The following is a 44,625-nucleotide window of genomic DNA, read 5'->3' as shown; positions in this document are numbered from 1 at the left end:
ACCGGCTATCTCACCTGAGCCCACAAAAGGAGCTCCCCAAGAAAAGGCCCCTAAAGGGCGCAGGTTCCTTGCCGCCCTATTTGGGCGACCACAAGAAGAGGCCAAGCCGACAGCAGCGCCTCCTGTCGTCGAGACTAGGGAACCCCTTCGCCCTGTGGAGGCGGCCCCAACGGCGAAGCCAGAGCTTCAGGGCGTGGCAGAAACCATCACGCCGACGGAGCCTGCTCCGCCGACCAAGGGGAAGGGGAAAATACTACACCAAGGCAAGGTCGACCTGATACTCCCCTCAACGGTTGATTGGAGATTGACTCAGAAACTGAAGGACGATTTAGAAAAGATGCCCACAGTGAAGGTGGAGGGAACAACCGGCAGCGCTAAAGGGGAAACTGTGTTGACGATTCTACTGGAAGAGCCGCTACCGATCATAGAGATGCTCCATGCCCTACCAGAGGTAGCAGAGATAGTGCGCTGGGAGAAGCCACGCACCGTCCTGGCTGCAGCACGAGAGGGCAGAGATACCTTTCCCTTGAGACTCACCATCGGACTGCGTGAGATCGCCAAAGAGCAGCCGATGATCACCGAAGCGCCGCCCCAAGAGCTATCATCGCCGCCCCCTCTGACACCAACCCGAGCCAAGACGGTGGAGGCACCGCCCCCGATCACGGAGATCCTGGCCGGCATCGTTGCCCAGGAGCCATCCGTGCCTGGTGAACCTCTACAGCCACCGCCATCTGTTGCGCCAGGGCCGCTGCCCGTCCTAGAAGCCGGCCTTTACCAGGGGAGGGTAGAACTGCAGGTCACCCCGCTGCAGAACATCGCTGAACTGATGAAATTCCAAACCATTCTGGCAACACTCCCAGATGTGCCCGGTTTGTCGATAAGCGACGTCCTCAGTCTGGAAAATGGTTTGGGGGCCACATTCTTCCTGAATCTGACAATGCCCATTCCTCTCGCTGCTACCCTCGTCCAGTCTATCCCAGGAATCAGGCTCCAGAAAGGCCCCAATCGCATAGTAGCCGAACTGCCGGAGCACTGGTAGGGTTGGAGACCCCAGCCGACCGGCCAAATTCATTGTATTCCTCGACCATTTCCAATATAATAACGCTGCAAAGGATCTTGGCTCTTATCCGAAACGGGGGGGGCGTTTTTCGAAGCCTGAAGGAGCGCCGTAAGTCGTGAGCACGACAGCGCCTGTGCACTCGTCGGCGCGCTGCCTATGAACACAGATAAATATCCTGATCCCGAGATCGTTGTTATCGGCTGTGCCAGCATCGATGTAAAGGGCAAAGCACTGGAAACGCTGTTGCCAGCCACATCCAACCCCGGTGAGATCAGGATCAGCGTTGGTGGAGCCGCCCGCAATATAGCGGAAAATCTTGGGCGCCTCGGCATGCGACCCATCCTCCTTACAGCCGTCGGCGGTGACGGCTTCGGTCGCCTCATCCTGCGTCAGACATCTGAGGCCGGTATCGATATCAGCGAAGTCCTCATCTGCCCCGATGCCCTCTCCGCCAAGTATCTGGCCATTATCAGTCCCGATGGAGAGCTAGAGGTTTCCATCGATGATATGGGGCTGATGAGTCAGATCACCCCTGATTACATCAAGGCCAAACATCACCTTTTCCGACAGGTGAAGATGATCGTGATGGATGCAAACCTACATCCGCGCACGGTCACTACTATCCTGGCTATCGCCAGGCGACACCATGTGCCTGCTTGTGTGAACCCTGTCTCCATCATTCTGGCCCGCAGGATAAAGAGACACCTGAAGCACTTTGCTATCGTCACACCAACATTGGCCGAAGCGGAGGTGTTGTGTGGTCATAAGATCACGGGCATGTCAGGCGTTGTGGCTGCGGCCCGTCATCTGGTGGCTGCAGGGGTAGAGTTGGCCATCATCACCCTGGCCGAGCAGGGGTTGGTCTACGCCACGATGGATAGCTATGGTCATATTCCTGCCCCCAGTTGTGAGGTGGTGGATCGCACCGGAGCGAGCGACGCCCTAACGGCCGCTGTCGTCTATGGACTGGTCAATGGCTTCGCCGTAGATGAAGCGATGCGTCTGGGGGTATCGGCCGCGGCTCTGACCCTGATGTCAAAAGAAACGGTTAGCCCAGAACTGGATCTAGAGCACCTCTACCAAACGATGCAGATTTAACGCCAACGCCGGCTTTTCTCCCGTCTCCAGACGATGAAGGTGGCTGTGGACAGGATGAGCAGCAAGAGAAGCAACACCTGTATCGCTCCGCTCAGCCAATACCCTTCTGTTCTTACTTCACCCCAGGTCCCTGGACTTGGAGTTGGCTCCCCTGGACTTGGGGTCGCCTCCCCCGCTCTCAGCGCAAGACCTTCTGGGCCAGCGCCTGCAGGTGTCAGCGGCTTCTCAACCTTTGGTGGGGGTACGGGCGCTGATTCCAGATGCTTCACCCTCGCCTCCCCCACCACCTCCGGCGTGGCCGCCGGCTTGCTCAGCGAAGGGATGGCCACCTGTCCGAGAAGAAGACCGGCCATCGCCAGGATAAGGAGAAGGGCAGCGACTGTGGCCGTAGCTCGTTGCAAAAGGAGGAGCCGAGCAGTCCTTGGTGGTGGGGCTGTGATAGCAAAGGATCGAGGGACAGTAAGCTTGGGCAGCTTATGCAAGAGATGAACCGTTTCCTGTAATGTCCGTAGCTCCTCAGCGCAGGCAGAGCAAACAACGAGGTGAGCCTGAACAAGGTCGCTCTCGTCCTGTTCTAGTTCTCCATCAAGGTAAGCGGATAATAACATCCGTACTTTTGGGCATTCCTTTTGTCTGTCCTGCATAGGCACACCCCCATATCTTAGAGACGAAAGCGCGACGGCAAAAGTTCCGAGCAGGTAAGCAGATAGTCACGCAGGTGAGCTCGCCCTCGGCTTAAGCGCGACTTCACTGTTCCCAGGGGACTGTCTGTAACCTGGGCGATCTCAGCATAATTCAAACCGTGTATGTCGGAAAGGATCAGGGCCAGGCGCTGGTCCGCTGGTAATTGGGCCAAACCGCTCTGGATGTATCCCTGTAACTCTCGGTGCAGCACGTGCTCCTCAGGGGTTGTTGAGGAATCGCCCCGCTCAGGCAGGGCATGCATCTCTTGCAGAGATTCCAATGAGGCGCTGGGACGTCTCTGGCGACGCCGTAACTGATCATAGCAGGCATTAGTGGCGATGCGTAGAACCCAGGACCGTAACGAGGCGCCTCGCAGCCTCTTGATGTTCTGAAAGGCGGAGAGAAAGGTATCTTGAGTGGCATCAGCGGCTGCCTCAGCATCGCCAAGCATGCGATAGGTCAGGTTATAAACCAGCTCTTGATAGTGAAGTGCCAGCCTATTAAAGGCGGTGAGGTCGCCACGCTGGCTAGCCTCGATCAAGTCGGCCTCATCCATTGTCAGCGCTCACTGGATCTTGCCCAGAATTCCTTGAATATGGGGTTTTACCCGAGGGATCCGCTCCTTGATCGTCCTCCAGACCAGTCCGTAATCCACGCCGAAATAAGCGTGAATGAGCCTGTCTCTCATACCCGCCATCTCATTCCAGGGCACTTGGGGGTAGTTTCGGCGTATCTCTTCAGGGATCTGCTTGGTTGCCTCACCAATGATCTCAAACTTCCTGATCACAGCACTTGCCGTCTTGTCGTCTGACTGAAAAACTTCCTGGTTCATTCCTTCGACGAACCTTTCGATGCTTTCCATAGCTTCCAGGATGTCCGTTAAATAGAGCTGGTAATCTCTCACAGCGTTGCGACCTCTTTGAACACCCGCTCGCGAAGTTCTTCCCGAACCGCGCTCTTGGAGACCACGTCTACTTTTCGCTGAAGTCGTCCCTCAAGAAAGAGCGATAACCCCACCAAGTCGAATAGGTCGGCTCCTTCCGCAAAATCCACTAAGATGTCAATGTCGCTGGTTTCGCTTTGCTCCCCGCGAACGAAAGAGCCAAACAGTCCGATTTCCTTAACCTTGTATCGTGCCTGGATTTCCGGTTTGAGCGCTCTCAGCGTTCTCAAAAGGTCTTCTTTGATGCTCATAGTTTCACCACCAAATTTGGCAGCGGCATAAACCTTCCCACAGCAGTGCGTTTTCCTGTTCTTCGCCCCCTGCCTGTCGCTCTCAATCAGGTCCAGGATGATAGAAAGATTCACCCCAAAGCCTTAGCCGTTGCCTTACTACCACGCCTACCGTTGAGCCAGACTTTACGCAACGTTAATAAATTACAACATTAGTTGACTTGCGCCTGGCCTTAATCTATACTTTGGATAGGATAGCCTCTATTCAACCGGTAATAGTGGCTTTCAAACCATTATAACATCTTTCCAGATTCTCCATTCAGGGAGGATCCAGGGTTTGGGAGGACTTCTCAAACCCTATCAACTTTACTAAGGAGGTAAGCCCACCCGAAGGTGGGCACAAGAGAGATGCCACTAGTAACGAGTAAAGAGATACTGAGAAAAGCATTTGAGGAGCACTTCGCCGTTGGGGCTTTCAACGCTAACAACATGGAGATGGTACAGGCCATCGTGGAGACAGCCAACGAGGAACGGGCGCCGGTAATCTTACAGGTGAGTCAAGGGGCTATCGCCTACGCCGGACTGGAATACGCCAGTGAGCTGGTGAAAATAGCCGCTCGTCTAGCCAGCATTCCCGTCGTCCTGCACCTCGATCACGGCACGGATTTCCTTCAGAACGTGCGCTGTCTGCGCGCCGGGTTCACCTCGCTCATGTATGACGGTTCGGCTAAACCCTTCGAGGAAAATGTGGCCATGACGAAGAAGGTCTGCGAAATAGCTCATGCCGTTGGCGTACCAGTGGAGGGGGAACTGGGTCGCATCGGTGGCACCGAAGACAAGATCACTGTCTCTGAGCTGGAGGCGACGATGACCGATCCGGAGGAGGCCAGGCGGTTTTTAGAACTGACCGCTGTCGATTCGCTGGCTGTGGCTGTGGGTAGCATCCATCGCATGTTAAGCCGCGAAGCTCATTTGGACTTCCCCCGCATCAGCGCTATCCGGGAGCGAACGAATATACCGTTGGTGCTGCATGGCGCCTCCGGCGTGCCCGATGATGGGGTGAGGGAGGCGATCGCCAGTGGCATCTGCAAGATAAATATTGCTACAGAGCTCAATAAGCGCTTCACTGGTGCCTTGCGCACCGCAGTAGATGCCAAACCCAATGAGGTTGATCCACGGAAATTCCTGAAGGAGGCTAAGGAGGCGACGAAGGAGGCCGTGCGGGAGAAGATTCGTTTGTTTGGTGCAAGTGGGAAGGCCTAGCTAGAAATCTGGAAGGGATGTACGATGAGAATTGGCGTTTTAACGGGAGGCGGAGATTGCCCTGGCTTGAACCCGGCTATCAGGGCTATAGTGAGAAAAGCCATCAGTTATGGCTACGAGGTAATTGGTATTCGTAACGGTTGGGCAGGACTCTTGGGTGAAGGCAGCGTGGAACCTCTAACCTTGTATTCGGTCTCCGGAATATTGCCGTTGGGTGGTACTATCCTGGGTACATCGCGCACTAATCCGCTGAAGAAGGAAGAAGATATTCAGACAGTCATCGGTAATCTCAAAAAGTACGGCATTGATGCTCTAATCGCCATTGGCGGTGACGATACGCTTAGGGTAGCCCATCGCTTGTACGAGTTGGGCGTGCCTGTGGTGGGTGTACCCAAGACGATGGATAACGATATTGCTGCAACCGAATACTGTATCGGGTTTAATTCCGCCGTGACCGTCGTGGCTGATGCCCTCGATAAGCTACACACAACGGCCAGCGCCCATCATCGCGTCCTGGTCGTTGAGGTTATGGGGAGGGACGCCGGCTGGGTGGCCGTTGTTGGGGGATTGGCTGGGGGAGCCGACTTCATCCTCATTCCGGAGGTACCTACCGATGTGGAGACGGTCTGTCAGCACCTGCGACACCGCCGTGAGATAGGAAAGGATTTCAGCATCATCGTGGTGTCCGAGGGGGCAACGGTCCTGGGCATAGAGACACCCACCGATCTGGGCGAATGCGATGCTTTTGGCCACGTTCGCCTGGACAAACGGTACATAGGCGAGATATTGGCCCGGGAGATCGAGCGCCACACCGGGTTTGAGACACGAGTGACGGTGCTCGGCCATCTGCAAAGGGGTGGCTCGCCAACTGTAACCGACCGCATCCAGGCCACGCGCCTCGGAGTTGCTGCTGTTGACCTGATTAAAGAGGACAAGTTCGGCTACATGCCGGCGGTGATCTGCAACGGGATCGCCCCGGTAAAGCTGGCTGATGCCGTGGCTGAGAATAAGATAGTGGACCTCCAGCTTTACGAGTTGTCTAAGCTCTTCTATTGAGGGCAGGGGGTGCACCATTCGATCTTGTCTTGAGGTTTGAAGTGTCCTCTGGAGGGACAAGGACTAGCGAGGGAAGGATAGAGTCAGAGAAAGCAGAAGGGTTAGGGCTCTTCTCATTACCGTTTGATCAATATCAGAGATACTGGATAATCACTCAAATTGTGGGGATGGTGCGGCAGCAGCTTAGAAAGGAGCGCTTAACCGTTCTTGATGTCGGCGGTTATCCAGGTTATATTTCCGCTTTCTTGCCGGATGAGGCGACGTATATTGTAGATAACGTGCCTGGTGTATCCCCCGGATACGTTGTGGCCGATGGACGATCCCTGCCCTTTTCTGATGCCAGTATCGATGTCGTCGTCTCGGCCGATACCCTGGAACATATACCTAAGACTTCCAGGACGCAATTCCTTGCTGAACTGAGTCGCGTCTCTGGGGCTTATCTAATCCTCATCGCCCCCTTCGCTGATCCCTCTGTAGAGATGGCCGAGACGATCCTCTTCGAGTTCGTCCGGCAGGTAATGAAGACCGAGCAACAGCAGCTTAAGGAACACCTCCAAAATGGGCTGCCAGAACTGGCTGATACCTGCTCCCTCCTCACTGATGCTGGGCTAAGTTACATCGCCTTCCCCTCTGGCTACCTTCACCACTGGTTGATGATGATGTTCATCAAGCACTATCTGCTCTCTATCGGTTTTGCCGAACAGATGCAAGGGCCAATTGATGAATATTACAATCGGCACTTCTCCCTTGACGACCACCGTGCCCCCTCTTATCGCCAGGTAATCGTGGCCGCTAAAGGGGCTGGTGGGTCTGTTCTGGAGAGCATAAAAGCCAGATTTTCTGCTCGGCCGGTGGACACTGCTGAGCAGAGCTTAAAGCTCCAGAGCTTTCAGATTCTGCTGAAGATGCTCGAACTCCGCCTTATCAATTTAGATGCCCAGACACAGCGCCTATTGTGGGAGAAGGATAACGCCATTGCTAATCTTCAAGCCCAGCTGGGGCAGGTTTGTCACGACAAGGATAGGCATACAGAGAATTTGGAGCATCTTCTCAGAGAGAAGGATAGCCATATAGATGAGATCGAAAACTGTCTGGCTGAGATTGAAAGCCGTCTAGCTGACGTTAGCCATGAACTGGAACGCGTCAGACAGGGAAAAATGATGCGGCTCATGCGGGCCCTCGAGGGCATTCGACCGAGGAAAGACAACAAGTAGAAGAAGGCGACCCGATCACAAGAGGCGAACCTCGCTGAGGCCGCCTTTAGTGATGGGGCACAGGAAGTTCTCCTCAAAGAACTGCCCCTGCTCTGCAAGATAGGGAAGGCAACCTTATCTGAGGACTGACTTATTGAATCGGCTTGTCTCCCCGGACCAGCTTACGAGAAGATGCTAACCCCGGGGTGGCTGACGGTAGGCTCTCTCTGTCCCTATCCCAACCGGCTCGTTCATATACACATCGCCGTTGCGAATCTTGATGTTGAAACCGCAGGTGGGATTGGTACAGACCCAGGCCTTGTAGTGAATTGGTGCCCCTTGGCTACCAAAATCGGAGAGGGGTACCAAATCACCCGTCTGACACTTTTGACATTTAGGAAAAGCTCGTTCCATCCCCATTACCTCCCCAGCCCGAAGGCGCACTGAAGCAAACCTACATACTCACCAATTACGTTATGACTATACACTAAATAGTAACTTGAAGCAAGCGAGAGTTCAGGAGAGGTCACCCCATCCCCCCTGCCCCCCTTCTCCCGTCCGGGAAGGACGGGAGAAGGGGGTATAGGCCAGGGCAGAGCCTACAACAAATAGAAGGAGCTAGTCTTTACGTACGGCGAGATAGACGGTGGTGCTAGGGGCGACGATGGTACCTCCCTCGGGTGTCTGGCTAAGAACGTGCCCGATGGGCACTTTTTGTAGTACACTCTCGGGGAGCGCGTCGTGTCCCTGGTAGTTAGCGTAGGTGTTCTTGAGCCTGGCAGCCTCGATACGGCGCCGGGCTTCTGCCTCTGGCAAGCCCACAACCGAGGGTACCACCACCTTAGCTGGTGCTGGCTCGGTCACGGCAGTTGGTGAAGGAGGCGTACGACTCTCCGGTGTAGGTGCCGCCGGCCAGACGCCTGGCCAGGAGGCACAGGTGAGGATGGGCCGCTGCACCGTCTGCACCTCAGGCAAGCCATCGTCTCTTCGGGTAGTGGTAACATCCAGAATCCATCCCCCAGGGGAGCCATCAAGCCCCTTATGAGGTTCGGTGCCCTTGATGAACCACTCCGTCACCATTGGTGAATTCCAGGCCGTATCAGTTCGACCAAGTGCACAGGACTGGGCCTGCACCAGTCCTTCTGGCTTAGGAAAGGGAGTGGGAGGCTTATTCAGGTAGGTAAGGGCATCCTCCATAAAGTTGTGCCAGATGTAGCCGGCGCCGGCGACGCCATAGACGTCCTTCATCGGCTCATTGTTAGCGTTGCCTACCCAAACCCCAGCCACCAGATCAGGCGTATAGCCGATCGTCCAGCCATCGCGATAATCATCAGTGGTGCCCGTCTTGGCTGCGGCGGGCCTGGAAAGGGATAAAAAGCTATGTCTGCCATAGGTGCCCTGTCGAGCCTCATCATCAGAGAGGATGCTGTTGATGAGAAAAGCCTGCTGGGGGGTGATCAGCTGTTTGCCTTCGCCAGGCTTGTATTCATACAGCACTTTACCATCGGCATCAGTGACCTTGAGTATGGCCACTGGCTCATATTCTCGCATCCCGGGCTGCCTCTCCGGCAATGGTACCGCTGCCCCAACCTGTCGACCATTGTTCGCAAAAGGGGCATAGGCAAAGGTCAGATCGGTCAACTTCACCTCCCCACCACCAAGGGTGACGGATAGCCCATAGCGGTTGGGGTCGGTCAAACTGGTGATTCCCATCTTGTGCGCTGTGTCCAGGAGGGCCGGAATACCGATGTATTTCAGCGTCAAGAGGGCGGGTATGTTGAGTGAAGCGGCCAGAGCACGACGAACCGTTACTGGCCCGTGCCATTTCCAATCGTGATTATGAGGGCGATAGATTCGTTGCCGAGAATCGCCAGGGAACTCAATCGGCTGATCCATAATTACAGTGGCCGCAGTCAAGCCTCGCTCGAAGGCGGTGACATAAGTGAACGGTTTAAGGGTCGAGCCTGGTTGACGTTCAGCGATAGCCATATTGACCTGTCCATCAATACTTGGATCGTAGTAATCAACGCTGCCCAACATCACCAGAATCTCGCCTGTTTTGGGATCGATGGCCACTAAAGCAGCGTTGTTGGCATTACGGTTCTTGATCTTGGCGATGTGCTCACGCGCTGCCTTTTCGGCGATGGCCAGAAGGTTAGAGTCAATGCTGGTTTGGACTTGCAGCCCTCCATAGTACAACTTCTCCGGTCCGAAGCGCCTTTCCAGGAGATTCCGGACGTACATCATGAAGTGTGGTGCTCTCAGGTCGAAACCCTGTCTGGCGAAGGTGAGGCGTTCATTTTTCGCCTTCTCTGCCTGCTCAGCAGTAATATAGCCCTGTTTCACCATGCGTTCCAGAACCTCCGCCTGACGTTGCTTAGCGGCCTTATAGTTCAGCAGAGGATTGTATTCGCTGGGCGCTTGCGGCAGTCCAGCCAGCATGGACACCTCACCCAAGGTTAAGTCCCGGGCATGTTTCCCAAAGTAGGACCAGGCGGCCGCTTCTATGCCATAGGAGAGGTTCCCATAATAGATTTCGTTCAAATACATCTCCAGAATGTGGTCCTTAGAGTAGCGTTGTGAGAGCTGGTAAGCCAGGATCGCTTCTTTGATCTTGCGGCTTAACGTCTGTTGATACCTCTCCTCAGATGTAAAGAAGACATTACGCACCAGTTGCATGGTGATAGTGCTGGCTCCACTTACGACCTGTCGCCCGGTATAGTTCTGCCAGGCAGCGCGCAGGATAGCCAGCGGATCGACTCCCGGATTTTCATAGAAATGGGCATCCTCGGTGGCGATAGTGGCGTCAATTATCGTTTGAGGCATCTCGCTCAGGGGAACTACCGTTCGGCGGCCAGCTTGAGGGTCCCAAAGCTCGTAAAGCAGCTGACCATTACGATCATAAATCTTCGTCGTCTTGAAGACTTGGCGTTTCTCCAGTTTCTCTAAGGAGGGCAAATCCTTAATATAGAGGTCATAAGCTGCTGCGGCAGCGACACCCAAGGTAAAGACAGCCAGGAGCGGTAAGATGAGAGTGGCTGCCAGGAGGAGTTTCCACGTTCGTCCAGCCGTAGAACCACGATGGTGCAGTCGTCGGTATCTGTTGTAGAGGGAGGCCACCCTTTGCCCATACCGCCCCGCTGTTTTGGTCCGGTTGTGTTTATTCCCTGGAATATTGTTCCTGTGATCCATGGTCTGCCCGTTCAGCCTCCTATCCTGTTGGCCTCTCCCCTAGAGTCACTTTGAAGGTGCGCCTATCTCCATCCCGCACGACAGTCACCTGGACCGTCTCACCAGGCTTATGTTTGCGCACCGCCTTGAGAAGGGTGACATCGTCCTTGACCTCCTGGTCATCTATGGTCACGATAATATCACCCGGCCGGATGCCTGCCTCACTGGCGGGGGTATTCTGCCCCACGCGTAGGACGATCGCCCCTCTACTCACAGGGAGACTGGCCCGTGCGGCCAGGGCTGGTGTAACTGCCCGAAAGTCGATTCCCATATAAGAGTAAATTATCTTCCCCAAGGCGATCAGCTCCTGGACGATCGGTTTAGCCGAATTAATGGCGATGGCAAACCCAATACCCCCACCAGGAGCGGCAGCTATGGCCGTATTGATGCCTACCACCTGAGCGCGCATGTTCACTAGTGGTCCTCCACTGTTGCCCGGGTTAATCGCTGCATCAGTCTGGATAAGGTCGTAGAGGACACCTCCCCTATCCGGTCGGATACTGCGACCAAGGGCACTGACTACCCCAGAGGTGACCGTGGGACCACCGGACAAGGCCAGGGCATTCCCGATGGCTACTAGCGGCTCTCCAATGCGGAGGGCAGCGGAGTCGCCCAGCTCCACAGTTGGCAAATCGGTGCCGTTGATTTTCACCACGGCTAAATCCGACAGCGGATCCGTGCCTATGATCCTACCATCAAAAGAGCGCTCATCGGGCAGGGTTATCTTCAAGCGCTCCGCTCCCTCCACCACGTGGTTATTTGTGATGATGTGTCCCTCCTTGTCTATAATCACGCCCGAGCCTGTGCCGGCCTCGATGGGAACCGGACGGAAGAAATCACCGTAGGAGATTTGTTGCGTAGTGATATTCACTACCGCGGGGCGCACCCTCTCTACCACCTGGACAAGGGTTAAGGATTCTGCTGGAGTCAGCTGGTCCACCGTAGTAGGGGTGGGCACGGTCGACGGCGGAAGCGAGGTGCTTCTGCTAGCGATGGCTGTGCGAGTGGCCGGTGCGCCTCTGCCAAGGATGCTCTCCGAACAACCGAGGGAGATTAAGGAAAACAGAAGGAAAACAATAAGGGAATAGCCAATTCGACCGATAGCTGTCCTCATGGTCAGATTTCCTCCCGAGGCGTTTGGTCCACCATCCAGTTGATAGCTTCGCCAAATCATGTGGCATCATTATAGCATAATGGACTTGACGACCTCCCCCTGAAGCATTATAACTATGGTGGCTGGTATGAAACCAGCCTGGATCCTAAAATAGTTTGATTCGTTGATCGTGAAGATCACCAAGGCTCGGTCTGAAGATCGAAGCGAGGTGATCTTTTGCTATCAGGAGGTGATGGCTATGTGTGAAGCTACCGCCTTTGTTGCTACCGATGGGCGGGAAAAGAAGATCATGGAGAACGTCATCCTGCTTCAGCCGGAAGATGATCGCCTGCTTCTGGCTGATCTGCTGGGAGAGCAGAAGTTGGTGCAGGCGAGGGTGAGGAGCATTGATTTCCTGAAACATAGAATTGTCCTCGAGGAGATGGAGGGCAAGTCGCCGACAGGCGCCTGAAGTAGGCCGCATAGGCTAATCGAATATCCTTTGAAGGGACCACGAAGGTCGCAAGGGCTGGTCTGAAGTCTGGCCGTCACCTTCGTGGTCTTTGTTTGAAGAAAAAAGCGAGGAGGTTTAACAAATGCATATCCCAGATGGATTTCTGAATCTGACCACGGCCGCAAGCACTTATGTCGTCTCGGCCGGCGCCATCGGTTACAGCGTCAGGGAGACGCATAAGAAGATAGGCGAAAGACAGGTGCCCTTAATGGGGATGATGGGGGCATTTATCTTTGCCGCCCAGATGCTTAATTTTCCAGTCATCGGCGGCACCTCAGGACATCTCATCGGTGGGGCCCTGGCTGCCATTCTCTTGGGTCCTTGGTCGGCTGTATTGGTGATAACTGCTGTCCTGGCCGTGCAGTGCTTTCTCTTCCAGGATGGTGGGGTCACAGCCCTGGGGGCTAACGTTCTCAATATGGGCGTCATCGCCAGCTTCGTTGGCTACTATCTCTATAATGGGCTCACAGCGCTTCTGGGAGGGAGTAAATCTGTCCGATTGGTTGGTGGTTTCCTGGGTGCCTGGGCCTCGGTGTTTCTGGCCGCTGTAGCCTGCGCTCTAGAGCTGGTCGTCTCGGACATCTCACCGCTTGTGGTCGTCTTGCCAGCGATGGCCGGTATTCATGCCCTCATTGGCATCGGCGAAGGCTTGATTACGGCGGCGGTGCTCAGCTTCGTGCTGGCCACAAGGAAAGATCTACTAGCGTTAGAAAGGATCTGATTTGGAGGTTCAGATGAAATTGAAATGGTGGCATTACGGTCTGCTTCTGGCCATACTGGTATCCCTCTTTTCGCCTCTCGCCTCCTCCTGGCCGGATGGACTGGAGCGAGTGGCCGAGGAGATAGGATTCGGCGGAGCAACTCGCGCGCCGCTTTTCCAGCTAATCCCCGCTTATGCCTTCCCCGGCGTCGCTAACCCGGCCATAGCGACGATCCTGGCCGGCCTACTGGGGACGATCATCCTCTTTGTCCTTACCTACGCCCTGGGCCTCCTGTTGCGCCGCAGGGAAGTGGATTGAGCGGCCAAGGGGATGGGTTGAGGGTTGCGGTGAACCAGCCGAGTGCTCACGACGAACGAGATTGTTTCATTTATAGCCTTGATCCCCGCACCAAGATTGTGGCCGTACTGCTTTTCGTCCTTTTCGTCGTAGCTACCCCGCCCACCTTGTGGGGGATCTTTCTCTTGTATTTCGTCCTGATCGCTGCGCTGATCCTCCTGGCCAGGTTGTCGTTTCCTTATATCTTGAGCAGATCGCTAGTGGTTGAGCCCTTCGTCCTGATGTCCGCCATCTACATCCCTTTCTTCAAGGCGGGAGAGGTGGCCGCCTCCCTTGACGTTGGACCCTGGCAGATAGCGGTTACTTACAGCGGATTAGCTATTCTGGGAAATGTTCTGATCAAGGCCTGGCTCTCCAGCTTGGGCATGCTCATTTTATCCAGCACGACCGACTTCTCTCGTCTGCTCAAGGGCTTAGAACAATTGAGGTTACCTCTGGTAATAGTGATGGTGCTTTCTTTCATGTATCGTTACATTTTCGTTCTAATGGACGAGGCGCAGCGCCTGCGACAGGCCAGGGAGAGTCGTAGCTTCGGGAAGCGGCCCTGGGACTGGGAGGTAAGGACGATAGGAAACATGATCGGCACCCTGTTTATGCGCAGCTATGAGCGGGGCGAGAGGGTCTACCAGGCGATGCTGGCGCGGGGCTACGAAGGGCGGCATCGGCCCTTGCGTATCTTGCGATTTGAACGAGTAGATTTATATTTCATGCTTGGCTTCGTCCTCTGTCTGGCGCTTATCGCCCTTTGGGGTTATAGAGGAGTGTAATCTTGGATAGAGTTGTAGAGGTAGAGAACCTTTCCTTTTGTTATGCGGATGGACATTGGGCCCTACACGATGTCAACCTGACCATGACACGCGGGGAAACGGTGGCCCTGATTGGACCCAATGGGGCAGGCAAATCTACCCTGCTGCTGCATCTCAATGGAATCCTCAAGGGGAAAGGAATGGTGAAGATATTCGGCTTGCCGGTTGAAGAGAGGCATCTGAAAAGGATCAGGGGCCAGGTGGGCCTGGTCTTTCAAAATCCGGACGATCAGCTCTTCTCCCCGACGGTCTTCGACGATGTGGCCTTTGGTCCGCTCAACATGGGGTTAGCTGCGGGGGAAGTACAGCAGCTGGTAGTCCAGGCCCTGGATCAGGTAGGGATGAGCGGTTGCAAGGCACGCTCACCACATCACCTCAGCATAGGAGAGAAGAAACGGGTGGCCATCGCCACTGTTCTCTCTATGTGTCCGCAGCTGTTAGTGATCGATGAACCAACCAGCAGCCTGGATCCCCGGGGACGGTGGACTATAATTGAACTGTTAAGCAACCTTCCGCTGACCAGGGTCATCGCCACACACGATCTGGATATGGTACGAACTGTATGCGCCCGCACGATCGTCTTGGATGGGGGGCGAGTAATGGCCGATGGTCCGACCGACCTGATCCTGGCGGATGTCCCCCTGCTACAGCGTCACGGCCTGCTCCATCCTGATAGATTCCCTCTTTATGCCACAGTCGAACGTGCTGCTAGAGCTGCTCCGCCCTCATTCTCGACAGTCTTTGGAGGTCCTCCTCTGAGAGGTAATCTTTAAGGCTTATCTCCTGCTCACCAGGGATATAGGTTTGAGTGAAGCGATCCTCGAGGGTTCCTAAGGGCACTGTGGCATCTATGCCCATCACATCGCTCACCCCCTCCATACTGGAGGGCTCTAGATAGGATCCACGAAAGGCGGGGGCGATGAGGACATCCTTCGTAGCCTGCACGCGGGTGGCCACGGCCCACTCCACCTTCTCTGGGTTAAAGATATCGATATCTTTGTCTACCACGATGGCTAGCTTTATCTCACGACTGGCTGCCCAAGCGGCAAGGATAGCCGAATGTCCCTCTGGCTCAAGGCGCTTGTCGATGGAAATCACGGCGTGCCAGCGACAGCCCCCTCCGGGTGTAAGATATACTGCCTGGACTGTAGGGACAGAGTGTTGCACATGGAGGTAAAGGGTCACTTCAAGACCCAGACCAATGAGGGTGATATGTTCACGACTCATTACTGGTCGGTGCATGGCCGCCTCCTAAGGCAGGATGACTTGAAAGATAGGACTCTCGCGATGAGTTATAGCTGTAACCTCAACCACCGGTCGCTGGCTGACTCCGCCGTAATACTTGCCCAGCTCACCGAAAGGACCCTCAGCAGTTCGTATGCCCGGCAGCACTCGTCCCTCAAGAACGATCTCCGCTTCGGCGGGAACCTCTAGATCGATGGTATCACAGCGAACCAGTTCCAGCGGTGCCCCCCTCAGGGCACCAGCCAGCTCGAATTTATCCATTTTGAAGCGCCGAAAGGAGACTTGCGAAGCCAGCATGGTTAAGGGGTCCAATCCAATGGCTACGGCTATCTCCAACGGGCGACCCTTAGCTTCCAAATGAGCGTACTGTTCCAGCAAGTGCTCACTACTGGTGTAAAGGTTGAAGCGATTATGCCCAACGATTTGGGAACGAAGGATGGCCGTATAGTGCTTGCCTGTCTCTGCGTCACGCCAGATATACATGCCCGCGGTGATGAAAGGTGCGGGGTCCTTTTCGTGCCAGGTTGGCACAGGCAAGAGGCGAAGCAAGTCTATGTATCCTGTTAGCCGACGCTCCTTCACCGGGCCAGTCGATTCGATGCGGTACGGCAGGGGCTTTTGTAAGGACTCTATTATCTTATGGACGATGCCCGCGTTGTCCGTATGCAGCAGCTCGGCGAAGCGACTTCTGCTTCCGTTAAGCCCAGCTACAACCGGCATGGAATAGCCCTTCACATGGTGAAAGAGAACCGGGTAGGAGCCAAAATCTAGTGCCTGGATAATGTTGGCAATCTCGAACTTTGGATCAACCGTCCGCTCTATCTCCAGGAGTTGCCCCGTTTCGCGGAGGTGTTGGACATAACTACGCATGGAATGCGCTGCCACCGGCGGCGGAGGTGCTGCTGGAAGCCCTTCCCGCATCTCGCGCTTGTAAGGCAGGGCGATGGGGGGAGGGGCTAGTCCTCGAATTTCATCCTGATCTCCTCGCTTCGGTATAAGTGGCATCGCTACTCCTCTAAGGTAATTGGGCCAGGGGGCGGATAGGGCAAGCGGTCCCCCCCTTGTACCTTCAGGATAGTGCAGATCTGCCAAAAGCGCGGGGGCAGGAGATGCAGATTGCAATAGTTCTCCATCACCAGGATGTTTTTTGGGAAAGCCTGCAGGAGAGTGTGATGGGCTAGAAAGGTGAAATCTTGGGGATGATCCAGGTTGATCGTATCTGTGCCCACAGCCCGCACCCGACGGCTACGTAACAACTCAGCCCCCTTTTTATCGAGGCCAGGATAATGATTACAGTAGAAATACCTGTTATCCCAATATTTGGGCATCCCCGTATAAAAGAGGACGATGTCATCCTCCTTGATCCTCTCCCCCGTTTTCTGCTCCCAGCGAAGTATATCGTCCACACTATAATACTCGTCGGGCTTGCAATGAGAAACATCAACCACCACCGTTTCCCCAATGAGGACGTCTGGCCTCACATGCTCCAGGGAGACCCCCTGAGGATTGAAATGGATTGGTGCATCCATATGGGTACCGGTATGTTCGCCAATGAACCAAGCGTTAGAAGCGTAGCCCGTGGGTCGACCCTGCGCATCGCGAAAGTCGGCATAGGTAGTCCACTGGCGTCTGATGGTCACTCTGGGATAGAGCGCAAAGACGGGCATCTCCTCCGTAATCGTTTGGGACAGGTCGATGTAACGCATGCTTTGCCTCCCTCCGGTACGGCAACATACAAATCCATTATATCACTGGGTCAAGCACCTGAAATGTATTTACGTCTATGAGGCCTTTATCCGTGATCTTCCACTTCGGGCTGGTGGAGAGTGAGAGAAATGATAGGTGCATAAGTGGGGCATGAAGCGGGCAATCAAGATCCTCACGCACGAGGCGGTGCATCTCAGCTATCTTTTGGGACACTTCCTCTCCGGATAGCTCGTCGGTTATTAGCCCGGCGATGGGCAACGGGAGCTCAGCCAGGACCTGCCCTCCACTGACGATGGCTATCCCCCCTCTTATCCTGATCACAGCATTGACAGCCACGACCATATCTTCATAGTTAGTGCCAGTGACGATGATATTGTGGGCATCGTGTGAGACGCTTTCGGCGATGGCCCCCCGCTTCAAGCCGAAGCCATGGAGGAAACCCTTTCCTATGTGGCCACCGCGCCCGTGCCTCTCCACTACAGCGATGGCCTGGACGTCTTTCTCCACAGCAGGCGGGACATGGCCATCGACCACGCCGAGTTCGACCTCACAGGTAGCGGTGATATTCTGGTTGGGAATCAGTTGGATACAGCGTACTCTGACTGCGGAGCCACTCGCGGTGATGGCCAATTCGTCCAGAGAGATGGGCTCTCTCTTCACCGTGTTCTTAGTATGTTCGGGGTAGCGATAAAGGAAGATACATTCAATCATCTTCCCCTCCCTAGCCACTAACTTTCCTCTCAGATAGACGTCCTCCACTTTCATCTCATAGAGGTCGCTGAGGACGACCATGTCGGCCAGTTTCCAAGAGGCGAGTGAGCCAAGGTCTTGGAAACCAAAACGCTCGGCGGGGTTGATGGTGGCCATTTGAATGGCCTTGATCGGCTCAATCCCTGCGGCAATCGTTCGCCGAATGATGTCGTTCATATGGCCGAAACGGATGAGGTCCTCGGCGACCATATCGTCGCTGGCTAGGATAGCCCGACGGGTATCCAGTCCCTCCTCCTTTATGGCCCTTAAGCATTCGGCCATATTACGCTCCGTCGAACCCTCACGCATATAGAGATACATCCCCTGGTGCAGCTTTTCCAGGGCTTCGGCCTTGCTTGTGGTCTCATGGCAAGATGTATCTCCCCCGCTGGCGATAATGTGGGCAGCTAATTCTCGGCCGTATAGCTCGGGGGCGTTGCCTTCGACTATCTTGCCCTGATAACGCGCCTGGGCCGTCGCTTTCACCAGGTCCTTCAGCACCTCCGGCCTACTGGTGTAGACGTTGGCCACATTGCTGAACCCCTGTATCTCACCGATCCCCAGGATGTGAGGCAAGGCAAGCAATTCATCCATGTCCCTGGAAGTGATCTCCGCACCTGGGGTCTCTAGGTGGGGGGTATCCGGGGTGAGGGCGGGGACAACGAAGTAGACGTGATTAGGCACGTGGGCCGCTTCAGCCACCATAGCCTTTATTCCTTCAAGGCCCAACACATTTCCAATCTCGTGGGGATCGGCTACTAAGACGGTTGTTCCCGTGGGAATGGAGAGGCGCGAGAACTCCGCTATAGTGAGCATACTACTTTCGAAGTGCATATGAGAGTCGATGAAACCTGGAGAGATGAACCTGCCAGTCACATCTACCACCTGCGTCTTTTCATTGACCAGATCAGAAGCATCCCCAATTTTAAGAATGCGATCCCCCTTTACGGCCACGTCAGCGTGATAAACGTCACCGCTAAGCACATTGACAACTCGTCCCCCTCTGAGAACGAGGTCGGCCGCCTTTTGCCCCAGTAGGGCATCGATCATCTCCAGCTGTTGCCCAGCTGCGTTAGGGACACCTTGCATCTATCATTCGTCCCTTCCCTACAGGCGGTAAGATCGGTTGTTTAATCCCAAGTGAGAGGTGTTTCCAATAGCGCGGCAGGTGGCCGTGGTAGGGTTGGCTCCTTCTCAACTTCGATGTGGTCAACGATCCCTACAATGACCGCATCCGTAGGGGCCTCCTTGCCTTTCAAAGCGAAGCGAGACATGCTCCCAATGGTCAGGATCACCGTCTCACCCACCCCAGCCCCCACCGTATCCACGGCCACCTGTGTACGGTCCTGAGGGCGTCCGGCGGAATCAAGCAACTGAACAACCTGGAGCTTTGTCCCCTCTAAGTTAGGATCCTTTCGTGTGGCCACAGCTGTACCAATCACCTTACCAAGTAACATATGTCCGACTCCTTCCTCACAATGGCCCAAGCAGGCCACGCTACCTTTGCCCAGCCTCCTCCCCTTATCCCCAGCACCGCATTATTTGGGCTGGGGGGACAGAAATTATCCCCATCGGCTAACCCGTACACTAGCCAGTGGTATAGAGCTCCTTGGGCAGGACCCGTGGCGGACGCCGTTCTGGTCCGGTGGTGTCTGGACTTCTCACCACCTTGCGCAGCTCTACATCTGGCTTAGGGATGACGCGAGCACTGAGTACATGTCCTACTCGCTCGGCAGCTGTTTTCCCGGCGGCTATGGCAGCTTCGATCGAGGCTACATCCCCCTCGATCTTCACTGTGACCAATCCAATCGGGCCGATGATATATTCATAACCTATAATAGAGCCCTTAGCCGCTTTCAGCGCCGCGTCGACGGCCGCTATTGCTCCGGCCAGGCCCTCCATCTCTATTAGTCCAAGGGCCTTCTCCATCATTCCCCATCCCTAAATGCTCCACCGGGTCGGCCGAGTGTCGTTTTCTTCGAGCGTGAGAGCCTACGGCGTCGGCGCTTGAGGCAAAATGGATTCTACCTCACTGTGCGGCCTGGGGATGACATGAGCCGAAATCAGCTCACCCACACGTTGGGCAGCTACAGCTCCAGCCTCAGTCGCTGCTTTCACCGAGGCCACGTCGCCACGTATCATTATGGTGACCAAGCCCGCTCCAATTTTTACTTGACCCAGGATACGTACGTTGGCGGCCTTAGCCATGGCATCAGCGGCCTCGATGGAGGGGACCAAACCACGCGTTTCGATCATTCCCAGAGCTTCGTCTGCCATTTCTGTTCCTCCTTAAGAAGTTCGCTATTTAGGATAGCTTTGCCCTTTTTCGTTCGCTACTGCTGCCTAGAATGGTTCTGTAGCACAGCTGATCTTTATCGCCTTGCTCGGGGGGTAAGCAGGTCTGCTTGACCCTCCCCAATCTCCTCCGGCAGGTCCAAAAGGTGGTTCTCTAATATCTGGCTACGCTTGAAGCCCTCCAGTTTGAGGAAGTACTCGAGGGAGTTGATCAACGCCTCCTGCGGGACTACTCCGACGATCTCGCTGCCAATCACCGGCACGCTGTAGCGTTCCGCCTCCATCTTGACCACCTCGAAGACACGATAGAGGGGGGTGGCCACATAGTCGAACATATTCATTGACACCCCCACTTGATTCCGCGCCTCATACCTTAGTCCGATCGCCCGCACCGTACTAAAGCCACCGCTGGGGCCACGCACGATCCGAGCGATCTTTTTGGCTATGGACAGGTCACTTGTCCCTAAAATAACATTGAAGGCAACTAAGGGCAGGGTGCTAGCACTCACGATCACCGCTCCCGCTGTGGGGTGCAGCCTATCGCCTAAATCGGGGAGGCGCCTCCCCTGAGCGACGTCCTGTTTAAGGCCATTATAATTGCCCTGCCGAATATTTTCCAGACGTCTGCGTTCCTCCGTGCGGGCATTAGCGCCGGAGAAGTAGACAGGAACATGTAGCTTCTCATAGATCTCTCGCCCGATCACCCCCGCCAGTTGCACGCACTCCTCGAGGGTGATGTTCTTGAAGGGAAAGATAGGGATAGTATCCTGAGCCCCGATGCAAGGGTGAGCCCCATTATGCTCCTGCATATTGATTAACGAGATCGATCTCGCCGTCATATTGAACAGGGCCTGCTTCAGCGGTTCAGGTTGGCCGAGAACAGTGACAACAGCCCGATTCATATCAGGATCCCACGAATAATCGATCAATTTCACGCCGGGCACCCCTCGGAAGCAGTCCACGATCTGCTCCACAACCTCCGCGCGTTTACCCTCACTGAAATTGGGCACTGCTTGCACTAGTTTAGTCACGTCGTTCTACTCCTGTAAGGATATCACTTGATTCAGACTGTAGCCACCGGAGCACATCCCCCAGAGACATTACCTTACCCAAAATGTAGGAGATGTTCCGCAGAGCCGCTTCATGTTGCTCTCTGCTCGTGCCGGCGACACACTCTCTGGGAACGATGACTTTATATCCCAGTTGTTGGGCATCCTGGGCCGTAGCCCGGACACACACATCTGTAGCGGCCCCAGCGATGATCAAGGTATCCACCCCTAAGCCCTTAAGAAGGATATCCAGGTCAGTGGCAAAGAAGCCGCTGTACCTCCGCTTGACGATGATGAAATCTTTCTTTTGAGGGGCTAAGGCAGCGACGATCTCCACCCCCGACGTGCCTTCCAGGCAATGCTCTGGTTCCTCGCCATCCAATTCTAGCCCAAAGTCCACCTTCTCCTTGCGATGCATCTCCTGGGTATAGATCACCGGAATGCCCCTCGCTCTGGCCGCGGCTAACAGTTTTTGGATATAAGGAATCGCCTCTCGTCCACCAGGGCATTCAATGGGCGCGCCCTCGTCGATAAAGTCACGCTGCATATCGATCACAAGAACGGCCATCTTGTTCATCAGCAACAGTCCTACCCCCTCGATCCCCCTCTCCTACAAGGCTAGAAGCGGGGGGGATTCTTCAGAAGACACCCACCTGACCATAGCAGAGGGACTTCGCCCCTCTACACACTCCTCCTCAGGCCACCCCAAATCCCCTCAATCTCAGCCATAGCCCTGATAGCAGCAAGGCCATGATCAGGATCAGTACGATGTAATCACGAAGGGCAAACTGGATGTCCCTGTACAAGGTTCTGCATCCTGCCCGACTGAAGCGAAACGTTTCTAGAGCCATATTCATGTCGTAGCCAAGCCGGATGGCCCTTACGAAGCTGGGGACAGTCACACCCACATTCTTCTTAATCCTCTCTATGAGATTCCCTTTATCTAACTCCTGACCACGTGCCTTTTGAGCGTCCCTCACCATAAGGAATTCGGCGGCTAGGATGGGCGCCAGCTGGAAGGTTAGAGATAAGAGGAATGCGGCCCGGTAAGGAAGGCCGATCTTCCTGATGGCTATGAAAATATCGCTGAAATCGGTGGTCATTAGTAAGGTGAGACATACCGTTATCAAGATAAGCACCCTGATGACCATAGCTACGGCGTACTTCATTTTGAACGAAGAAATGGTGATTACACCCCAGAGACTGATCAGGGGCTCAGCCTCCCCACCCATTTTGGCATGTCCGCCGCTGCCCAGGAGGAGCCAGAGAAGAAAGGTCATGATGAACAAGGGCGCGAGCCCTCGCAGCCAGTCCAATATCTTGTCGCCGATCTTCGCCGACCACCAGACGACAGGGAGCACCAGAAACAGGAGCCCCAAGGAAAGGGGAGTGGAAAAAAGCAAGGCCAATATCGAGATGACCAGTGTGCCCAATAACTTCAATCGCGGGTCCAGGCGGTGAATGAAAGATTGTCGTTCGATATAGCCAGCTAATCTCATGACAACGCTGCCTCCACGTTATTAACGAACTCCTCCACAGTGAGTACGCCGGCGCATCCCCCCTCCAGCGCCAGAGCCGTTACCAGGGGGAGCCTCAAGGAAGTGTCGACGAACAGATTCGGATTGGCGAATATCTCCCTCGTTTCACCGTCAGCCAGGATTCTACCCTGTTGAAGGATCACTACCCGTGTACTACACTTCGCAACGAAGTTCATATCGTGCGAAATAAGAATGATCGTCTTACCAGACCGATGGAGCTTTCTGATCAGGTCGATAAGCACACGCCTGTTCCGCTCATCAAGCCCCTCCACAGGCTCATCGAGGATCAGAATGTTAGGTTCCGTCACCAACGCTGAGGCGATGGCAATGCGCTGTTTTTGTCCCATAGATAGGGAGAAGGGTGATTCGTCGGCCAAGGAGGTAAGGTCAAACAACTCCAGGATACGCTGCGCTTTTTCTCCTGCCTGGACATCTCCCTGGATCTTCAGCCCATAAGCTACCTCATCAAGGAGGGTAGCCTCAAACAATTGGCGATCCGGGTTCTGGAACACATACCCGACCTGGCGGGCCAATTCGGCCGTACTCGCTTTAGCCACATCCTGTCCCATCACCTGTACAGTGCCCCTTCCAGGCTTCAGCAGGCCGATGATGTGCTTAGCCAAGGTGGTCTTCCCTGAACCATTCTGCCCAACCAGGGCTACGACCTCGCCAGGGAATACATCCAGGTTAATATCTCTCAGGGCTGGAAAATGGTCGTAAGAAAACGATAGATTTCTAAGTGAGATGATTGGCTTACCAGTCCCGGGGGGCGATTTCCCTAATTTATGGTGGGCAATCTCCGCACTACCACATCTCAACCTCTCCAGGATGCTGGCTTCAGCCAAAGTTTCCTTGGCCTCATCGTAGGTTAGAAAAAGACCGTTCAGGTTATAGCCCTTGGCTCTCAGTTTCAGATACAGGTCGGCCAATTGGGGCATAGCCACCCCGGTCTCCTCGACTGTAGCTGGATCGGAAAAGACTCTGGAGGGGGAACCTATCTGAACCAGCTGCCCATCCTTCATAAGGCACACCTTATTGGCTACTGTGGCTACCCAATCAGACTCACGGTCGATCAAAATGACTGTCTTGCCCATCTTCTTGTTCAGGTCCAGGATTATGTCACGAATGCGTTGTTTCCCCACTGGATCCAAAGGAGAGGTTGGGTCATCCAGAATTATGACCTCAGGCCCCATAGCCAAAACGGCGGCGATAGCGCAGGCCTGTTTTTCTCCACCAGATAATTCGCTAGTATGCTTACGCATGAGGTGCTCGATCCTGAGAAGAACGGCCAACTCCTTGAGTTTAGCGACCATCTGTTCCCTGGGCATGCCCATATTCTCCATGCCGAAGGCGATCGTCTCCTCCACACGCAGTCCAAACAACTGGGCATCAGCGTCTTGGAACACATAGCCGACCAAGTCGACTAATTGGGCGATGCTGCTCTCGATCATCCGCAGGCCAGCCACGGTTACCTCTCCATTAAAGTGGCCACCCAATAGATGTGGAATGATGCCTACAGCGCATTGGGCCAGACTGCTTTTGCCACTGCCGCTCTCGCCCAGGATGGCCACAAAATCACCCTCCTCTATCGTCAGATCCACACCCTGTAAAGCAGCCCTCGTCGAGCGTGGATACGTATAGCCGACATTGTGAAATTCAATTATGTTTGACATCTTTGTTCAATAGCCTCCGGTTGAGGTGGTAGTCCATTCCCCTAGCTAAGCGATGGGGAATGGACTACCACCCTCGCGCATAGAAACTAAGAGCCGCTTAGACCCTGGGAGGCAACCAGCTTAACCGCGTCAGCGCCGGAGCTAGTGCCCTTACAACGATCGGTGTCGCAATAATGATCGGTGGCAGATCCGAAATGATCAGGATGTAGATCGCTGTCCAGAAGGGTACAATCCCAACCAGATACATCCCGACGGCCACGATGGGGACCATAATCACGCCGCTGATCGTTGACCAGAGAACGATCTTTCCGACACCCACGTTCGGTTCTAGCAAGGCATTGATCATCAATCCTGGTATCAAGCCTTGGAGTCCACAGCCGATGCCATCTGTAACAGGAGACATCACATTGAAATAACCACCTAGAATAGCCCAGACTAACGTTCCCAGGTAGCCGGAGGCGAAACCTGTCCAAGGCCCAAAGAAGATGCCAATCACCTGGGGCATAAAGGCAAATATGCGCCAATGAAGAGCACCAGGGGCCAGAGGGATAGGGGCCGTGAGTAGCCAGGTGAGCCCTGTCAATGCTCCCCAAATGGCAAAGAAGATCAAATTGAGGGGAGTAATCCGCTTTGGAATCAACCCTCCACCTTCCATCTCTGTAGCCATCTTTACTGTCTCCTTTCATCCGCCCATTCGGGCATTTCTACATCAGTTGGCCGATACGATACGCGCTAAGGATCAACATACACCTGGGACCCTTTTCGACATCGCTAGCCAAACATAATGATCACCCCCTTTCCACCCTCTGTCCAGTAGTCGTGCCCTTTCCAGCCAAAGGGTGGCAAAATGATCATCTTGTACTTCTCAGAACGTAGGTGGTGTGTTCACCCATAGGATCACCGCATCCTTTTGCCCGCTGTTCTTCCAGCGGTGAGCAAGCGTACTGCGGAAGTACAAGCTGTCGCCGGGCTTCAATACATATCGTTCGGCTTCATCCAACCACATCTCCAGGCAACCTTCTAGCATGAAGAGAAATTCCTCACCCTCATGGGAGTATGAACCCTCGCTACCGCCTCCAGGCTTAACGGTGAAAAGTATCGGCTCCATCACGAACTCCGGGACGCCTACGAGTAGCTCCATCTTCACCGCCCGCTCTGAGGTTTCCAGAACGCGTCGCTCCTCAGCCCGAATCAAAGCAGCCCCAGCTACACTCAGCCCCTCAAAGAAATAGAGAAGGTTTTTCTGGTAAAAGACGGCCAGCTTCTGAAGTGTGGACACAGAGATCTTCGCTTTGGAGGTCTCAACGCGGCTGAGAAAGGTGATCGATAGACCTGTAAGCCTGGAAACATCGGCTAAGGTGAGCTTGCGCTCCGTGCGCAGGGTCCGCAGTTTAGCTCCAATGCCAGCGACATGAGCGGCCGTCGGCTCGACAGCAGGCAATGGTTCTCCCTCCTGCTTCAACGTGTGACGCACACCGGCCAGGTTCAACCCCTCTGCGCGGACAAGATACTTTATCTTCTTCAGGAGGTTAATGTCGTCAGGGGAATAAAGGCGGTGGTTACCGTTGCGGCGAGCGGGCTTAAGCAACCCCCTCTGCTCCCAGAGGCGCAATGTAGACTGACTTACACCCACCATTCTCCCCACCTCCCCGATGGTGAAGAATCCCACCGCCTGACCCTCCATCTGTAGATACCCTAATTATAACTAATCTTACTTACATTATACATAGATTTTGGACAAAAGTCAAGTACTTATGGCTCTGATTTTACCCTTTTTTAAGCCTTAGAAACTATGCGCCAGGCTACTTTTCTGGGGATATGAAGTGGAGATAATCGCGGATATCAGCTCGCAGCACGAGGGCCTCCAGGAGCTGCAAGGCGTAGACAGCATCGTTGAGGTCCAGCACTTCAACAGGGGAGTGGGCGTAGCGCCGAGGCACGGAGATGAAACCAGTGGGTATCCCTCCCGCCTGAGGGTGTATGCGGGCCGCATCGGTGGTCCAGTAGCCATACATGGCCGATAATTGATAGGGGATATGATGGGTCTCAGCGGTATCGATGATCAGCCGTTTGATGCCCGGGTGGGCCAAGGTGCCTACATAGGCTGGCCGCACTCCTTCTGCCAGTTGGATCACCGGGCCCTTTCCCAGAATGAGGGCGGGCTGGTCGGGTGGCCATACCGCTGGGGTATCATCAGACGGAACGGTGTCCACGACGATAGCGAAGTCCGGACGGAGGGTGATAGCGGCCATTTGGGCCCCGCTCATGGTCGTCTCCTCCTGCACTGTGACCACAGCGTGAAGGCTAAGCGGTAGCTCTTTTCCCGCCAGCAGCTGGAACAGGGCGATAAGTAGCGCGCAGCCGATGCGATTGTCGATGGCCTTGCCACAAACTCGGTCCGGATCCTTCATGCGGAAAAGCTCGCCGACGAAGGTCAGCGGATCGCCCTCGCGAATCCCCCAGCGACGGGCTTCCTCCTCACTATGAGCACCAACGTCTATGAAGAGCTCTGCTATAGTTTTGACCCGATCCTTGTCCGCGGGATCCTCCAGATAGGCTGTTTGCGCACCTATGACTCCGGGGACTTCCCCTCCGATCAAGACCCGACTGGCGGGCAAGATGCTATCGCTTACGAAACCCAGGATCTGGAAGCGGAGGTAGCCGTTGGGGAGTATGGTCCGCACTATGCCACCCACCTCATCAGCGTGGGCTACCAGCATCGCCCGTGGTCCCTGGGCGAACCCCTTGAGTGTGACTGTAAGGTTGCCCATGGGGTCAACCTGTACCTCGTCAGCCGACTCTGCGAAGGCACACTTCAAGTAGGTGACCACACCCTGTTCGGCTCCGGATACAGCTGGAATGCGTGTTAGCTCGTTTAGGAGATCATACAGATTCGCTTTCATCGCCTGTCCTCCTCTAGTGGACATTCATGGCCTCAGCCACGCCCCGCAATGCCTTCTCGAAACATTCCAGGGGCACAGGCACGATCCCTGCTCCCACTAGACCGTGGCCGGATTCCTTATGGGCGATACCGGTGTTGACCACTGGGGCTATGCCCGTCTCCACTACCCTGCGGATATCTATGCCGGTGGGGGTGCCACGAAAAGATAATGGTGGAAGCGCATAGTGAGGGTTCTCGCCCAACGTTATCTCATACATCTCTAAGGTAAAGCGCAGGGCATCCTCAGGGGTGCCGCCCACGAACTGGACGATAGCCGGGGCCGCGCCCATAGCGAAGGCACCAATACCAGCCGTTTCTGAGATAGCGCTGTCGCCTAGATCAGGATTGGCATCACCCTCAGAATAGCCAGGGAAGAAAAGGCCCAGGGGTATGGTGGCCGGGGCCGTGTACCAGCGCTCGCCGCTACAGCTCACCTGTATACCCACCTCCACCCCATTGCGGGCTACAACAGTGACTAGAGTGCTGTTGCTGAGCCCTGCAGCAGCGTGGAGGCTGGCTTTACAGGCAGCCATAGAGATGTTGAGGAAAAAGTGTTCCTGTTGGGACAGGAAATGCAGTACTTCTCGCAGGACCCCTCCCCGCAGGTTGACCGCCGCCAGGGCAGGGGCAAGCTCTTTGAAGAGCAGCGCCGTAGCTGCCAGGTCCCGATTATGACATTCATCTCCCATCTGTAGGGCTCGGGCGGTGATGCTCTTGACATTGATACCACCCAGATGCTTGATGGCTTTCTTCAGGGCTGGCGCCAGTGTTTGCTCCATCCACTTGAGTCGGGCCATTACTGCCTCATCATAAGCACCGAAGCGGAGGGTTCGGCCCCAACCTTCATTCAGGGTGGCGAAGGCCACATTGCCATAAGCCTCGTTGCGCACCACAACGACAGGCATAGAGGGAGAGATTATCCCGGCCATGGGTCCCACAGCATAGCGAGAATGACAGGGGGCGAGCTGCACCTGACCGCTGCCGGCTAGCGCCTTGGCCTCCTTGGGGTCACCGGCCAGTCCCTCATAAATGAGGGCACCGATGATGCCACCTCGCATGGGGCCGCACATATCCTCCCAGGCCACGAGTGGACCGGCGTGCAGGATGGTATGGTCGTCCATATCAGCCAGGGCCTGGCGGGCAGGTTGGACATCCACCCAGACGGGCTGGGACTCGCTGAGCCTCTGGAGGGCTATCCGGTTAGCCGCGGCCACGGCTGCGCCTGGTCCAGCATCATCGTCGGCCAAAAGAGCCACCAGACGGGCTAGATAGGCGTCCCCCCGCCCCGGCGGGCGCCAATCCAGAGGGAAGACCTCCGCTCCCCTCTGCCTGGCTCCGTCAGCAAAGGATCTCAGTCCGATGTTGATCAGCCGGGGTTTGTCGGATAGAAGTTGCTGCATTTTGGACATCCTCATACTCCGCCTGCCCCATCGTCGACAGCTATCGCCACCGCCAACCGCGCTGCCTGGGCACTGGTTGGAGCGATCACTGCACCTGCTCGTTGCAGTTTCTCTTTTTGGGCCAGGAACCCTTGCGGATCGTCGTCTGTTCCACAGATCGAGGCCACGATCGCCAACGAGCGGCCTTCAGCGCCGGCGCGATCTTTAGCGTCCGCAATGGCCGGCGCCAGTTCGCCCGCTGGATCTGGATGAGCACCATACCCTAAGATAACATCCAGCAATATGACCCTCACCTGAGGGTCTTGCCCAGCTCCCTTCAGATAGGCGAGACGTGTGCGGAAGTCAATCATAGGGTGAGGCCGCCCCACCGTGAACTCATCGCTGCCCAGATCCAGAATCAGATCGCTGGCTACTGGTCTGGAGGGCGACCAGGCCCATTCTGGCCTCAGGGGAACGTTAGAGTAAGGAATACGGCCCACCCGCTGCAGGATGAGCATGGCCTCATAGCAGAGAGTGCCCCCAGAGAATAGACCGCTAATATACCTCTGTTCCGGCGAGAACCCCCTACGCTGGGCAGCCGCTGTGTCCGAGAGGTCTTCCGACGGCAGTGGAGAGGTCATATCCCAGCCCTGACTCAGGCAGACGGCGAGCCAGGCTGCCTCCTCCAGAGTAGTAGCTGCCAAAGCGTCCCTGGCTTGAATATCGGCGGGGTCCCCGCCCAGGAAGCAGACTACTACGGAGATGCAGGCTGTGGCAATATGATCCAAGATGGCCGAGGCTACGCGGGGCTCAGGGGGCTTGGAAAGCAGGACCAGCACCTTCGTATCATCATCCTCCTGTAGAGCGTCGATGCCCATGCGCATGCTGATGCCCCCGATCTCCCCGTGTAGATCGCGGCTGCCTGTCCCAATAGCCTGGGAGACGCCCCCTCCCCAGTTGTGGATGAGGGAGGTCACCTCCTGTAGTCCACTGCCTGAGGCAGCCACCAGTCCTATAGTTCCCCGCCGTACGGCGTTAGCGAAGCCCAGGGGAACACCCCGAATAATAGCCGTGCCACAATCGGGCCCCATCACCAATAAATCAGACTCCTGAGCCCTTCGCTTCAGCATCAATTCGTCCTCCAGTGAGACGTTATCGCTGAAAAGGAAAACATGTAATCCCCTCTTTAAGGCCTTGAGGGCCTCGGCCGCAGCATACGGCCCTGGTGTGGAGATAGACACCAGATTGGCCTGAGGCCAGCGTCGTAAGGCACCATCCAGGTTGCGCGGCAGCACGGTCGCCATTCCTGTCTCCCGGGCAGGCACCTGAATGGTGACCAGGCGTTCCTCAGCACGTCTCAGCGCCTCCTCGGCTATGGTTGCTGATGTGGCTGCCACCACTATGACTAAGTCATTGGGTCCTGCCCTCTCTGCATCTGGCGTCAACAGCGATGTATTTTTCAATACTTCTTTGTTCTGCGGCGTGGCCATAAGGGCTGAGGCCACCTGCACTCCTTCCATTTGGGATATTTCTTGGGCCAGCCGCATAAGGAATACGGAGTCTTGATAAGTATCGTGCTTGATCAGATCTTTGACAGGCAATTTTATCTCTCCGGCATCATTAGGGCTTGATGGCCACGCGAATCACTTCGCCTCGCTTCTCCATGAAGAAACGTATCGCCTCGTCGGCACGCTCCAGGGGGAAAACATGAGTGATCATCTTCTCGATAGCATAGCGACGGCTGTTGATGAGGCGCGCCGCTACTTCCGTATCCCAGGATTGCCCTAACCCGCCCAGGATCTGCAACTCTTTGAAGACGATGAGATCAGTAATCAGGGACACTTTTTCGTAGCCACAGGTGCCGGTCAGTACGTATCGTCCTACAGGACGGGCCAGCTCCAGGCCCAGCTGCATCATCTCCGCCGCGCCGCTGCACTCCACCACTACGTCGGCCAGCTGTCCCCCCAGGATATCTGAGACAACTCCGATAGGATCCACTTCCCGTGCCAGGTCCACTAGATGATCTGCCCCGAATTCCCGGATTAGATCCCATTTGGCCGGGTTTCGGGTACGCCCGACAACGATCACTGGCGCTGCCCCAGACTCCTTAGCCGCGATAACCGTAGCCATCCCCTGCGCCCCTGGACCCACCACCACTACCGACTCCCCAAAACGCACTTTTCCCAAGGTGCGTATCCAGCGCACGCCATTGCCCAATACGGAGGTCATCACCCCAGCCTCCAAAGGTACCTGAGGGTCCAGCTTGTGAACCCTTGATCCGGGGGCACCGTACATATACTCAGCGTAGGCACCCCAGAGATAGGGAGGCTCAGCGCAGGAGATGTTGACGCCGTAGACGCTGGAGCGCTCGCAGAATTGATAGTATCCCGTGAGACAGTAGCGGCACTCCCCACAGAGGATATAAGGCTCCACATTGACTCGGTCGCCTACCTGGATGCCGTATCGTCGGGCAGCATGCTCTCCCACCTCCACTACCGTGCCCACCATCTCGTGGCCCAGAATCAAGGGATAGTGGGTTTTGACGTTACGGCCCTCATACTCTATGGGATCGCCACCACAGATAGAGACCAGCTCCACCTTGAGCAGAAAATCCCTATCCCCAATCTGGGGGAGAGGAAACTGGCGAAGTACCATCTTGCGGGGCGCTTCCAAAACGGCCGCCTTGGACTTGTTAGCCACCTCTGCTCTCTCCTGTAGCGGGTTGGGCGCACATCCGCTCAATGAGGAGCCTGGCCCTCTCGGTGTTGAAGACGCCACAGACGCAGGGCCGGGCCAGCTCCATCACAGCCTCAGCGGCGGTCATCCGGCCACGCTCCACCTGGCGCACCAGCCTCCGCACCAGATCGAAAGCCACCTGGCCATGCCCGCACATGGTACTGATCTCCAGTACCCAAGGCTCTGGAAGTAACCCTGTCTGTCCCCAAATGCCCAGGGAGTATTCCACAGTGTGGGGTTGCAATCCTGCCCGCTGGCAAGACTCAGCCACGGGTTCCACCAGCCCTGTCACCACTACCGATACCCCGAGATCGTCCTCCTTCAGCTCACGCAGTAGCGCTACTACCGGGTCAAGGTCTGTAAAAACAGCGTGGACGATGGAGACGTCCTGAATGCCATCCATAATCTCCTCAAGACTGTGAGTGAAGCGATTGCCCGTCTTCATATCACCAAAATTGATGGGGCTATGTTCCATAGCCATCTGCAGAAAGCGGCGAAGCTTAACAGCTGACCCCTTCTCGTTGATGCCTTTAGCCGACATGGCGAAGACGATATAATCGTTGGTCAGGTTCTCTGCCATTCCTTGGCGGTGTAAGGTGTGACTCATCCCTCACCTCTTTTAGCATAGAAATCAAAGGCTGGTCGCCCCAACCCGACGTTGGTCTTGCCATTAAGCGAGGGCTGTATGCCCAAAGCCATCAATATCCCTAGCGAGGGCTGTCTGCCATCCCGCTCCACCAGCCCACAGATGTTCAGGCTGAAGACCGTGCTGATCTCCTGGGCCACCTGCTGTATCACGGCCATGACTTCTGGTATTCCCCTCAAAGGGATATCGAACTCGATAATAGCTGATAGTACCCGTTCGTCCAGGATCTCAGGGTCGAAGGTGCCCCTATCCCTGTCAGTCATAAGCATAGTCAGGGGATTCTGGAGCTCGAAATCGATGTCTAAGGCAGCCAGGGCTTGGGTAACCCGCTGTATATCGTGGAAGCTGGTCGAGGTTCCCGGCCGCCCCATTTCCAGGGCCATCCCCACCACGCCCGGTCCATACCGTCCAGTGACATCGTTGGTCTTCATTTCCTCGGTGCCCCGACCGGGGATGCGCGTGTCCCGATGCACTACCAGGGGATTACTAAGGGCGCTGCGGATAGTGCGAGGCCAGGTAAGGGACTGTTGCACCAGGGCATCCTCGGGGCAGATGTCCACCCTCAAGCATGTGCCACACTCCACACAGCTATCCAGATCAATAACTATATTCTTGTTAACCTTGTCTACAACGATAGCCCCCACAGGGCAATAGGGCATACATTGGATACAACGGGTGCATTTATCTTGGTCGATGATCACAGGACTTCCTCCTAAACGATTATACGAAGCCACGTTCGATAAAGCGGCCACGTCCTATCTGACCCACGAACCGGCCTTTTTCGGCCACCACCTGGCCACGAGAGATGGTCATTTCCGGGCGGCCACGCATGGTCCAGCCCTCGAAGATGGTATATCCCCCCTCTCCCAAGTCCATCTCCTCGCCCCGCACGATGAACTCAGCCTGAGGGTCAATGATGTTGATATCAGCATCGTAACCCACAGCGATGACCCCCTTGTTGGGCACCCCGTAGATGCGAGCCGGGTTAGCGCAGAGCAACTCCACCAGCCTTGAGGGACTGATGCGCCCCTCGGCCACCCCCGTCGTGTAGAGATAAGGCAATAGTGTCGGCGTGCTGGCCACCCCTGGGGCTACATCCATATAACTGCTGGACTTGGGCTTGAGCTGGCGGGAGAAGCTATTGTGATCGGCTGCCACCACATCGATGCGTCCATCCACCACTCCCTGCCAGAGAGCCTCTCTATTTCCCGGAGGGCGCAGCGGTGGGGTCATGGTGTAGAGGACACCATCCTCCTGGCGGTAGACCTCAGCGGTGAAGGCCAGGTAATGGGGGCAGGTCTCAGCGTACACCCTGACGCCTTCCCATCGGGCAGCAGTGATAGCCCGCAATCCCTTCTCGGTAGAAACATGTACCAAGTAGAGCTTCACCCCGGTCTCTCGCGCCAGCGGGATGGCTTCCTGGAAGCAGATCTCCTCGCTGAAATCGGGGCGGCTGAGAGAATGGTAAATCATCTCTCGCTTCCCCTGACGATGATACATCTCGCGCAAGTACTCCACGATCTCATCGTGTTCGCCATGGATGGCCACGACACCATCCTTCTTACGAATCTCGGCCATAGCGGCGTAGAGGAAGCCCAGATCCACCGCGAAACCCCATCTCCTATAGGTCAGGAAAAACTTAAAGGAGGGCACCCCCATCTCCATAATAGAGGCTAGCTCCGACAGGGTCTCGTCCGAGGCGTCAGTTATGCCGGCGTGGAAGGAGAAATCGATGCCGGAGCCCTCCTTCGCCCGGGCGATGCGCCCCTCCAGCTCGCGACGCGCTGGCTGGCCCTGCTTCTGGATGGCGAAGTCGATAAAGGTAGTAACACCGCTACAGGCTGCCGCCCGAGGGCCGCTGACATAATCATCACAGGTACGGGCGGCATCAGGCCCTTGTCCTTGTTGCAGGTCGAAATGGGCGTGGGCATCGATGACGCCGGGCATGACCAGCTTGCCTGCGGCGTCGATGACCCCTTGGGCAGGCAACTCGGTGCTGCTAATCGTGGCGATGACTCCATTGCGGATGCCGATACTGGCCTGGAATTGGCCGTCAGCGTTGACTACCAGACCATTGTTAATGGCAAGATCGTACACCACTCATTCCTCACCAGATAGTCCAGCCGCCATCCACCACGAGGGTGTGGCCAACCACGAAGTCTGACTCATGGCTGGCCAGGAATAGGGCCGCATAGGCCACATCCTCTGGCTCTCCCAAGCGGGGCAGCAAGGTGCGGGAGAGATATTCCTGCAATATCTCCGGCGTCTCGCGGAAGGGCTTGGACATGGCCGTTTTGATCGTGCCCGGGGCTATAGCGTTGACATAGATCCCCTTGCGGGCGTAGTCCACCGCCAGTTGTCTAGTTAAGTTCTCCACCCCACCCTTGGAGGCACAGTAGGTGGTGGCTATGCCGGTACCCAGCAGCCCGTGGATGGAGGAGATGTTGATAATTTTCCCCCCGCCCTGCTTCAGCATCTCTGGGATCACCCGCCGGCAGGCGAGGAAATAGCCCTTCAGGTTTATGGAGAGCACATTGTCCCATTCCTCTTCAGAGACCTCAGTGATGGGGTTACGAACAAACACACCGGCGCTGTTCACCAGTATACTCACCTGGCCGTAAGTGTCCAGGGTGGTCTGCACCAGTCGATCGATATCTCCAGCCTTGCGTACATCAGTGCGGACGAAGATGGCCTGGCCTCCAGCCTGGGAGATAGCCTCGGCTGTAGTGGGTACTTCTGAAGGGAGTCGAGAGTGCTCCTGCAAGTCGGCTACCACCACCTTAGCCCCCTCACGGGAGAAGAGAATAGCAATGGCTCGGCCGATACCTGATGCCCCTCCAGTCACAATAGCGACATCGCCTTCTAATCGCATGGGAAACCTCCTTCACTAATAGATTGCTATCGAATTATCTGATCGTAGCGTGGCTGCATGTATTGGAAGCCGCCTAGGGCTCCCAGCACAATTGTCATTACAATCACAAAGCCTAGTAGTGCAAGGCCAGACCGTGTCCACTGGAATGGATTTATGTAGGAGCGGCCAGAATACAGGCCGAATCCGCGACTCTCCATAGCCATAGCAGCCGTCTCAGCCTTGCGCATACCGCTGGCCAGTACCGGAAAGAGGTAACGCATCCAGCGCTCGGCCACGCTGCTAACGCCCGAGCCAAGCGGTACGCCACGGATAGTGTGCGCGTCGCGTACCTTGCGCACCTCATCGTTGATGAGTGGCAGGAACCGCAGCGCAACCAGCACGGCAAAGCCAAAGCGATACGGCACACCCAACTTGATCAGCCCAACCACGAAGTCCTTGGGCTTGGTGGTCCACAGATACAATAACGCCGCGCAACCAATGCTCGACATGCGAAACAGGAATATTCCGGCATTATACAAGCCCCAGTTCGTGATCCGGATGGGTCCTAAGACTAGATAGGCATTGCCCTCGGGATGTCCCAACAGTTGGAAAAAGAACACGAAGGAACCAAATATGATGAAGATGGCAAAAGTGAAGAAGACGGTGAGCGGTTCAACGCGGACCAAAAAAAGGGCAATCCCAAATAGCAACAGCAAGTAGAGGGCAAGTTGCCATGGCGTTTGGAACATGTACAGCGCAAAGCTAATCACGATCACCACAAATAACTTGCTCAAGGCATCCATATCGTGGACCGGTGAGTCCTTACGCAGGTAATGCAACGCAATGTGATCGGTTATTCTCATGACAGATTACTCCTCTCTGTACTAAATTAACACAATCTGGTCTACGAGCTCCTGGACAGTGCGCGTGTGAGGGTGAATATCCTTGCCTAGAGTCCTTAGGTGCCTGATTAGGCGTTGTAGATGTGGCTCCCTAAGGGTTACGTCCCGTTGATCCCCAAGATGGGCGAACATGTCCTCAGGTGGGCCTTGGTACAGCACCCTACCCGAGTTTAGAATCAACACATCTTCGACGTATTCCTCTATCAAACGCATCTGGTGGGTGATAATGAGTACAGTCACACCCCGGTCAAGCTGGGCTTGAACTAGTTTCATGATATTACGAACGTGGTTGCGATCCTGACCATAGGTGGGCTCATCCAGAATCAGGAGTTCGGGGTGCGAAACCAGCATAACAGCTACGCTTAGACGGCGCTTCTCACCGCCGCTAAGCCCAAAGGGGTGTCGATGTTCAAGGTGCTTGAGCTTCAGCAAAGTCAACATTTCATCAACACCGGACTGAATCTCCTCAGGCGACTTACCCAGCACCTCAAGGCTATAGGCGATCTCATCGCGTACAGTGTCGCGTACGAACTGGTGCTCGGGATTCTGAAAAACAAAACCCATACGTCGCGCCAACTGGTCGACGTTCATATCTTTGACACTCTCGCCTCGAAATGTTAATTGACCTTCTCTGAGTCTTTGCAGGCCAACTATGATAGAAGCAAGTGTGCTCTTGCCAGCCCCATTGGGACCCAGGATGCCGGTCAGACTTCTGTCCTTGACCTTAAATGAGATGTCGTACAAAGCATTGGTCCCGTCGGGATAGGTGAAGGCCAAGTTGGTACCTTCTAAAATGTAGCCTCCATTCCCCTCACGAGGGCGTATCAAAGGCTCAAATCTGGTGGGGTCAAAGCTGAATGTCTTATATTTCTCAAGGGCTTCTTCAACCGTAAGCGGCACCACACCATTGGCAACACCCCTCTTCCTACGAAGGGCCATCTCAACCTCTACGAGTTCTGGCACCCAGATACCCATTTCTTCCGCCAACGCAGCGCCGTACTTATCGAGCACTTCACGCGGTTCGCCGCAAGCGAAAACAGCTCCATCATCAAGCACGATCAGCTTAGTCGCCAGATGAATGAACTCATCCAGCCAGTGGGTGGCCAGAATGACCGTTCGCCCTTCCTCACGTAAGTGCTTCAACACATTCAACACCTCAGCGGTGCCGACTGGATCAAGGTTGGCCGTCGGGTCATCAAGAACCAGGACCTTGGAGTCGATCGCCAGCACTGAACTGATCGCCAGCCTCTGCTGCTGTCCACCGGATAGCTCGTAGACATATCGGTCATGCGTGTTTGGCAGACCAACATAATGCAGTGCTGAGTCGACGCGCCTGAGGATCTCTGCACGTTCGAGCTTAAAGTTCTCGGGACCGAAGGCAACCTCATCCAGAACAAACACGCTAGTAAGCTGGCTTTCTGGATCCTGAAACACCATGCTGATATGTTCAGCCATCCTGGCGATTTCATGCTCCGCTACATCAAGCCCGTTGACTACAATGCGCCCAGAAAGCTGGCCACCCTTTACTTTGGGGATGATACCGTTAAGAGTTTGTAACAGTGTGCTCTTGCCAGACCCTGAAGGGCCAACCAATAATACGAATTCGCCATCTTCAACGGTCAGGTTGATGTCCTTCAGAACTTGCAAGTCCGTGCCCGGGTAACTGTAGTTCAGTCCACTTATTTCGATTACAACACTCAAAATGACCCCCTTCTAGTGACACAAAAACCCTTCCTGCCTCCGCCCCAACGCTTGGGGCAGGCAATACCGATCGCAGCCAGAGATCATCCTCCCCAGCTCAACAAAGTATCTCGCAGTGTAGCACAACTTGGTGGGAGGGCCACCACGCTACGCTTTTCTAAGACCCCTCGTCCACGAATCACGGCGTGGCGCACCCTCCCCCCACGACGTTTGTGCCGACCATTCTACTGCTGACTGACAGGTATCGAAAGGTGCCTGCAACCGAGAGGCGACTACGCGCTCTGCCGCATGATGTTTGCGATTAGACCGGTGCGCTCCAGTCCCTTGGCCAGCAGCCAAGCAGGCAAGCCAGCTTCGATAATGCCGGCCACGAGAGCGATGCCCACGGAGGCAATATACGGGCCAGTGGTCGGATCCCATCTGAAGAACACGATGAACATCAGCTGTGAGCCAACACTGGCCATCCCACCCGCCAGCAACATGATGGGCAAGGTGAAGTTGCGATAGAGCGTACTCGCGAAGACGACCTCCGCGCCGAGGCCCTGTGCAGCTCCAAACGGGAACAGGATGATCCCCGCTGGGTTGCCTGCCAGAAACTGCGTTGTCACATTAATCATCATGGTTAGCGTGGCTGCAAGGGGGCGGCGAACGATATAGCCACCCAAGACCTGACTGATCTGCACAAACCCGCCGAGCAGGCCGGCGAATAGTGGCCCCAGCAGCGCCCCACCCCACTGAGGCAGCGCTCCGAAGAACACGTTGGCGACCCCAAACACCACACCTAGAACAGCCAGTAGCACGATTTCCGCTACCGAATAACGGAACGATATTCTCCTTTCCCCTGAAGGCGTCCTTGACATATCATACCTCCTTGTCGAAATGGATCGTCAAGACTTTAGTTGACCCCGCGTTGTCAGTCTCTCATACTTCCTCGTCGTAATCATATTATGATTGGAAAATCACCCACCCACCTATCGATTTAATCTCTTTCTATCCCACCCCCTTTCTCCCTTCCTCCTGCACTTCTTTGACCGATATCACCAGCCCTACCAAGGGGAACGACCGATGACATCGGGGCAGAAGGCCATAACAGGGCCTCCAACCATACCACGATAACCAACCACTCATGGAGAACGCATTTCCAAGATCTCCCGCTTGACATCCTGCAGATGTATCAGCATAGCCTCGATGGCCCCTTTCGCATCGCGCCGTTGAATGGCCCGCAGGATCTCCCAATGTTCACTCAAGGACTTGAGGGGACGACCAGGCAATTCGAAAATGGCGCTACGGCTGTGCGCGATGGCTTCAGTGATGCTATTGGTCAGACCGATGAGGAAGGCGTTCTGGGTGGACTGGCTGAGCAGACCGTGAAAGCGGGCGTCTAGCTGAGTTACACCTTTCAGGTCCTCTTCTTGCGCACACCGCTGCATTTCGCTCAGACAGGACTCCATGGCTTCGATCTGAGCGGGCGTAGCCCTTTCGGCGGCCAGCTGGGCCGCCTTGGATTCTATGGCCTCTCGGACATCCAGGACATCCATAACTTCCTGCTTGTGTTCCAAGAGCCAGAGGGCAAGGGAGGAGGCGACCGAGGATAAGGGGGTAACACTGTGCACAAAGGTGCCGCGGCCGGGGATAGTTTTCAGCATGCCTATGGCCTCAAGGGTACGAACCCCCTCGCGGAGGGCGGTGCGGCTGACCTCCAATTGATTTACCAGCTCTCGTTGGGCAGGGAGCTGGTCGCCGATTTTGAGTTCGCCCTCTTTTATGAGTTCCAGGATCTGCCGGGCTGCGCTATCAGAGAGTCGCACATTGGGTACTGGCCGAAACAAGGCATCCCCCTATGGGATTCGATACTGGTATGTTAGTCATACCAGTATTATATCATAGAAACCCTCAATCGTCAATACAGTTGCCGAAGAGATTGACAATGGGGAGGAATTTATGCTATACTACTGGTATGACCAACATACCAGTCGCAAGAGAGGGGACATATTGAACACTTTCAGCCATGCCGCCCTCTGGGAAGAGATCGATAACATCGTCGCCTCAGCACGCCATCTTCGCTCCAATGAAACGGCTTTGAATCGCCTCGCCGCAGATTTCCGCTCCGTTACCCAAGGTAGCCTGCGCCCTCCCTTTTGGATTGACCCGGCCAGGCACCCGGGCACCGTACCAGCCACGAACGATGCCGACACCCTTCAGTTCCTCTTCGTTGTCTCAACCCAGAGCTTCGTCATCTGGACACGTAGCCAGGACGGCGACGTGGTGGCCTGGCAGGCCCAGGTTGGTGGTGTGCCCAGGTGGGGTTTCGAGGCCATATGCGCCTGTCACATGTGGGCGTTGGCTGAGGGCATGCCAGTGCTGGACGCTGACTACCTGGCGCAGATCAGCAGCAGCGACGTGGAACATTTATACCGCGACGAAGCCACTGGCACCACCACTATTCAGATGGTCGGCTCTCGTCTGGACAAGTACCGCGAGACCGGACGTGTCCTTCGTGAGCTCTTCGGTGGGCAGGTGATCAACCTCCTCCATCAGGCTGGTGGTCAGCTCTTTCGCCCTGATGGTCAAGGGCTGATCCAAATCATGCTGACGCACTTCCCGCTGAGCTTCGGCGACTGGCCCTTTGCCAAACTCCCCATGATTTTCACCAAGATGCTCGTGGAGCGGCGGGATATCGGTCTCGAAACCTCCGCCGAGTACGCGGCAGTTACCGACTTCGCCGACTTAGACCACCTGGAAGGGGCGGCCGACTATTATATCCCCTTCTTCTTCATGCGCCTGGGGGTGCTGGAGCCAGATCAGGTGCTAGCTGACACACTGGTGGCACGGAGCCTTATCCCGCCGGGGTCGAGCATGGAGCGGGAGTTCCGCGCTTTTACCGTGTGGGTCTTCCGCGCCCTGCACCAGCGCACTGGCTTCCCCATGGCGCTGCTGGATTCGTTGTGTTGGTTGGCCGGCGCTGCTGGCTGCCGGCCTTGTCATAGCGGCGCCTCAGACACCGAGGTGGCTTGCACCTACCGGCCAAGCTGTCGCGCTTTTACCCGTGACAACGCGCTTATGTCTTTGCGGTGGCCACTGGTGCTCACCACCCGCTACTGAGGTCTGGTCTCGGTGGAAACACTACTTTTTCGACGATGGTCGTGTCGCTCTCCTGCGGGAGACTAGTTGCGGTTACCCACCGCAGTATACAAGGAGGTACAATAAATGGGAGTCAACAACGAAGAAGAGTCGTCCGGTTCCCGCCTCATCAGTCGGCGTGAGATGCTGAAGTTAACCCTGGCCGGAGCCGCTGGCCTGGCTGCTGCGGCCTGCGCCGGCCCTCCAGCACCCACACCGCCAACGCCCACACCGACCCGCGCACCAGCCGTGCCGCTCAAGAAAGAGGTCATCGTCGTCCATATGGCCTCGAAACCCCACCTGGATCCGGCAATGGGTCTTATGATCCACGTCTTTAACCCCGCACAGAACCTTATGGATACCCTCTCTCACCTGGATCACGACTTGAAGGTGCTGCCACGCCTGGCCATTTCCTGGAAACCGCTAGACGACCTGACCTGGGAGGTCAAACTCCGGGAGGGGGTGAAGTTTCACGACGGCCGGACCTGTGATGCCGCGGCGGCCAAGGCAAGCTTTGACTACATGACGGATAAGGAAACGCCTGCCCGAACCTTCTTTGCCAACTGGGAGAGCTTGGAGGTAGTCAATCCTTCGACCATCAAAGTCAAGACCAAAAAGCCGGAGCCCTATTTCCCTAACGTTCTAACCCGGTTCTGGGTCTTCCCCCCAGACATCCTCCAGGTGAAGAAGGAATTCGGCGCTAAGCCCGTAGGTACCGGCCCGTATAAGCTGGTGGAATACGTGCGGGGTGAGCGCGTCACGCTGGAGGTCAACCCGAACTACTGGGGTCCTAAGCCAGCCATTGAGCGTGTGATCTTCAAAGCAGCACCTGAAGCGTCGGCCCGCGTGGCCATGCTCCAGGCCGGGCAGGCAGACATCATCGTCAACGTTCCGGTGGAACAGGCCAAGATTATCGAGGCCAGTGAGAAACTGCGCCTGGCCACGGTCGCCAGCCTGCGCCGTATCCCCATCATGATTGATGGGCGCAAGGGGCCACCTCTCAGCGACAAGCGTGTTCGCCAGGCAATGAACTACGCCGTCGACAAGGAGACCATCGTCAAAACCATCCTGGGTGGCTATGCCGTCGTGGCACCGGCAACCATCTCGCCGCTAATTGAGGGATATAACCCCAACGTCAAGCCTTATCCCTACGACCCGGACAAGGCCAAGGCTCTTCTGAAGGAGGCCGGCTGGGGGGACGGTTTCGCGGTCGACTTCCATCACCCGACAGGCCGCTGGATGAAGGACGTGGAGGTGGCCCAGGCCATCGGGAGCCAGCTGGGCAAGGTGGGTATCAAGACTAGTCTCTTGACGGCCGAGTATAGCACGTTTTTTGGCACTTGGTCCAAGGGTGAGTACTCGGGCATGAGCATGATTGGTACCACCAACCCTGATGGTGCGCCCTATTCTATGTATAGGCTTTTTCTGTACTCCAAGGGGCCATGGCCATTCTCTGTGACCGATCCCAAGCTGGACGCCATGATCGAGCAGGCAGAGGCCACGATGGATCGTGACAAGCGCGTCAAGCTCTACCAGGAGATGGAGGTCTTCGTCCAGGACCTGGCGCCATGGATCTTCACCCACGACCAGAAGGACATCTATGGGGTGAACAAGGCGCTCAAGTGGAAGCCAACCCCCCATGAGCTCATCTATCTTTGGGATGCTTCCTTCTAGGGAGCTGGCTTCGGCGGTTTAAGTTCATAGCCGCTCGGTGTTTCCCACCGGCCCAGGGCAATAGTTAGCCTTTGGTCCGGTGGGAGACCCCCGCGATGGGGCGAGGGCGGTCATGCAGGGGTCAAGGATGGGTAGATATCTGGCCCAGCGCCTAGTGTACTCGCTGGTCACGTTGCTGGTTGTGTCCATGGTTGTCTTTGTGGTCACGCGGCTTTCGGGTGACCCGGTGCGTCTTATGCTTCCCATAGAGGCCACCCAGGCTGATGTGGAAGAGTTCCGCCACCGGCTTGGGCTCGACCGCCCTCTACTTGTGCAGTACGGGGACTTTCTGTGGAAGGCCATGCGGGGTGATCTGGGCGAGTCGCTCCGCTTCCATCAGCCAGCGCTAACAGTGATCGTGGAGCGCCTGCCGGCCACCGCTCAGCTGGCCCTAGCCGCCATCCTATTCGCCCTGATCATAGCCTTCCCCGCTGGTATCATCTCTGCGACCAAGCAGGGCTCGCTGCTGGACCATGCGGTGCGCGGCATCGCCCTGTTAGGGCAGGCACTGCCCGCTTACTGGGTGGGCATCATGCTGATCATCGTCTTCGCCGTTCAGCTGCATTGGCTGCCAGCTGCCGGGGGTGGCAGCCTGAAGCACCTGGTTCTTCCAGGCGTCACACTTGGCCTGTGGCCAACAGCGCGCATCTCCCGCGTGTTGCGCTCGAGCATGCTGGAAGTACTCGGACAAGACTATGTCCGTACTGCCCGAGGCAAGGGGCTGAGGGAACGGAGCGTCATCCTGGCCCATGCCATGCGCAACGCTCTCTTGCCAGTGATCACGGTCATCGGGTTAAGTTTTGGGCTTATCCTGGGTGGGGCCATCATCACCGAGACGGTCTTCGCCTGGCCGGGCGTGGGACGGCTGCTATTGGACGCCGTCTATCAGCGTGACTATCCGCTGGTGCAGGCAATCGTGCTGTTCTTCGCTACCATCTTCCTGATCATCAACCTGGTAGTCGATCTCCTCTACGCCTATCTCGATCCGAGGATCCGACTTGGGTAGCATGCCGATCAACGGGATATCCGCACAAACCGCTTCTATCTCAGTAGTAGCCTGGGAGCGCCCGGTGCGCCAGCGCGGCCTGGTCGGGCAGGTAGCCAGGCGCCTAGCACGCGACTGGCCAGCCTTAGGCTCCCTGTTGATCCTGGCTGTGATCATAGCGATAGCTGTTCTTGCACCCCTTGTAGCACCCCATGACCCGCTGGAGCAGGACCTGGCACACCGCCTGTTGCCACCCTTCTGGCAAGAGGGTGCTCAGAGGGCCTTTCTCCTGGGCACTGACCAGCTGGGACGCGATATCCTCAGTCGTATTATCTGGGGTGCACAGGTCTCGCTCCTGGTCGGCTTCGCTGCTGTCGCCGTCTCTGGCTTCCTGGGGCTTGTTGCTGGGACAGTGAGCGGCTACTTCGGAGGTTGGGCCGATCAGATCCTCATGCGTCTGGCTGATGGACAGCTGGCCATCCCATTCATCCTACTGGTCATCGCCGTTGTCAGTGTGGTTGGCCCCGGCATACGGAACGTGATCGCTGTTATCGGTGTGACTGGGTGGGTGGTGTACGCCCGTGTGATTCGCTCTGAGGTGCTCTCACTGCGAGAGCGGGAGTTCGTGCTGGCAGCCCGCGCCGCTGGTGCCTCGGACAGGCGCATCCTGACTGTCCACGTACTACCCAATGTCCTGGGTATCCTGGCCGTTGTGGCTTCCATTGAGGTGGCCAATGTCATCCTGCTGGAGTCCGCTCTGGGCTTCCTGGGGCTGGGCGTGCAGCCGCCCACAGCCAGCTGGGGCAATATGCTAGGGGAGGGGCGGGACTACTTAACGACCTCGTGGTGGCTGGCTACCTGGCCAGGACTTGCCCTGGCCATCACCGCTTTAAGCATTAACGTGCTGGGTGACTTTCTGCGTGATGCCCTCGACCCGCGACTGGCCGGTCGCCTCTAGTCCTCAGGGGAAGGCTTAAGGCAGTTACACACGCTCTGCGACTGTTGGCGGGGACGGCAAACTTCACCTCGGTCGCACCTTCGGTGGCGACAATGACCCTTGTCTTACTGGGAATCATTGCCCAAGCGATTCCCCAATATTGCCCCTTTCGGTTTATAAGTCGGTTCGGCTGCTTGACAGCGAGATGACGCTATCATATAGTGATGA

At 55.9% G+C, this 44,625-nt stretch carries 44 protein-coding genes and 1 pseudogene; 14 read left to right on the top strand and 31 right to left on the bottom strand.

Annotation, left to right across the window (positions count from 1 at the left end; genetic code table 11):
* Positions 1-1,039: hypothetical protein (locus M1136_07845; protein ID MCL5075547.1), on the top strand; the 1,039-nt coding region annotated here is incomplete at its 5' end.
* Positions 1,040-1,216: 177 nt separating this feature from the next.
* On the top strand, positions 1,217-2,158 hold the full coding sequence (locus M1136_07840) for a carbohydrate kinase family protein (protein ID MCL5075546.1): 942 nt from the start codon (positions 1,217-1,219) through the stop codon (positions 2,156-2,158).
* Here the strand turns inward: M1136_07840 and M1136_07835 are convergent.
* The 4 genes from M1136_07835 to M1136_07820 are packed head-to-tail and all read right to left on the bottom strand — an operon-like array spanning position 2,155 to position 4,036.
* Positions 2,155-2,802: a zf-HC2 domain-containing protein gene (locus M1136_07835; GenBank protein ID MCL5075545.1), complete on the bottom strand. Its 648-nt coding sequence runs from the start codon at positions 2,800-2,802 to the stop codon at positions 2,155-2,157. The two genes, M1136_07840 and M1136_07835, sit on opposite strands and share 4 nt — an antisense overlap.
* 17 nt (positions 2,803-2,819) lie before the next feature.
* The gene (locus M1136_07830) at positions 2,820-3,398 is read right to left on the bottom strand and encodes a sigma-70 family RNA polymerase sigma factor (protein MCL5075544.1); all 579 of its coding nucleotides are present in this window, start codon (positions 3,396-3,398) and stop codon (positions 2,820-2,822) included.
* A 9-nt stretch (positions 3,399-3,407) separates the two neighbouring features.
* The gene (locus M1136_07825; GenBank protein ID MCL5075543.1) at positions 3,408-3,746 is read right to left on the bottom strand and encodes a DUF86 domain-containing protein; all 339 of its coding nucleotides are present in this window, start codon (positions 3,744-3,746) and stop codon (positions 3,408-3,410) included.
* The gene (locus tag M1136_07820; protein MCL5075542.1) at positions 3,743-4,036 is read right to left on the bottom strand and encodes a nucleotidyltransferase family protein; all 294 of its coding nucleotides are present in this window, start codon (positions 4,034-4,036) and stop codon (positions 3,743-3,745) included. The genes M1136_07825 and M1136_07820 overlap by 4 nt, the downstream gene beginning before the upstream one ends.
* Before the next feature lie 387 nt (positions 4,037-4,423).
* Between M1136_07820 and fba the strand changes: the two genes are divergently transcribed.
* The 3 genes from fba (at position 4,424) to M1136_07805 (ending at position 7,548) form a co-directional block, all read left to right on the top strand.
* Entirely contained in the window at positions 4,424-5,278 is an 855-nt protein-coding gene (gene fba, locus M1136_07815; protein MCL5075541.1) for a class II fructose-1,6-bisphosphate aldolase, read from the top strand.
* Between the two features lie 24 nt (positions 5,279-5,302).
* Complete coding sequence (locus M1136_07810) at positions 5,303-6,334, top strand: 6-phosphofructokinase (protein MCL5075540.1); 1,032 nt, start codon at positions 5,303-5,305, stop codon at positions 6,332-6,334.
* 167 nt (positions 6,335-6,501) lie between these two features.
* On the top strand, positions 6,502-7,548 hold the full coding sequence (locus M1136_07805; protein MCL5075539.1) for a class I SAM-dependent methyltransferase: 1,047 nt from the start codon (positions 6,502-6,504) through the stop codon (positions 7,546-7,548).
* Positions 7,549-7,722: 174 nt separating this feature from the next.
* On the opposite strand, the gene M1136_07800 is transcribed toward M1136_07805, so the two are convergent.
* The 3 genes from M1136_07800 to M1136_07790 form a co-directional block, all read right to left on the bottom strand.
* Positions 7,723-7,941: a hypothetical protein gene (locus tag M1136_07800; protein ID MCL5075538.1), complete on the bottom strand. Its 219-nt coding sequence runs from the start codon at positions 7,939-7,941 to the stop codon at positions 7,723-7,725.
* Between the two features lie 204 nt (positions 7,942-8,145).
* A complete protein-coding gene (locus tag M1136_07795) occupies positions 8,146-10,719 on the bottom strand; it encodes a PBP1A family penicillin-binding protein (protein MCL5075537.1) in 2,574 nt (857 codons plus the stop codon).
* 19 nt (positions 10,720-10,738) lie between these two features.
* Positions 10,739-11,872 carry a trypsin-like peptidase domain-containing protein gene (locus M1136_07790; protein ID MCL5075536.1) on the bottom strand — a complete coding sequence of 378 codons (1,134 nt, stop codon included), beginning with the start codon at positions 11,870-11,872 and terminating at the stop codon, positions 10,739-10,741.
* A 238-nt stretch (positions 11,873-12,110) separates the two neighbouring features.
* On the opposite strand from M1136_07790, the gene M1136_07785 reads away from it, so the two are divergent.
* The 5 genes from M1136_07785 to M1136_07765 all read left to right on the top strand — a co-directional run bounded on the left by M1136_07785 (position 12,111) and on the right by M1136_07765 (position 15,002).
* Positions 12,111-12,323, top strand: a complete 213-nt coding sequence (locus tag M1136_07785; GenBank protein ID MCL5075535.1) for a CooT family nickel-binding protein — start codon at positions 12,111-12,113, stop codon at positions 12,321-12,323.
* Between the two features lie 124 nt (positions 12,324-12,447).
* Complete coding sequence (locus tag M1136_07780) at positions 12,448-13,086, top strand: energy-coupling factor ABC transporter permease (GenBank protein MCL5075534.1); 639 nt, start codon at positions 12,448-12,450, stop codon at positions 13,084-13,086.
* Between the two features lie 13 nt (positions 13,087-13,099).
* Complete coding sequence (locus M1136_07775) at positions 13,100-13,384, top strand: PDGLE domain-containing protein (protein MCL5075533.1); 285 nt, start codon at positions 13,100-13,102, stop codon at positions 13,382-13,384.
* 29 nt (positions 13,385-13,413) lie between these two features.
* A complete protein-coding gene (cbiQ, locus tag M1136_07770) occupies positions 13,414-14,190 on the top strand; it encodes a cobalt ECF transporter T component CbiQ (protein ID MCL5075532.1) in 777 nt (258 codons plus the stop codon).
* A 2-nt stretch (positions 14,191-14,192) separates the two neighbouring features.
* Positions 14,193-15,002, top strand: a complete 810-nt coding sequence (locus M1136_07765; GenBank protein MCL5075531.1) for an ATP-binding cassette domain-containing protein — start codon at positions 14,193-14,195, stop codon at positions 15,000-15,002.
* Here M1136_07765 and M1136_07760 read toward each other — a convergent pair.
* The 24 genes and pseudogenes from M1136_07760 to M1136_07645 all read right to left on the bottom strand — a co-directional run bounded on the left by M1136_07760 (position 14,938) and on the right by M1136_07645 (position 39,471).
* Positions 14,938-16,344 (bottom strand): annotated as a pseudogene (locus M1136_07760) (UbiD family decarboxylase). The gene M1136_07765 and the pseudogene M1136_07760 overlap by 65 nt on opposite strands.
* A 137-nt stretch (positions 16,345-16,481) precedes the next feature.
* Positions 16,482-17,180, bottom strand: coding sequence for a cyclase family protein (locus tag M1136_07755; protein MCL5075530.1), 699 nt, complete (start codon positions 17,178-17,180; stop codon positions 16,482-16,484).
* A gap of 37 nt (positions 17,181-17,217) precedes the next feature.
* Positions 17,218-19,020, bottom strand: a complete 1,803-nt coding sequence (gene ade / locus M1136_07750) for an adenine deaminase (GenBank protein ID MCL5075529.1) — start codon at positions 19,018-19,020, stop codon at positions 17,218-17,220.
* A gap of 41 nt (positions 19,021-19,061) precedes the next feature.
* Positions 19,062-19,388, bottom strand: a complete 327-nt coding sequence (locus M1136_07745; GenBank protein MCL5075528.1) for a EutN/CcmL family microcompartment protein — start codon at positions 19,386-19,388, stop codon at positions 19,062-19,064.
* Positions 19,389-19,518: 130 nt separating this feature from the next.
* The gene (locus tag M1136_07740; protein ID MCL5075527.1) at positions 19,519-19,863 is read right to left on the bottom strand and encodes a BMC domain-containing protein; all 345 of its coding nucleotides are present in this window, start codon (positions 19,861-19,863) and stop codon (positions 19,519-19,521) included.
* 60 nt (positions 19,864-19,923) lie between these two features.
* The gene (locus tag M1136_07735; protein ID MCL5075526.1) at positions 19,924-20,208 is read right to left on the bottom strand and encodes a BMC domain-containing protein; all 285 of its coding nucleotides are present in this window, start codon (positions 20,206-20,208) and stop codon (positions 19,924-19,926) included.
* Between the two features lie 95 nt (positions 20,209-20,303).
* Positions 20,304-21,257, bottom strand: a complete 954-nt coding sequence (gene ftcD / locus M1136_07730; GenBank protein ID MCL5075525.1) for a glutamate formimidoyltransferase — start codon at positions 21,255-21,257, stop codon at positions 20,304-20,306.
* Positions 21,250-21,852, bottom strand: a complete 603-nt coding sequence (locus M1136_07725) for a cysteine hydrolase (GenBank protein ID MCL5075524.1) — start codon at positions 21,850-21,852, stop codon at positions 21,250-21,252. Before M1136_07725 ends, ftcD begins: the two co-directional genes overlap by 8 nt.
* A gap of 118 nt (positions 21,853-21,970) precedes the next feature.
* Positions 21,971-22,774, bottom strand: coding sequence for an energy-coupling factor transporter transmembrane protein EcfT (locus M1136_07720; GenBank protein MCL5075523.1), 804 nt, complete (start codon positions 22,772-22,774; stop codon positions 21,971-21,973).
* On the bottom strand, positions 22,771-24,486 hold the full coding sequence (locus M1136_07715) for an energy-coupling factor transporter ATPase (GenBank protein ID MCL5075522.1): 1,716 nt from the start codon (positions 24,484-24,486) through the stop codon (positions 22,771-22,773). The genes M1136_07720 and M1136_07715 overlap by 4 nt, the downstream gene beginning before the upstream one ends.
* A 97-nt stretch (positions 24,487-24,583) precedes the next feature.
* On the bottom strand, positions 24,584-25,153 hold the full coding sequence (locus tag M1136_07710; protein MCL5075521.1) for a histidine kinase: 570 nt from the start codon (positions 25,151-25,153) through the stop codon (positions 24,584-24,586).
* Between the two features lie 198 nt (positions 25,154-25,351).
* A complete protein-coding gene (locus tag M1136_07705; protein MCL5075520.1) occupies positions 25,352-26,170 on the bottom strand; it encodes a MerR family transcriptional regulator in 819 nt (272 codons plus the stop codon).
* Positions 26,171-26,288: 118 nt separating this feature from the next.
* Positions 26,289-27,389 (bottom strand): M42 family peptidase, encoded by a 1,101-nt coding sequence (locus M1136_07700; protein ID MCL5075519.1) that lies wholly within the window; start codon positions 27,387-27,389, stop codon positions 26,289-26,291.
* A 13-nt stretch (positions 27,390-27,402) separates the two neighbouring features.
* Entirely contained in the window at positions 27,403-28,836 is a 1,434-nt protein-coding gene (locus tag M1136_07695; protein MCL5075518.1) for a DUF1116 domain-containing protein, read from the bottom strand.
* 2 nt (positions 28,837-28,838) lie between these two features.
* Positions 28,839-30,407 carry an acyl-CoA synthetase FdrA gene (fdrA, locus tag M1136_07690; protein ID MCL5075517.1) on the bottom strand — a complete coding sequence of 523 codons (1,569 nt, stop codon included), beginning with the start codon at positions 30,405-30,407 and terminating at the stop codon, positions 28,839-28,841.
* A gap of 19 nt (positions 30,408-30,426) precedes the next feature.
* Positions 30,427-31,506, bottom strand: a complete 1,080-nt coding sequence (locus M1136_07685) for a zinc-binding dehydrogenase (GenBank protein MCL5075516.1) — start codon at positions 31,504-31,506, stop codon at positions 30,427-30,429.
* Positions 31,499-32,149: a hypothetical protein gene (locus M1136_07680; protein ID MCL5075515.1), complete on the bottom strand. Its 651-nt coding sequence runs from the start codon at positions 32,147-32,149 to the stop codon at positions 31,499-31,501. Before M1136_07680 ends, M1136_07685 begins: the two co-directional genes overlap by 8 nt.
* Entirely contained in the window at positions 32,146-32,889 is a 744-nt protein-coding gene (locus tag M1136_07675) for a 4Fe-4S binding protein (protein MCL5075514.1), read from the bottom strand. Before M1136_07675 ends, M1136_07680 begins: the two co-directional genes overlap by 4 nt.
* A 19-nt stretch (positions 32,890-32,908) precedes the next feature.
* Positions 32,909-34,288, bottom strand: coding sequence for an amidohydrolase family protein (locus M1136_07670; GenBank protein ID MCL5075513.1), 1,380 nt, complete (start codon positions 34,286-34,288; stop codon positions 32,909-32,911).
* A 7-nt stretch (positions 34,289-34,295) separates the two neighbouring features.
* The gene (locus M1136_07665; GenBank protein ID MCL5075512.1) at positions 34,296-35,060 is read right to left on the bottom strand and encodes an SDR family oxidoreductase; all 765 of its coding nucleotides are present in this window, start codon (positions 35,058-35,060) and stop codon (positions 34,296-34,298) included.
* A 26-nt stretch (positions 35,061-35,086) separates the two neighbouring features.
* A complete protein-coding gene (locus tag M1136_07660) occupies positions 35,087-35,902 on the bottom strand; it encodes an energy-coupling factor transporter transmembrane protein EcfT (protein ID MCL5075511.1) in 816 nt (271 codons plus the stop codon).
* A 21-nt stretch (positions 35,903-35,923) separates the two neighbouring features.
* Positions 35,924-37,642, bottom strand: coding sequence for an energy-coupling factor transporter ATPase (locus tag M1136_07655; GenBank protein ID MCL5075510.1), 1,719 nt, complete (start codon positions 37,640-37,642; stop codon positions 35,924-35,926).
* A gap of 272 nt (positions 37,643-37,914) precedes the next feature.
* A complete protein-coding gene (locus tag M1136_07650; protein ID MCL5075509.1) occupies positions 37,915-38,502 on the bottom strand; it encodes an ECF transporter S component in 588 nt (195 codons plus the stop codon).
* A gap of 264 nt (positions 38,503-38,766) precedes the next feature.
* Positions 38,767-39,471: a FadR family transcriptional regulator gene (locus M1136_07645; GenBank protein ID MCL5075508.1), complete on the bottom strand. Its 705-nt coding sequence runs from the start codon at positions 39,469-39,471 to the stop codon at positions 38,767-38,769.
* A 112-nt stretch (positions 39,472-39,583) separates the two neighbouring features.
* Between M1136_07645 and M1136_07640 the strand changes: the two genes are divergently transcribed.
* From M1136_07640 to M1136_07625, 4 genes are all read left to right on the top strand, one after another.
* Complete coding sequence (locus M1136_07640) at positions 39,584-40,744, top strand: queuosine salvage family protein (GenBank protein MCL5075507.1); 1,161 nt, start codon at positions 39,584-39,586, stop codon at positions 40,742-40,744.
* A gap of 105 nt (positions 40,745-40,849) precedes the next feature.
* On the top strand, positions 40,850-42,436 hold the full coding sequence (locus M1136_07635) for an ABC transporter substrate-binding protein (GenBank protein ID MCL5075506.1): 1,587 nt from the start codon (positions 40,850-40,852) through the stop codon (positions 42,434-42,436).
* Positions 42,437-42,563: 127 nt separating this feature from the next.
* Positions 42,564-43,481, top strand: a complete 918-nt coding sequence (locus tag M1136_07630) for an ABC transporter permease (protein MCL5075505.1) — start codon at positions 42,564-42,566, stop codon at positions 43,479-43,481.
* Positions 43,482-43,545: 64 nt separating this feature from the next.
* Entirely contained in the window at positions 43,546-44,418 is an 873-nt protein-coding gene (locus tag M1136_07625; GenBank protein ID MCL5075504.1) for an ABC transporter permease, read from the top strand.
* Positions 44,419-44,625 lie beyond the last annotated feature (207 nt).

This window comes from Chloroflexota bacterium (assembly GCA_023475225.1).
In the GTDB taxonomy this organism is placed as follows: Bacteria; Chloroflexota; UBA6077; order FW602-bin22; family JAMCVK01; genus JAMCVK01.
Note: the sequence above shows the minus strand (reverse complement) of the source record. Positions and strands in the feature narration are given on the sequence as shown.

Coding starts and splice junctions, on each gene's coding strand:
- M1136_07840 (MCL5075546.1), top strand. CDS start 1,217: ATGAACACAGATAAATATCCTGATCCCGAGATCGTTGTTATCGGCTGT.
- M1136_07835 (MCL5075545.1), bottom strand. CDS start 2,802: ATGCAGGACAGACAAAAGGAATGCCCAAAAGTACGGATGTTATTATCC.
- M1136_07830 (MCL5075544.1), bottom strand. CDS start 3,398: ATGGATGAGGCCGACTTGATCGAGGCTAGCCAGCGTGGCGACCTCACC.
- M1136_07820 (MCL5075542.1), bottom strand. CDS start 4,036: ATGAGCATCAAAGAAGACCTTTTGAGAACGCTGAGAGCGCTCAAACCG.
- fba (MCL5075541.1), top strand. CDS start 4,424: ATGCCACTAGTAACGAGTAAAGAGATACTGAGAAAAGCATTTGAGGAG.
- M1136_07810 (MCL5075540.1), top strand. CDS start 5,303: ATGAGAATTGGCGTTTTAACGGGAGGCGGAGATTGCCCTGGCTTGAAC.
- M1136_07805 (MCL5075539.1), top strand. CDS start 6,502: ATGGTGCGGCAGCAGCTTAGAAAGGAGCGCTTAACCGTTCTTGATGTC.
- M1136_07800 (MCL5075538.1), bottom strand. CDS start 7,941: ATGGAACGAGCTTTTCCTAAATGTCAAAAGTGTCAGACGGGTGATTTG.
- M1136_07795 (MCL5075537.1), bottom strand. CDS start 10,719: ATGGATCACAGGAACAATATTCCAGGGAATAAACACAACCGGACCAAA.
- M1136_07790 (MCL5075536.1), bottom strand. CDS start 11,872: ATGAGGACAGCTATCGGTCGAATTGGCTATTCCCTTATTGTTTTCCTT.
- M1136_07785 (MCL5075535.1), top strand. CDS start 12,111: ATGTGTGAAGCTACCGCCTTTGTTGCTACCGATGGGCGGGAAAAGAAG.
- M1136_07780 (MCL5075534.1), top strand. CDS start 12,448: ATGCATATCCCAGATGGATTTCTGAATCTGACCACGGCCGCAAGCACT.
- M1136_07775 (MCL5075533.1), top strand. CDS start 13,100: ATGAAATTGAAATGGTGGCATTACGGTCTGCTTCTGGCCATACTGGTA.
- M1136_07755 (MCL5075530.1), bottom strand. CDS start 17,180: ATGCGTTACATCGACCTGTCCCAAACGATTACGGAGGAGATGCCCGTC.
- ade (MCL5075529.1), bottom strand. CDS start 19,020: ATGCAAGGTGTCCCTAACGCAGCTGGGCAACAGCTGGAGATGATCGAT.
- M1136_07745 (MCL5075528.1), bottom strand. CDS start 19,388: ATGTTACTTGGTAAGGTGATTGGTACAGCTGTGGCCACACGAAAGGAT.
- M1136_07740 (MCL5075527.1), bottom strand. CDS start 19,863: ATGATGGAGAAGGCCCTTGGACTAATAGAGATGGAGGGCCTGGCCGGA.
- M1136_07735 (MCL5075526.1), bottom strand. CDS start 20,208: ATGGCAGACGAAGCTCTGGGAATGATCGAAACGCGTGGTTTGGTCCCC.
- M1136_07725 (MCL5075524.1), bottom strand. CDS start 21,852: ATGAACAAGATGGCCGTTCTTGTGATCGATATGCAGCGTGACTTTATC.
- M1136_07720 (MCL5075523.1), bottom strand. CDS start 22,774: ATGAGATTAGCTGGCTATATCGAACGACAATCTTTCATTCACCGCCTG.
- M1136_07715 (MCL5075522.1), bottom strand. CDS start 24,486: ATGTCAAACATAATTGAATTTCACAATGTCGGCTATACGTATCCACGC.
- M1136_07710 (MCL5075521.1), bottom strand. CDS start 25,153: ATGGCTACAGAGATGGAAGGTGGAGGGTTGATTCCAAAGCGGATTACT.
- M1136_07705 (MCL5075520.1), bottom strand. CDS start 26,170: ATGGAGGGTCAGGCGGTGGGATTCTTCACCATCGGGGAGGTGGGGAGA.
- M1136_07700 (MCL5075519.1), bottom strand. CDS start 27,389: ATGAAAGCGAATCTGTATGATCTCCTAAACGAGCTAACACGCATTCCA.
- M1136_07695 (MCL5075518.1), bottom strand. CDS start 28,836: ATGTCCAAAATGCAGCAACTTCTATCCGACAAACCCCGGCTGATCAAC.
- M1136_07680 (MCL5075515.1), bottom strand. CDS start 32,149: ATGAGTCACACCTTACACCGCCAAGGAATGGCAGAGAACCTGACCAAC.
- M1136_07665 (MCL5075512.1), bottom strand. CDS start 35,060: ATGCGATTAGAAGGCGATGTCGCTATTGTGACTGGAGGGGCATCAGGT.
- M1136_07660 (MCL5075511.1), bottom strand. CDS start 35,902: ATGAGAATAACCGATCACATTGCGTTGCATTACCTGCGTAAGGACTCA.
- M1136_07650 (MCL5075509.1), bottom strand. CDS start 38,502: ATGTCAAGGACGCCTTCAGGGGAAAGGAGAATATCGTTCCGTTATTCG.
- M1136_07640 (MCL5075507.1), top strand. CDS start 39,584: ATGCTATACTACTGGTATGACCAACATACCAGTCGCAAGAGAGGGGAC.
- M1136_07635 (MCL5075506.1), top strand. CDS start 40,850: ATGGGAGTCAACAACGAAGAAGAGTCGTCCGGTTCCCGCCTCATCAGT.
- M1136_07630 (MCL5075505.1), top strand. CDS start 42,564: ATGGGTAGATATCTGGCCCAGCGCCTAGTGTACTCGCTGGTCACGTTG.